Here is a 56,996-nt window from a genome sequence, read left to right as displayed (position 1 = left end):
GGATTTAGAGGTATTTAACGTCTTGTTCCAGTGCGTTCCTCAGCCACTGCTCGATACCCAAATTGGCGCTGGATTGGCGGGAATGGGCGCGGGCTTAAGTTATCAGCGGCTAGTGATGGATTGCTTGGGAGTCCATGTCGAAAAAGGTGAGACCCGATCCGATTGGTTGCGTCGTCCACTCAGCGAGAGTCAATGCGTTTACGCGGCGCTGGATGTACTGTATTTGCAGCGGATATACCCCATTCTGTGTAAGCGCTTAGACGAGAAGGGGGCGTTGGGATGGTGGCAAGAGGATTGCGCTGTCATTACCGCGCAGGCGGAAAAGCCAACTGATGCCAGTGAGTATTATCTGCGTATCAAGTCTCTTTGGAAGTTGAGTACTAGGCAGCAATATATCTTGAAAATACTGTGCGCGTGGCGTGAGACTGAAGCTAGAGAACGAAATATTCCAAGAGGTCGCGTGTTAAAAGACGCCGCGTGCTTTGAGATCGCAAGACTGCAGCCCGCAGATAGTAGCCAGTTCAGCCGAATAAAAGAGTTATCTCCGGGCAGTATTCGGCGGTATGGTGAGGCAATACTTGATTTGCTTGCTGAGGGGCGCTCAGCCGATGACGGTGAATTGCCTTCGCCAGCACCAAAACCTCTGACACCAGCGCAAACGCAGCGCTACAAGCAATTCAAGGCGGTCGCGGAAGAGGTTGCTGATCAGCTGGGGGTGGCGCCTGAAGTATTTGTTAAAAAGCGTGATATTGAAGAGATAATTCGCAGCGCTCGTTTACCGGATGCGCTTACAACATGGCGCAAGCCTTTGATTGGCGATAAATTACTCGCGTTAAGTGAGAAAAAAGCATGAAACGAATTTGCGCGGTTTATCGTAGCTCACGTACTGAAGGCATGTATTTGTACGTGGATCACCAGGAAGATCTAGCGCGGGTGCCCGAGGAATTACTTTCTCGTTTCGGTAAACCTCAGCGTTCTATGACCATTGTTTTGCATGCCGAGCGAAAATTGGCCCGGGCCGATGTCGCAAAGGTGATGGGCGAGATTGAAAATAACGGCTTTTACCTGCAACTTCCGCCCCAGCCAGAGCGATTAAACCCGCGGGTAGGGCCGGAAACTGACGACTAAATTAGGCTATGGCAGACATTGTTCGACGCCCATTTTGGGAGCAAAAGACCTTAGCGGAAATGTCAGCCGAGGAGTGGGAGTCAGTTTGCGACGGCTGTGGTAAGTGTTGTCTGCATAAATTGGAAGATCACGATAATGGTGACGTGTTTTACACGGATGTGGCTTGTCGTTTGCTGGATACGAATTTATGTCGCTGCAGCGACTACAGCGCGCGCAGGAAATTAGTGCCGGATTGTGTGTCTTTAAGGCATAGCGATCCCGATGACATGTATTGGTTACCTGAAAGTTGTGCTTACCGCGTATTGGCAGAGGGGCGTATGTTGGAAGATTGGCATCCCCTGATTTCTGGTGATGTAAATAGCGTTCATGAGGCCGGTGTGTCTATCCGTGGTCGTTGCATTAGTGAAAACGAGCTTAAAGATACGGATTACGAAGATCGTATTATTAACTGGGTGGAGTAGGGACCTACATGGTTGACATGAGTGATTACAAACTCGCTTGGCAGGTATATCTTGGCGTTGGATTATTGGCGGGCTTGATCTGGTGTATGTTACTGCGCCGCGTGCAAATAGGCGTGGTGAGGTACTGGCTGATGATTGCTGGCGTGGTTTTCCTATTTTTACCCGCTCGTCACCCCGATGTGTCTGAATTATGGGTGCCGTCTGCGGGGGGCGCGGTGTTGACGATTTTTACAGATGGTGTGGCAAAGGCAGTACCTATGCTGATCATCATCGTCGCGGGTCAAATACTCGCCTTAGTGCTTGGTGTTGTGCTCGCGTTTGTTTTCCCTCGTCAGAACAATGAGGGCAAAAGGGTCGCGCCGAGTAAAGTCGCGGCCAGTGGGCGCACAGAGCCCAGCATCGGTTCGGATTGAGCTCTTTCGGCTTTGATGCGGATCTCGTCTGGTTGCTTTTAAATCGTCGTAGATTCGCTATACTTTGCGTAAGAATCGCACCAATATCAAAAATAAGGATAGCCTGATCGTAGCGCCTTAAATGGCATAAGAAGCGGGTTTGCGTTTTAAAAACGTTTTTAGGGAAGTCGATGGATCTGGAATTAGTAGGCGTAGACGGTGGTGAATCACATGTGATTACTGCCACATCAGTGGTGATTGGCCGCGATAGTGGCAATGACATCACTATCGCTAAAGATTTACTGTCGCGGCGCCACGCTAAGCTAAGTTTTATTGACGAAGAGTGGTTGTTGGAGGATTTAAATTCCACCAATGGCACCTCGGTGAATAATCGTCAAATCACACGTCCAACAAAGGTTAAGGTGGGGGACGTAATCAAGTTTGGCGAGGCAGCATACTATTTAAAAAGTAGTGCCGACGACGGCAGAACAATCGTTGCTTCCCGCTTACCACAGAAAGATATCTCTTCAGGTGGCTCTGTGGTTATTGATGAAGAGCCCGATGGAGATCAGACTTCTTTTCAACAATCCTACCAATTGCCATCGGGTTGGACAAATGTGTCCACCCAGAATCCTGCCTATACCAAAGAAGCGGTTGATAAGCTGATCACGCGAACCATTACGGCAAAGCAGCTTGACCCTGATGTGGTGCTGGTTTTTTATATTAATCAATCTCGGCCGCTGGTTTACGGTATTTCCGCCAAGAAAAGCGACGCTTTTTGGACGATAGGCCGAGGTCAAGACGTTAAAATTCGCGTCGATGATCCTAGTATCTCCTTACAACACGCTAAGCTATTATATAAAGCAGGGGATTGGGCGTTAGAGGACGCGGGTTCGACGAACGGCCTGCGTGTCGACGACGAAGCCAGTGCAAGTGTTATCCTGCGGGATCAGTGCGTGGTTAGTCTTGGCCGCGTTGATATGGTTTTCCGTAAGTTGAAATAGATAAAAATAATATTGTAGTGAGCGGAGCGCAGTTGGATATGCGGCTCGGTCGGGATGGAACCATAATCTAGGGTATTGCGGAGGCAGTCATGGCTAGTCTTAAGGGTAGTTACCGTCGCTGGTGGCTTGGTTGCTTGATTGTCATGCTTTTTAGTGGCGTATCGGCGTGTTCAAACACACAAGAAAATGACACGGGTGCAGTACCTGCTAGCACAGAAGATGTTATAGCGGGCTTGCAAATTGTTGATTGCCTGCTGCCGGGCCAGCTGCGCAAGTTAGGCAATATGTCGTACATGTCGCCAAGACGTCCTGTAAAAACCACTGCAGCAGATTGTCGAATTCGCGGCGGTGAGTATGTCGCATATGACCGAGCCGATTATAAAACAGCATTAAAGGTTTGGTTGCCGTCTGCAGAGCAGGGTGATGCAGAGGCACAGCTTGCGGTAGGTGAAATTTTTGAGAAGGGGCTTGGCACCGAACCAAATTACGAAGTAGCAATATTTTGGTACCAAAAGGCCGCTGATCAAGGTAATAAGAGCGCCTTATTTAATCTAGGTACATTGTATGAGCAGGGCTTGGGTGTTGAGAAAGACCGTCTGCAAGCGATAAATTATTATCGGCAGGCTTGGGGAATCCCAGAAGACAGCTTAATTTACCAAGAAACAGCGCAGCGCGAACAGCAGGAGTTACGCGCTGAATTGGCAAATCAATTAAAGGCTAAAGATCAGCAGCTGGCATTGCTAGATCGTCAAGTGACAGCCTTAAAAAAGCAAGTGAGTAGCGCGAATACCTCGACCGCAGTTGCACAAAACTCCGGTGCAGAGTTAGCTACTCTGCAGCAATTGCTTAAATCAGTACACAACGACCGCGCCAGCGTAGAACGCAAACTATCTACCATACCAAGATTGCGGACACCTGCTTTATCGATGCCTAAGGCGTCTCCTACTGCCGCTGGCGGCGGAACTAAATTCGATGATATGGATTTCGGTCGCTATTATGCGTTGGTAATTGGTAATCGGGACTACGCGATATTAGATGATTTAGAAACGCCGCTAAACGACGCCAGAGAGATTGGTGACATTCTTGAAAAGCAATATGGTTTTCAGGTCCAGCTCTTGCTTGATTCAGATCGACTAACAGTAATGCAGGCGATTAACGAGCTGCACAGCGTGTTGACGGAAAAAGATAATTTACTTATCTACTATGCTGGTCACGGCAGCATGGTTAATGTTGGCGAGCGGGATACCGGCTATTGGTTGCCAATAAATGCAGATCCGCCACCGAATGATGCTTTTTGGATATCCAATGAATTTGTTAGCAATCATTTAGGCCGGCTGCAAGCCAAGCGCGTGTTAGTGATTGCAGATTCCTGCTACGGCGGCTTGTTGTCTTCGGCGCCAGGTCAGTTGTTTTTAGGTCAAGGTCGGGAGTCAGATAACCCCGAGTACGTTAAATACAAGCTGCCTCGGCGCTCACGTTTACTCATGTCATCTGGTGGCGATAAGCCTGTGATTGACGAGGGCGGTGACGGACATTCGGTGTTCGCGAGGGAGTTGATAAATGTATTGCGCGCCAATAAAGGATTATTGTCGGCGCCTGATTTATATGCCCAAATTCGAGAGCCGGTGACCCAGCAGGCAGCGCTGAACAATTTCATTCAAGAGCCAGTTTATAAAATTATTAAAGGCGCTGGACATGAGGTTGGCGACTTTTTCTTTATTCCCAAAGCCGACGTAAATTAATTACTCACTGATAGGTTTAATTTTTCCGAGTTTTTTTACCAAAATTTAGAGAGAGATAACAACGTGAAAACTTATTTTGTAAACAAAGCAGTTTCTAGCGTCTTAGCTATTAGCTGTGGGCTATTGTTACTTCCCAGCGCTGTTTTGGCGGAAGCAAGTGATGTGGAGTGTAATAGTAAAGTCGTATCTGGTGGTGACAATTCCGGTGAATACATCCCCCCTACAGGTGGGCAGGGAAGTGGCGAATTTAGCACTCTAGCTTCCTCAGCGGGCGTTCCCCGAGTTGCTGAAACTACCGAAGGCGAGATAGTTACCTTTCCTGAAACAGCTGTTCCCGTAGAAACCAGGGACTTCGATATTTGTGGCGCGACGGTGAGTGAGTCGGCGGGTAGTCAAGCGCAGGAAGTGGCGATGACGATCGGTTCCAAGATAATTAGCCAGCGTAATATGAGTGGCAAAAAATCTAATAAAACCGCGTTTGATTATCGCGCACTTGGTGGTGCGGCAGGAGCCGACGACGCAGATAATGCCATGCTAAATGGTAGTCGATTCTCCCTGTTTAGCTTCGCAGATTACTCTAACCGCGATAGGCACGCCACATCGAAAAGTGGCGGCTATGAGCAAGAAATCAATTCGATTACCTTGGGTTTTGATTACCGATTAGATGACGCGACGTTTTTAGGTCTGTCGCTTAGTGGCTCTGACGGTGATAGTGATCTGGACACCCAGAACGGAGGCAGCGAAGTGTCGTCTACCACCTTTGGGGTTCACGGTGCCAAATACTGTGGTGATAATTTTGTTGCTGGTCTAATTGCCTACGGTGCTTTAGATGTGGATGTGGCAAGAACCACGGTTGGAGATAGCTTTACTGCGTCGACCGATGGCAGCTATTGGTATGGTGATTTTTCATTGGGTATGGAAAAAAATTACGGCGGTCTTCGCGTTACACCTCAGGCTCGTCTGTTGCTTCTGTCTGGAGAACTCGATGCGTATCGCGAAACGTCGGCCTCAGGTTTTGGCATAATTCGGAGTATAGATAGTCAAGATATTGATTCAACGACGCTGACTTTGTCGGTTCAAAGTGATTACCCCATTTTACAAGATTGGGGGGTGTTGTTGCCTTCCTTAAGGGTGGAGTTAATCGCAACTGATGGTGACGCTTATACTGCAAATGGCCAAAATTTAAATGATTCGGATAAAAGCGCTATCAGCAGTTTCGCTAATGAAGCCGACGATCCAGACTCCAGTACTGTGTTGGTTTCGTGGGGCGCTTCTGCACAGTTTAGCGGTGGTTTCGCTGCTTACGCAGTATATGAGCGTTTGTTTTATCACGACTACCTAAACAAATACACGGCAACGGTTGGTCTAAGGTATGAGTTTCCCTAGGCGTGACTTTGTGCGGGTAGTATAGAAGGAAGTAATGAAACAACGTGGCAACTTAGCAAGCGTAGAGTTAATGTCACGACGCGTTCACAAATGGCTCAAATGCAGGATTTTGTTTTTCTGTCATTTGGGCCTTTTTATTTCTGTGTTGTGCCTTTCTGCATGCAGCAGCCCGACACAGAAGATAGACGCAAGTGCAATTGAATACGGCATGCAGCACCGCGTAATAAAGGGGGACGGCTTTAATCACATTGCGTACTTGCGAATTAAGCAACCTCACAGCCGGCGCATACATATCTATATAGAAGGTGATGGTCGGCCATGGCTTGATGGTAGAGAAGTGTCCGCAGACCCGACGACCAAGCAGCCACTGGCATTAAGCTTGGCGAATCTGGATTCTGAAAATATTCTCTACCTTGGGCGGCCCTGTTATATGGGCTTATTTCAAGATGGCGATTGTAAGGATATATATTGGACCTCAGCGCGATATTCCCCTGTTGTGGTACAGAGTATGGTGGCGGCAGTAAATGACATTGCTGCGGAGTTTGATATCGATCAATCTACGTTGATCGGCTATAGCGGTGGTGGCAGTTTAGCGATGTTGATGGCCTCGGATTTGTTTTTTCAGCAAATACCATCCTTAGTCAGCGTTGTCACCATTGCGGGCAATCTTGATGTGGCGTCGTGGACGGCTCATCATGGCTATTTGCCGCTCTCGGATTCGCTAGATCCCGCGAAGCTTAATTACCCAGGCACACTAAAGTTTTTACACTTTGGCGGTGCAGAAGACAAAAATGTGTCGTCTTCTCACTTACTTAATTTTGTCTCCCTGCATGGCGGGCAATATAAAATACTTGCAGATATAGATCATAGTTGCTGCTGGCTGCAGCGTTGGCCAGAGTTGTTGCAAAAGGATGTAAACCCTATAGGGAGAGTAGCGGAATGAGCGAAGAAGATAAAACAAAGATCGCGGGTGTGGAGCGTGCTGAACATGAAGAAGACACCGAACTAGACGAGTCTTTGTTTGATCTAGATGATAGCGCGGCCTGCGGCGATAGCTCGATAATCATTGATGAAATTACCGAGTTACAGTCTGCCCGAAGCGACGACATTGAAATAGATGATATATCTGAGGTCCATTCGCTTGATGACGATGCTACGGTTGCTATTGCCCCTGACCAAAACGAAGACACAATAGTGGGCTTCGACGACGCCACAGTCGTCACTGCAAGGCAACAAGATGATGCAACAGCCGTTTTTGACTCTGCTAAGACCGTGGCGAACTCGGCTAAAAATAGTCGAGTGAGCTTTCAAGTAGGTGATTTGTTAAAAGATCGTTTTCGTCTGGAAAAAATGTTGGGCGAAGGGGGGATGGGCGCGGTATTTCTAGCTGTCGATCAGCGTAAAATCGAAGCCCGTCATCACGATCCCTACGTAGCAATTAAACTCATTAGCGGTGACTTTTCGCAAGATCCTCTCGCATATATTTCACTGCAAAGAGAAACCGATAAATCGCAAAAACTTGCCCACCCGAACGTAATCACTGTTTACGATTTTGACCGAGATGGTGATGTCTTCTTCATGACGATGGAGGCATTAAAAGGTCAAACATTAGACGAAATTATTAAAGATGAGACTCGTAGCCACGCTCAGTCGGTTGCTTATATAAATGCAATGAGCCAAGGTCTCGCATACGCGCATCAGCGCAATATCGTGCACTCCGATGTTAAGCCGCAAAACATTTTTGTGACCGAGGCCGGTGTTTTAAAAGTACTCGATTTCGGTATCGCCCGCGCATTGTCTTCTGTCGAAGGCGCGGTGCAAGATGAAATTGATGAGGTGGTTGGTTTAACTCCTGCTTATGCGAGTTGCGATATGTTTGAGGGGGCTGACCCCGATCCAGCCGACGACGTGTATGCGATCGGCGTAATTGCATATCAATTGTTTACCGGAAAACATCCCTTTGACCGCAAGAAGGCGACAGTAGCGCGCGACGCAGGTATGCAGCCAAAGCGTATCAAAGGTATTCCGCACTATCAGTGGAAGGCTATCGCAAAGGCGTTAAATTTTGAGCGCACCATGCGCTGGCAAAATGCAGATCAGTTCTATCGCCAATTTAGCGGCGCTGGTCGTATGGCCAAGCATCTTAGTTTGGCTTTATTGGCGGTGGTTTTGGCCTTTGCAGGCTATCTCAGTTTTTATACGCCAGAAGCTGGCCCCGATATTCCCTTTGAGGAGCTCGCTCCAGATATTCAAAAGAAGGTGTTGGATAATTTAAGTGAAGCGGATCAGGCCTTAAAGTTCGCCGACATAAACGGTGCATTATTCTATTTAGATCGAGCGTATTCATTGCACCCAAGGAACAAAGAGGTCATGACCAAAATCGATGCCTTGGTTGATAAGGTCGTTGCTGCGTTGGCGGTCGGTGATACCGAAAGCGGCCGTACACTCCGACTGCAGCAGCTTGAAGAGCTTATGAAGTACGATTCTCTTGCACAAAATTCCGAGTTACTTGATCTTAAAAAATCGCTGCAGAGCCACTGAAATAGGGTGAAAACATAGTAGGGTAAAGGTGTCGAGTGATAGGTTTTTACCCATCACTCGGCGCTGACTAGCCTTCGATTTCGGTGAAGGCTCCGTCAAACAGGGCAGAGCTTAAATACCGTTCAGCTGAGTCTGGCAAAATCGCGACGATTGTTTTACCAGCATTTTCAGGTTGTGATGCTAGGCGCTGTGCTACCGCCATGGCCGCCCCGCTGGAAATTCCGGCCAGAATACCTTCTTCTTTCATCAAGCGGTGCGCCCACTGCATGGCTTCCTCATCAGTCACCGCCTCGACGATATCGACCATACTTAAATCAAGATTGTCCGGGATAAACCCAGCGCCAATACCTTGAATTTTGTGGGGCGCATGGCTGGGCTCGCTGCCATTGAGCGCACTGCGTATGAGTGTCGATGACGCCGGCTCAACAGCGACGGTGGTGATTGCCTTGCCGCAGGTATTTTTGATGTATCGTGATATACCGGATAGGGTGCCGCCGGTGCCAACACCACTCACCAGAATATCGATGCTACCATTGGTGTCCTGCCAAATTTCTGGGCCGGTAGTGCGTTCGTGAATCGCGGGGTTCGCGGGGTTGCTAAACTGCTGTGGCATGAAATACTTCGCGGGATCGCTGGCAACCACCTCCTCGGCGGCGGCAATAGCGCCTTTCATACCTTTGCTACCTTCACTCAGAATAAGCTTGGCACCCAGGGCGAGTAGTACTTTTCGGCGCTCCATACTCATGCTGTTTGGCATAGTTAGGGTAATCGGATAACCCCGTGCAGCCGCTACAAACGCGAGGGCAATACCCGTATTGCCGCTGGTAGGTTCGACGATTTCCATTCCCGCCTTAAGTAGCCCGTCCTTTTCAGCCTGCCAAATCATATTGGCACCGATTCTGCACTTGACGCTGTTGGCTGGGTTGCGACTCTCCATTTTCACAAAAATAGTGTGCTGGCTGATCCTGTTTATTTTGATCAGTGGGGTGTTGCCAATACTGAGGCTTAGATCATTGAATGGGGCGGACATATCGGTCTCCATTGCTGTTGATTTCTGGAAAATAAGCCCAATAAAGGGTGAATAGGGCGATATTTATCGAATTTATGTGTAAAGCTCTTACTATAGCTGGCCTGATTTGTAATTGCCTTATAAAGCCAGCTTGGGTAGTCTGCTGCGCAATCATTTTAAACTTCGCCTCGTTATAAGCAAACCGTGCGATATTTTCACCAGGAAAAAGCAATGAAATTTACGGGTACCGATTCTTATGTTTCAACCGATGACCTGAGTATGGCAGTGAACGCTGCTGTGACATTACAGCGTCCATTACTGATTAAAGGCGAGCCGGGCACGGGTAAAACGTTGCTTGCTGAGCAGGTTGCAGCCTCGCTGGGTAAGCCCTTGATTCAGTGGCATATCAAGTCAACCACAAAGGCGCAACAAGGTCTGTATGAATACGATGCGGTATCGCGTTTGCGCGACTCGCAGCTCGGCAATGAAAAGGTTAACGATATTGCCAACTACATTAAACGCGGCAAGTTATGGGAAGCCTTTGCAGCGGATGAGCAGGTGGTTTTGCTGATTGATGAAATTGATAAGGCTGACATCGAATTTCCCAACGATTTACTCGTTGAATTGGACCGCATGGAATTCTTTGTCTATGAAACGGGTGAAACCGTTAAAGCGAAAAAGCGCCCGATTATCATCATTACCAGTAACAATGAAAAGGAGCTTCCGGACGCATTCCTGCGGCGCTGCTTCTTCCATTTCATCACCTTCCCAGATCGCGATACCATGCAGAAAATCATCGCGGTTCACTATCCTGATATTTCCAAACAGCTGGTTGCAGAGGCCATGGAGATGTTCTTTGAAATTCGTCAAATTCCGGGCTTGAAGAAAAAGCCCTCTACCTCTGAGTTAATCGATTGGCTGAAGTTACTGATGGCCGATGAGATTCCCGATGAAATATTAAAGAATCGTGATACCAGTAAAGCGATCCCACCTTTATATGGCGCCTTGTTGAAAAACGAACAAGATGTGCACTTACTAGAGCGATTGGCCTTTATGCACCGTCGCGAGAGTCGCGGCTAATATGTTAGTTCAATTTTTCCTCGGTCTCAGAAACGCCGGCATTCCGGTCACTATCCGTGAGCTGCTAGATTTGATTTCAGGGCTTGAGGCGCGTTTGGCTTTTGTCGACGTCGACGAGTTCTATCAGCTCGCGCGTATATGTATGGTCAAGGATGAAAAATACTACGATCGCTTTGATAAGGCCTTTGCCAGTTACTTCTCGGAACTGAGCACGCTTGATGACATTATCGAGGCGATGATTCCAGATGACTGGCTTCGTAAAGAGTTTCTCAAGCAGCTCAGCGATGAAGAGAAAGCGAAGATTGAGTCCTTGGGTGGCTTAGACAAGCTCATTGAAGAATTTAAGAAGCGTCTTGACGAACAGAAGGGCCGCCACGAGGGTGGTAATAAGTGGATTGGCACCGGTGGTACGTCGCCCTACGGTCACAGTGGATATAACCCTGAAGGTATTCGAATTGGTGGCGAAAGTAGCAATAAGAAAGCGGTAAAGGTATGGGAGCGCCGAGACTTTAAAAACCTAGACGATAATGTCGAGCTGGGTACCAGAAATATTAAAGTTGCACTGCGCCGTTTGCGAAAGTTTGCCCGTACCGGCGCGGCAGACGAGCTAGATATTAACGACACCATTTCTTCAACGGCAAAAAATGGCGGCATGCTAGATTTAAAAATGGTGCCCGAACGTCACAATGCCGTAAAAGTACTGCTGTTTTTTGACATCGGCGGATCAATGGATCCTCATATCAAAGTATGCGAAGAGTTATTCTCTGCTGCGCGGACTGAATTCAAGCATATGCAATATTACTACTTCCACAACTATATCTATGAGTCCGTGTGGGACAATAATATTCGCCGGCATTCAGAGCGTATCCAACTGCTCGATATTCTGCACAAATACAGCGCTGACTATAAAGTCATTTTTGTTGGCGACGCGTCTATGTCGCCCTACGAAATTGTTCAGCCCGGTGGCAGTGTTGAGCACTGGAATGAAGAGTCTGGCGAAGTGTGGATGCGACGTTTACGTGAAACCTATGAAAAGGTTGCTTGGTTAAATCCCGTCCCCCCGCAGGACTGGAATTGGACGCAGTCTATAAAACTGGTTGAACAGCAGATGGAGGGGCATATGTTCCCCATGACCTTGGGCGGTCTTGAAAAGGCCATGGCCTACCTAGCCAAATAACAGCGTTCTTTACCGCAGTGCATTAACGCCCTAAAAACGCGATTAATGCAGCGGTTACTGCCACATTCAGTGATTCGACACCGTTGTGCATTGGTATTTTGAGCATGGTGTCGCACAAGCTTTCAATGTCTTTGCTCACACCGTCCGTTTCATTGCCTAAAATATAAATCTGGCTAGTGCGTACAGGGTTTTCAAAAACCGAATGTTTTGCGTGGGATGACAGACCGCAAATCTGCGCGCCGTCAGCTTGCATGCGTGCTAACTCTTTCGCTAGATCCTCACAGTAAAACAAAGGCGCCCTAAACAGCGTGCCGGCGCTGGCTTTGATCACCAAGGCGGTCAATGGTGCGCCACCGCGCCGCGGTAGAATAATACCGTCAATGCCACTTGCCGCCACCGAGCGAATGATCATGCCCATGTTTTGCGGGTTGGTGATGCGATCTAAGGCAATGTAGCGTTGCTTGCCGCTACTCAGCATGTCTTTGCTAATAACGGTGCTCGGCTGGTAGCCGCTGAGTTGCAAATCTGCAGCGACGCCTTGATCCTGTTTGCCGTTTTTAGAAATTCTGGATAGCGCTTTTCGATCATGAAATTCAATATCAATATTGCGTTGCTGCGCGATTTTTTTGATATCGCGAATAATCCCGTCTTCTTTATTGCTGTCGGCAAGGTGTAATTTATAAATTTGCATCGCCGAGTCTTGCAGCGCTTCTAAAACAGGTTTGCGGCCGTAAATGGTGAGAAGCTGATCAAAAAAAGCTTTGCGCTGTTGGTACTCGGGATTGCTCATAATGTATAGCGAACCTAAAAAGAAGAGGGCGGCTGGGTATCGAGGCCCGATGCTGAGTGGGCCGCGAGCGTGACATTCTTTGCGGCATTTTGCAGTTGGGTGGCAATCTCAGTGATTTGCTTGCCACTCAGTGAGCCGTCAATGCTACCGGTAGAGAAGACCAGTTCGGGCTCGCTGCCTCGGCCAAATACAGGCACGGCGATATTGCACACCGGATACATACGATCGGGCTCAATGCGGTTTAAGTGATAGTCCTCACTGCACAGCGCTTCGCGATAAAGCTCTGTCGACTGCGCTTGTTGTTCCAGGCTCCAATTTAAGCGACCGTTGCTTAGGGCAACCTCGAGATCTTGCTCGGCTTGGGTTTTCAATGTGACTTCGTAGCCGCGGGCGCGTATTCCAATGACCGCAATTCTCAGACGCTGATCGAGCTTGTCGTCAAATTCGCTTGGCTGCGCCTTTTGTAGCCATGCTTCGAGTGTTTTTGCCGGCGACCAAGCAATAAACGTCGCACCGAGCGGCCCAGTATTTGGTAAGCGAAGCCCCAGCTGAAAAGGGAAGTCCAGGGGCTTTGGAATGCCGTAATTTGCCAATAGCACCAGATGTTTCGCGCTGCGGCCAATTACGCCGCAACCTATACCAAGCTCGCTGGTTAGTTTCTCTAGCTCGGGGCGGGCGTATTCAAGAGCGGGAAATTGCGCAAACGCGGCATTGCCGGCCGCGACAATGGATGGACCTAATCGATACTGCTTATGCCGTTCGTCCTGGATCAGAAACCCGTACGTCGTCATGGTGCTTAAAATCGCATGACACGTCGCTTTATTGAGATTGAGGGTTCTAGTCAACTCAGTTAGACCAAAGGCCTTGTGCGGATGAGCCATTAAGAGGTCAAGAATTGCGAGTGCCCGCGCAGTGGGTTTGGAAAACAATTGCCGCTCCAGCGTATACGCATGAAAAAGAGTCGCCATTTCAGGCCAAAGCATAGTAATCGAAAACGAGCCGCTATTCTTTTATTTGGGCAAGATTATTTACCCCGCCGTACCTTATTTGCTATTAGCGCTGCAATTTGGTGCGAATGCACTTCATATGGGCATGATAATTGCTTTGTGTTTGTGCGTTTTTTTATTGCACTCAGCGGTAACGCCGTTAATGCACAAAACTGATGCGGTTAGAAAGGCGTGAATACGCTATTACATCCATAAAAAAACATCGCACCTCATTATTTTGAGACGCTTTAGGCGGTTAATCTAAAGTTTTCTCATTAGAAGTCGTGCATTTTTATGGCGCATACAATCGTATATTGACCAAATTTGGTGCGCTTTGAAATTATTGGGAGAGGATTTTTGATGTTAACCATTAAAACAAGGCCGCTGTTGCGTTGTGTGGCAGCCTTAATATTGCTGGCCGCCCCACAATGGGGATTTTCTGAGGAAATTAACGGTGCAAATACCGCTTGGATATTAACGTCGACCGCCCTGGTGTTATTCATGACACTGCCCGGTCTCGCCTTGTTTTATGGCGGTTTAGTACGAAGTAAAAACGTACTCAGCGTGTTAATGCAGTGTTTCAGCATAACCTGTTTAGTGTCATTACTCTGGGTGGCGGTAGGTTACAGCATGGCCTTCTCGGAAGGTTCGGCATTTGTCGGTGGCCTTAGTAAGGCATTTTTGGCCGGCGTTGGCGAATCTAGCCTAAGCGGAGACATTCCAGAAACTGTCTTTATTATGTTTCAAATGACTTTTGCCATTATTACGCCAGCACTTATTGTGGGTGGCTTTGCCGAGCGAATTCGTTTTTCTGCCGTAATGCTCTTCTCAGCACTATGGCTGCTTGCGGTATATGCACCGGTGACACACTGGGTTTGGGGCGGCGGTTGGTTGTCACAAATGGGCTTGCTAGATTTTGCCGGTGGTACAGTGGTTCATATCACCGCTGGTGTAGCGGCACTAGTGGCGGCAATCGTCCTGGGTAAGCGCCAGGGTTTCGGACAAATGGCGTTGCCTCCCCATAATCTGACAATGACCTTTATTGGCGCCGGTATGCTTTGGGTTGGCTGGTTTGGCTTCAACGCGGGCAGCGCTTTAGGTGCCAATGGTGATGCCGGTATGGCAATGCTAGTAACCCATCTATCAGCGGCCGCTGGCTGTCTTACTTGGTCGTTTATCGAGTGGATTCGCTATGGCAAGCCAAGCGCCTTGGGCGCGGTAACGGGTATGGTTGCAGGTTTGGGTACCATAACGCCGGCATCAGGCTATGTTGGGCCAGCGGGCGCCATGGTGATCGGTTTAAGCGCAGGTATCGTGTGTTTCTACAGTACATTGTGGCTTAAGCAAGTGATCAAAATAGATGACTCCTTAGATGTATTCCCAGTGCATGGCGTTGGCGGCATTTTAGGTACATTTTTGGCTGGCATTTTCGCGAGTAGCGAACTCGGTATATTCAGCGGGCAAGGCCTGGCTGAAGGTGTCACCATTGCTTCGCAGCTCAAAGTTCAATTAATCGGTATTGGTGCGACTTTGGCCTATACAGCGGTAGTGAGCTGGATACTCTTCTTTGCAATCGACAAATTAATCGGCTTGCGCGTAACCGCCGACGAAGAGGCGCAAGGCCTAGATATTACCTGTCACAACGAAGTTGGTTACGATTTGTAAATCGAATGACCACGTACCATTTTTTGGAATGTTACGTGGTTAATTTTTTAAAAAGTAAAAAATGTCGCGCCTTACGCTTTACGTGTTAGTTACTTGAAGAGTGGGGCGCGATGATGAACAAAGACATTAGAAAACTCTTCATTCAAGTTTGCCCTGACTCTATAAGAGTTAACTCGACTTACTACGTAAAACTCGGTGTCCGTTGGTAAGTGAAAGCCTTCATAACGAATATTTCTGCTTATCGTTTCTGGGTCGGTACAGGTAATACAATACTTCGTGTACCTGCTTCCAATCTCATCTATTTGCTCAGAAATTAACTATAGGACAGCGAGCGTTCATGTGAAGCATACCGCCTGGAACTGTCGAAGTTATAAGGGCTTGTATAGTGTTCGGTGGTATATGAATTCTATTGCTATCAATTTAATTGAAGAATTTTCTTGATTTATAAGCCTTCTCCATTTAGCGTAAGAAATGAATCTGCAAGGAAGCGGAATCAGTACGTGCTAAGGAGAGCTTATGAACCCCACTCGTGTTAATCCAACGTTTAAATCCCGCTGTCAGCAACTCGGTCAAGGAATGACTGAATACATCATTGTGGTTGCCCTCATTGCGGTGGCCGCCATCGGCGTCTTCCGATTGTTTGGTGATACTCTGCGTGAGCAAATGGGCGGCCTTGCCCAGGAGATGTCGGGGCAGAGCGGGACAGATCAAATCAGCAATGCCCAAGATGCAGCGGACGCTGCCGTTGATCAGGCAAATACGAAGAAAGATCTCTCCAACTACTCATCTGGAAACCAGAAGTAAGCCATTAATCTTTCCAGTCCAATAGATTCTCTATCGATGTTCTATTGGGCTTGGAAATCGTTTACCTAGATTCGTAAATTGACGAATCTAGGGCCGAGCGATTGCGATTGGACGAAAGAGGCTCTTTATGGTGCGGAAAATCCGTGGAAACGTGCTCCCCTACGTGGTTGCAGTATTGGTTGTTGTCGCATTCTCGGCTCAGTATGTGTTCAATGCGTTTAAGGTGACCAATGAAGCGACGAGAATGCAGAACGCGGCAGATGCCGCTGCCTACAGTGTCGCTACGGTTTTTGCTCAGAATAATAATTTTGTTGCCCTTTCCAATCGGTCTCTTGTGGCTAACCAAGTTACTATGGCGCAGGTTGTGACCATGGTGTCGTGGACAAGAATGACCTCTACCATGGCAAGTACGGTAAATGATATTGGCCAGTATATTCCCTATGTCTCGGCAGTAACTAACTACATAAACCAAATTGCGCAAAACGCCAGGGGCGTAGTGGAATCCATTGCGCCAGCCATAGCAAGGGCAATCGCCGCATATATAAGAAGCATCTCCTATATTCAAAAAATGGCGGTGCCGCTAGTTTCGGTTATTGCGCAGGACATCATGTCGGACGTGGTTGAAAGCAATGATGCTGATATAGATTATTCCTTTGCGACTGTGTCGCTGTTAAATGACACCGCCATACATCTATCTGCTTTGTATGGTCAGAACGACTGCAGAGGCGAAGCCAATAAAGTTCGGGATGGTGGCAACGTCAGTAAGGAAACGGTTTCAAGGTGTCGACAATTCAGAAACGTCACTATGGCGTCACGGGATGAATTCTCTTCAAACAGGACTTACCGATTTACCTTTCCCGGTATGCCGGAAAAAATTATTTTGCCAGGCACTCCCGCGGTCGCAGTCAGCGGCGTACCTTTGTATTCGACGCTGACAATAGAGCGATCCGGGTCTGCAGTCATGGGGGGAGATACTCCCGACGTACAAAATAGCACCCCGTTTACAACCTGGTCAGCAATAGATGCCATCTCCATTCATGCCGAAACTCGCTACCTTGATTGGAAGGGCAGTGTTAAATCTACGGGTCATAAGGAGAGAGTTAAGTTGGGTGTTGGTCACGCCTATGTTGGCAACGAATGCAGTAAATGCCACCACGTGATACATGAAGGGACGTCATATTGGAATAAAAACCCCAGAGGGTCAGCCTGCACTGATCCTGATATCGCGAGAGGCTATGGCGGTGGGAGTAAATCGCAGAATAGCGGTGCATTCAAGCTAATGGACGTAACGGCTCTGAATTGCTACGAACTAAGTAATGAATTTGACTCGGACGTCTCTCAAGGTACCGAGCAGGGTGTTGGGTTGACACCCTTTTTCAACTTAAAAAAAGAAGGGTACGTGAACGAGACGGACCACGTTTTTATCTACCTCAGGAAGGAGCGCGGAAAACTTAAAACCTACCGAAAAATTCTTGCCACATCAGACAATTTAAGTTTAGAGCGCGAAAAAGGCGCGCAAAACGATTCCCTGCACGGCGCTTCTGCGGCAGCGATATATTTCAAGCGCAGCAACGACAAATGGATTCGTGCCGAATCGCAGCGTAGTGATGGCAGAGTGGAATATGGTAACGCCTACAATCCATTCTGGGAGGCCCGACTGGATAAAATTGACATCGGCGAATCTGGCTCTCTAAATGCCTTGAAGGAACTGTGAGCATGGCGAACGCAGAACGAGGTCAGGCATTACTGGAAATATTGGTGGCTGCTACTTTTGTATTGGTGCCAGTGCTATTTCTGATTGTGTACCTGGGGAAGGTGGGCGATTTGCAGCACCGGGCACATGAAGCGGCCAGGTATGCGGCGTGGGAGAGCATTAGTACCACTAAAAGTCCCTCAGAAATTAGTAACGAAATAAACAAGCGATTTCTGTACGGTCTTCACAAGGACGTTGACAGTGAGAAAGACCTCAAATCAACAAATCTTGATAAGGATCGGGTGGATCCGCTCTATCTCTATTCGGAAGCCGGAAAATATGAAATTGCGCTGGTGGAATCGGATAGCTCCTTCTCATCTACATCACACCGTAATAGTGATCCTGATTCTGAGATTCATCAGTGGCGGCAGGCGACATTGGATAACGGCATTGTCGGGTTCAATCTGGAGTCGGATGGAATGCATTCGGTAGAGGTGAACATACCATTCATAAACACAAGCCGTCTTAGCCTTGAAGATCGGATCGAAACGTATTCTAAAAATGCTATTTATGCACAAGCTTGGAGAAAAGTTACTGACAGCCGTTTAAAAAATGCCATTGAAAATAGTATTTTTGGAGAAAAGGCTTTCGACAATGCCGTTTTTGACAGCATGGCAAATTTCGCTGAATTGATTGGCTTTGAGGAATGGGGTGGATTCAAACCCGGATATGTCGAGGGTGATGTGGTGCCCTGTAGTCGGGTGCTGGGGGGCGTTAATGATCGCGAATTGGCGTGCTTTTAATGTGATGAGAAGCGTATCTCAATCTCGGGGTATAGCGATAATTTTCTGTATCTTGGCGCCATGTCATAGCTGGGCCTGGCCAGATACATTGCCGGTGCCCAAAGGGGTGTCTGTCAGTGTTGTGGGAGAAAACATGCAGGTGAATGGTATACCGGTAAGGGCATACGAATATTTCTGGCGCAGTGGTGAAAAGCCACTCTTGGATTTTTATTCTGAACTTTGGCGGGGCGGGGCGGATGATGAACAACCGCCTTTTATACGGATGGAGCTCGGAGATTGGGATGTACTTTCCCATATTGAAGATGGATACAACTTTACCGTTCAGTACCAAGAAGAGGGCATCAAGGGAATTCGAGTTCTTCTGGGCATCTCGTCATTACCGAAAATGCTCGATAAGAATCGGCAGGGCTATGCCTTCAATAAAGTTAAATTACTCTCAGGTATGAGTATTTTTTCAGTTGTGGAATCCATCGATGGGGGAAGACGGTCCGAAACATACTGGATTGATTCCAGTAATTCGATAGAAAAAACAGCTCAAATAATAGAGAAGCATTATTCGGAAGAGGGCTTTCTTGTGAGTAGAAAAAACATCAAGCGGGCTGAGAGCGGTATGATTTTTTTATCTTACCTGAGTGCTGAAGATAAAAGTCAGCAATTGGAATTTGCGATTAGTGATTCGGATGGGTCAACGAGAATTGTTGGTGTATGGCAGGAAAAATAAAATGTATTCAAGAATGAAAGAGCAGCGAGGACAGGCTTTGCCGGAGTACATAGTGGGTACATTGGTCGTAGTGGCGGCCTTGTTTACGCCGATAGAGGTTTTTGGGGGCCGGGCAATCATTGGTGTGCTGGTCGAGTCTTTTCAAAAAAACTACAAGGGTTATGAGTATGTTGTTTCTCAGCCCGTCGACGAGTGAAGTCAGTCTATGTCCATTGCGAAATATCGATACCCTATTGCGCTGATACTGGCACTCTGTTGCGCGGTTGCCGCGTTCTTCCTGACCAAGTATTACTTTGAGGTAAGGGAAAGAGGATTGCGGGAGAAAATCCGTTCTGAGGCAAGGCTAGTGGATGTGGTGGTGGCGAAAATAGATTTGCCGGTCGGGGCAAGGGTCGACCTGGACACTATGATGATTAAAAGCATACCGAGTGAATATGTACCCGATGGCGTCATCTATCCGACGTCCTATCCGGACGTGGAGGAAAAATATTTATCGGCGCCGATGTCAAAGGGAAAGCCCCTGCTGCGATATATGGTTGAGGGGGTTTCTAGAATTGATAAATTTTCAGACTTGCTCGCCTTTGGCGAGAGAGCCGTTACGTTGGAAGTGGATGGTGTCAGCAGTATTGCACATATGCTTGAGGCGGGAGACTACATCGATCTTGGCGTCATAAAAAATAAAGGCGCGGCATTCGAGCTGATATTGGATCGTGTTCGGGTTCTCTCTACGGGTAATTTTTCTGTGGCCGATCCAAAAGTTCGGGGTATGTATAAAAATGCGCAATATTCCACCGTCACATTGGGTGTCGCAGGTGAGTACGTACAGTCGATTTACGAAGCTCAAATAAAGTATCAATTGGTTTTCCTTTTGAGAAACGACAAAGATGTTAAATCCGCCTCTTACGATATATCGCCAGCTGGCTCGGGGGTAGTCACTGTGTACGCGGGTACTTCAGCGGAAGGGGTTATAAATACTTACCAGGATTTTGTTCAGGTCACCAGCTCAGAAAGAGAACCCGGCGCTGCGGTAAGAAACGCCAAGGGCAGATTGGTCAAGGTGTTGAGCCAGGATCAGTTGGTAGATCAAGCTCGTCAGGAGTCAGGGAATGACTTGGCAGAAATGAATGAGTAAGGAGAGGGTGTTGCAATTTTTTATAAAGATTCCCGCGATTTTCGGATTATGCCTTTTGCTGTTTCCGGCTCGGGGCTATGCAGATTATCCCAGTAATATGCCTATAGAAGTAGGTGAAGTGAGAACACTCCAGATCAACGGCTTAACTCATGTGGCTATTGGAGACCCCAGTAAAGTAGGGTACAAAACACTGGAAAATGGCGAGTTGATGATAGTTGGGTTGGAGCCTGGTGAGTCCAGCATGCAAATCTGGCGTAATGGCGGACGGAAGCTTCTCTATAAAATTAAAGTTCAAGATCGCTACGTGTCAGAGAGCGTGCGCATGGCGAGAGCCCTGACAGCTAAAATCTCCGGACTGAAGGTTTATTCTATGGATAGCCGACTGGTTGTAGAGGGCAAGATTAATAAAAATAACATGGCCAGCATTGAAGCAGTAAGAGCACTGACGCCGGATGCTATTTTTATACTAGAAGAACGTCCCTTTAAAAGAAATCCGATTATTCGTGTTGATGCGGTATTGGTTGAGATCAATGATAATGACGTCCAAAAGCTGGGTATCGAATGGGATACAGCAACATCGGGTCCGATATACGGTTTTCACAAAGATATAACGCCAGGTAGATTCAGGATATTTCAGGAAGATCCCGATGGAACAAATGAAGGTATTATTAACGCCATCCCGTTTGGTGATAGTAGTTTCTTCCAGTATTTCGGTATTACTTCCCATCTTGCCTCTACTCTTAATTTTCTTCAAAGTTCCGGGCAGGCGAGAATACTCAGCGCTCCGAAGCTCACTGCGGTCAGCGGTGAATCGGCATCGTTCCACATAGGTGGGCAATTCCCCATTCCCGTCATCAATGCGCTGGGAGCGACAACAGTCGAACGTCAGGACTATGGGGTGATATTGCAAGTATCACCTACTATTGATGACGGTATTATCAATATGGAGGTTACCGTTGACCTCAGTGACATAGATCCATCTGTGACCGTTAACGGTGTTCCCGGTACCAGGAACAGAAAGACCCAAACAGTTGTTCAGCTTGAAGCCAATCAAACCGTAGCAATTTCGGGACTGTTTGCAACAGCAGACTCTGAAGCGACATCGGGTATCCCCGGTCTGAGTAAAATTCCTATTTTAAAATATCTTTTTGGCGTAGAGGACAAGGACTCGGATAACAAGCAGGTGGTGGTGTTGTTAACGCCAAAACTTATCAGCCCAGGCGATGAAACCGACCGGGCGTTAAGCTCGTTTGCTACCGAAATGCTTAGGGAAAACCAGGCCCATATCACCGTTGACGCTGCATTAATGGAATAGCTATGAAGGTTCTTGTGCAAACCAAAAAGGGAACAATGGTCGGAAAACTTTTTTGCGAGGCGGACTCATTCCTGATAGGCAAAGGCTCCGCCTGTTTGGTTGATCTGAGTGGTTGGAAGGTTTCGAAGTGTCACGCTGAGGTCAACAAACTTTCCGGGGGCGTGTTTGTCAGGGAGGCAGACCAAAAGTATCCAATTTATGTTAATGCCACCCGCATCATGGGTGAGTATGGCCCGCTTCGACAAGGCGACAAAATTGGCATTGGCGATTATATAATCACGCTTGAAGATTTCGCCATTAAAGCGGAGCCTGAGAAGCTTCTGGGTGGTGTCGTCCCCGTGGAGCCTGTACTGGCGACGAGCGCTGTTCCCGTCGAGAAAGAAAAGATAAATATCGAAACTTCAAGCCTGATGCCAAATGACGACGCCGAGCGTCGGGAGCTGATACGGGCTTGGAAACTAAAGATTCACGCCTCTTTGCTAAAAACAATGGATCTTAGAAGAACGAATATCTCGACGTTGAACGATGTAGAGTTAAGGGCTTTATCGGCGGAAATTATCTCGGAAGCTATCGCAAAGTCAGCTGATTTTCCCCGTGCCTTGTCCAGGAGTGACATTGCTAGGCAGGTGCTGGATGAGGCCGTTGGGCTGGGTCCGCTGGAGGAGCTTTTGGCCCGCAATGATATTAGTGAAGTCATGGTGAATTCCTGTGATGAAGTGTACTACGAAGAGGGCGGGCGCTTAATAAAATCCAATATCTGTTTTAGCGATGACAAGGCGGTTCTCAGTGCCATTGAAAGAATCGTTACGCCTTTAGGCCGACGGATAGACGAAAGCTCACCCATGGTGGACGCCAGATTGAAGGACGGTTCGAGGGTTAACGCGATAATTCCTCCTCTGGCACTAAAAGGGCCGACTATCACCATCCGAAAATTTATGCAGGAGAAGTTGACGATTGGGCACTTGATCGGCTTTTCTTCGCTGAATAAAGAAATGGCTGACTTTTTGGATATCGCGGTTAATCAGCGCCTGAATATTATTATTTCTGGCGGCACGGGGTCGGGGAAGACAACCCTGCTGAATGCCTTGTCTAACTTTATTCCTGATAACGAGAGAATCGTCACGGTCGAGGATGCGGCCGAGTTGAAGCTCAACAAGCCTCATGTGGTGTCACTGGAGGCTCGCCCTCCAAATCAGGAGGGATCCGGTGCGGTGACGATTCGGGACTTGGTGAAAAACTGTCTGCGTATGCGGCCTGACCGGATAGTTGTTGGGGAGTGTCGCAGCGGCGAGGCGCTGGACATGCTGCAGGCGATGAATACCGGTCATGATGGATCATTGACAACGGTTCACTCCAACTCGCCCAGGGACTGTATTTCCAGGCTGGAAGTACTTGTATTGATGTCGGGCATGGACCTTCCGGTGGCGGCCATTCGCGAACAAATTGCCTCTGCGGTGGATATTATCGTACAGCAGACACGCTTTGCCTGTGGCTCCAGAAAAATCACATCGATATCGGAGGTCACCGGTGTTGAGGGGAATATTGTCCAGCTATCTGAAATATTTCGTTTTACACAATCGGGCTATAACGAAGACGGTCGTGTCATCGGTCAATTTGAAGCCATGGGGCAGGTGCCAGAATTCTACGAACAACTGTCAGCGAGGGGTATAGCGGTGGACTTGGATATTTTCACTAGGCAGCAGGCGGGCTAATGATGTTTCCCGTTCTGGTGTCAACGCTGTCTTTTCTGGCGCTGCTGGCTGTTATCTATTCCGTGGGAGGGAGCACCCGTTCCGCTATCAGCCAGTATGACGAACAAGTAAAAGATGTCACTACGGTTTCCCTGCATGAAATTTTTATTTTTATTGATGACAAAACCATTAAATATATCAGTGCGGCGGCGTTCGTCTTTATTGCGCTTTTGGTTTACATCGTTAGTAGTTCTGTATGGATGTCAATCGTATTTGGTTTGCTGGTTCTCCTGACACCCGCCAAGGTGGTGACGATACTAAAAAATCGCCGTTATAAAAAATTTAATAGGGATCTTCCGGATGCCTTGATGGCGACTGCGGGCATGTTGAAGTCGGGAGTTAACCTTAGCGGCGCACTCACTATTGTTGTAAATGAGAACAACGGCCCCCTTGGTCAGGAGTTTGGCCTGTTCCTGAATGAATTGAAGCTAGGCGTCGATTTTAATTCTGCGCTTGACAATATGTATCGTCGAGTTCCGATTTCTGATCTCGAATTGGTTGTGGCGGGAATGAAAATTTCCAGAGAAGTGGGCGGTAGTCTGTCAGAAGTTTTATTTAGGCTCTCGGATACCATTCGCAGGCGTGCCGAAATGGAAGGAAAAATTAAAAGCCTTACCGCGATGGGTACCCTGCAGGGCTGGGTGATGACCCTGCTCCCCATTGGGGTGGGTTTTGCTATCTATCTGATAGAACCTGAAACAATGGCAAAATTGTATACCGATTGGCGTGGTTGGATCGCGTGTTTTGTGATTGTTGTTCTTGAATTTCTCGGTTACAAAATTATCAGAAAAATAGTGAATATCGATGTTTGATGAGTTTATTTTTAAATATATGGCGATAGCTATGGTGCCAGTTTCTATCGTTGTGATGTATGTGTCTATATACGGTATTCGGGAGGAAGTACCCGGTGATGAGCGCGATTATCTGGATCCATTGCCAAAATCATTAAGACGGATATGGCCCATTGTGAATATGTTTTCCTACTATATTGGCGACAAACTGCCGGTAGAGTGGCTGGTGTTCTATAAAAAGCACCTAGAGCGGGCTGGGCTAAATTACATGATGGGGCCAACTCAGTATTTTGGGCTGCAATTAACCGCCGCCACGGTGATGGCAGGGGTAGCGGCTTTGTGTGGCTATATGCTTGGAGCAATGGATTACCTGTATGTGGCAACAGGTTTTCTGCTTGGCTTTCTTATGCCGCTTATCAGCGTAAATGATTTTAAGAAACGAAGGGAGCGTGAGCTGGTGAAGTCGCTACCGGTGTACCTGGATTTTCTCACCATGGCCACCCAGGCAGGTCTGAATATGAGCAGTGCGATCGCGCAGTCTGTAGATAAAGGGCCGGAGTCTCCCCTTAAAACTGAATTTAAAAAGTGTATGCGAGACTTGCGTGCCGGTGTGCCGCGGAGCGAGGCCTTTCGCCTGATGGCGGATAGGTTGTCTCTTTCCGAAATTAACGCATTTGTTACCACCGTGATTCAGGCAGAAAAAACCGGCGCGTCTATTGGCGAGGCTTTAAAGGTCCAGGCTGATCAGCGCCGTATCGAGCGATTTCAAAAGGCAGAAAAACTGGCGATGGAAGCACCGGTAAAACTGATCTTCCCCTTGGTGGCATTCATATTCCCAAGCACTTTCATCATTATATTTTTTCCCATAGGCATGAAATTAATGGAGGCATTTTAATGACGACATCAACGCCCGTGATCCAGCTTGCTCCGCGACCTGTTCATGCCAATCGATTTTTGTCTCGCTTGCTGGGAATGTTTTCTCCGGTGGCAAAAAGGCGGGGAGCGGTAGTGATATACCCGTGTTCATCCATTCATACTTTTTTTATGAATAAGCCTTTGCATATTGTCTTTCTGGATTCGTCTCGCAATGTGTTGGCTTGCCATGATTCGGTCGCCCCCTTTAAAACCTTGGCATGTCCCGGTTCCTACTATGTTTTTGAGACCGGAGCGGGTGTGTTGAATCAAAAATTGGAGGTAGGTGATGTTGTGGATTTTTAGAGCGCTAACGGTATTGCTCATGATGCTTAACATTTCCGCCTGTAGCGCCACGGCGGCGAATGTGAAGCCACAGAATCCAATGGTAGAGGCACAATCTTATTACGATCGTGCTTTGTATAGTGATGCCGAGCGTGTGTTGCTCAAGCTAAGTGAGCGGGTCGAAGACAACTACGACGTACATTTCATGCTTGGAAATATTTATGTTCGTACTGGCCAGTATCCGGCGGCCGACAGAATGTATCGGCGTTGCATCAATATAGATTCCTCGGTCGCCAAGGCTTGGTACAACCTCGCCCTGCTTAAAGTAAAGGAGGCGATGAGTCTTGCCGATGAAGGGTATCAGCGCACGGCGGTGGACAATCCCGAATACGAGCGCAATTTCCTCTTGCTCAAGGATGGCCTGATTACGGCCATTACTGGCCAATAGATGCCGAGTTTGATGTTGAACAATCACCCCCCTCAGCGGGGCCAAGCCCTGCCGGAAATGCTGATAGCTTTTCCTCTGGTGGTGATCATGGTGATGGGCATAGTTCAAGTTGCACTCTTGTATCGGGGGAAGGCCACGGTCAACAACGCCACTTTTCAGGCTGCCCGATCCGGAGCGTTAAATCATGGTTACACCGCTAAAATGGAGCAGGTGTTCTGGTCTCGAATGGTGGCGTTGGGGCAGATCAGGCCCGAACTTCGCAGTGGTACCACCACTGATGGGCTTTTTGATAACCCGGATCAGCCTAAATTGCTGGCTTCCAAAATGGCGTTGGCAACGTCCCATACTTACAAACCCATAGAGGTTATCTGGCCAAGCAGGGAAGTCTTCGATTATTTTGCCGTGCCCGTTAAAGACCTGGAGCCGTGTTCCGGGGCGGGATGTCCGTTCAGCGACTACGGTGGTGCCTTCAAACCCGCTGTGAAGAGTGTGTTCGAGATTCCGGTGGATAATCTTGACACGAGGGATTCCTCTCTTCACGCCGTTGATGGCAGCAGGGTGAACTTGATGGATGCCAATTTGCTGAGTGTGCGCTCGCGTTATTGTTATGACCTGGAAGTGCCTGTGGCCAACTTTATTATCTGGCGTACATTGCGAGCGGTAAATACTGCAGACGCTGATTGGCAAGCTTGTGAGCTCATGACGGCGGCGTTTGGCGAAAATCGCTATTTTATCCCGGTTGTGGGGCACACGGTGATACGCATGCAGTCGGGGTTCCGGTGTGAAGGTGATGAAGAGGCGGGGGGGAATTGTGAGAATATTTAGGGTGGGTTTTTTCTGCTTATTAAGCCTGCCGGCATGGTCGGCAGATTCGCAGCAAGTACTTTCCCAGCTGGCCGAGTTGGATAGTGCGCTGGCGGTGGCGGCCCAAAAGGAAGACGAACTGGTTACTGAAGAGCTGGATCGGAAGAGGCAGCAGCCTGCGTATCAACTGCAGTACATAAACCCTGGTGTGGTGCGTGGTTACCATCGTGAAGCGGACCGTGCACTGGCAAATATCATTGCGTTAAAGAAACAAACGCTAGCGACCACATTGATGGCTGGTCCCGCTTGCGCCCAGGCGATTGCAAAATACCGGGCTGAAACCTTCGATAAGCTGCAGGTGCTTTACCGGCAGTTTGTGTCCCGGGAACCGCCTTTTCCGCTGGTTGCACCTGTATATAACGCAAACGCACGCGACAGCCTTGGGTTTCTTACCCGGGTGGTCATGACTTGTAGCATGTAACAATGGGGAATATATCCGGTGCCAGTATGAAAAAACTTGTCTCCATTTTACTGTTATGTTGCCTGAAAGTTGCCTTTGCCGATCCCTATCAAAGCGTGCTTTATAGCAGCCTTTCGTCTGGCAAGGTTTTCTATCAATCCACCCGGCAACACAAAATGCTGGAGTTGGTGTCGGGCGAAATCCAGTATCTGCGCACAGAGAACGGCGCGGAAGGCTATCAGGCTCAACAGGTTCTCCAGTTCGAGGCGCAGAGTTCCGTACGTATTGTCGACCACAAGCCTGGTACTACGATCCTACCCTTATACAGGGATGTCGAGCGGCAGTTGGAGCGCCTGAAATTTGAAACGCTCTACCGCTGTGATTACCTTCAATGCGGTGATATAAGCGGCTGGCAGTTGTATCTTAGCGACAAGCTGCTTGGTAAGGAGGATACCCAACACTATCTGTTGGCCAAGGCCACGGGGCCGGGCAATGCAGAGTACTACGCCCAGTTCTATATAGTGGAGCTGGATGACCAGCCGCGTTCATTCCTGAGGCTGGTCGGGCCTGTCAGTTCGCCGTTTCAGCCTGCAGATCAAGCTGTTGACGATGACAGAGTATCGTTGTTTTTTCTCTACGACAGTACTCACTTGCTTGAGCAGTCCAGGCGCGAACTCACCGCCTTGGCGGCAAAGATTCAGCGTGACAAGGTTAGCAAGGTGGTGATTACCGGCCATGCCGATAGTCATGGCGCGCCGGCTTACAATTGTGCGCTGGCGATGCGCAGGGCGGATCATGTCGCCGCCGCGCTAAAATCACAGGCTGGTCTGGACAGTTTACACATTGAGCGGCTGGCACAGGGTGAGGCAAGTCCCTACGCGGATAATCGTTTCGCGGCGGGGCGGGAGCAGAATCGGCGTGTTACCGTGCAACTGCTCGGCCCTAATCCCCAGGAGTAGAGCGAAGAAGCCTCGTGTTGATGAACGGAAGGATTTAGCGGCAAATATGAGAAGGAACGGAAACCTTCGAAAGAACGGTGAGGTCACTGGCCTCCGGCAAACAAAGGGACTTGGCCATGCTAACTCGGCTATTAAACATACTGGGTATATCCATACGCAAGCCACGGCGTGCGATCTGCGGCGCAGTAATGGCGGAATACCTGCCCATTCTGTCCATTGGGGTATTGGTTGGCTTGGCCGGGGTGCAAAGCTATGGTCCCGCACTGCAACAGCATGTGGGAGAAATGGCCAGCCAGTTGGCCTCCAACTACTATCAGGGCTGGTTTTATCCCAAGGAGACAGCGGGCCTAGCACCGATAGGTGGTGGTAGCGGTTCCGGCGGCAGCGGTGGGCCTTCGGCGGGTGAGGGCAGTGATGGCCAGGACGGCTCCGGTGGCGAGTCTGAGGATGGCGGTGTCGGTGGTATTGGCGGCGATGATGACAACCCCGACAGTGAAGACCCTTTTAATCCCAATCCTGGTGGGGGGCAGTCCTGTGCCGCAGACACGGGCGGTGGCAGTGGCGACCCTTTAAGTTCACCCTCGGCCTCGTCAGTTGCCTCCACTAACACCGCCTTCGGCAACCCAATTGATATTGGCACCGGCAACAAATTTCAGCGGGAATTTGACTACCGTCATGCCGGTGTCACCCCTCTGGTCTTTGAGCGTTACTACAACAGCCTGCAAAGCCCCATTCGCAGTGCGCTGGGTTACGGTTGGCGCCACAGTTACAGTCGTCAACTCTTACTGCCGCGTTTACCGGCGAAGCCAGAAGACGTTACTGCCACAGTCACACCACCACGGCCATCGCCACACAGCAATACCCTCAAGATGTTGCGTGACGATGGCTCTGTTTATGTGTTTAACCAAGACGGTAAGCACTGGCAGGGCGATGGCGTGGTGGACCAACTCATTGAAGCGGGCGACGGCTGGCTTTACACCACCGTTAATGGCGTGGTGGAACACTACAATTCCCTGGGGCAGCTACAAGACGTCCGCTACCCCAATGGCATTTCCCACACCCTGACCTACGATGATGCTGCGCGCCTGGCCAGCATTACCGACAGCCGCGGCCCAGCGCTGCAACTGCACTACAAACAGGTCTGGCTGAGCCGGGTGACATTGCCCGACGGTGACCAACTGCGCTTTCAGTACAGTGATACGGGTAACCTCCATGGCTATCAGCGTAGCGGCCTAGGTCTCTGGGCCAGTGTGAGTGCGGTGTTTACCGACAATACCGCCACCTACCACTATGAAGACAGCCGCTTTGCCCATGCCCTGACCGGACTTACCGATGCTGAAGGCCAGCGCTACGCTACCTGGGCTTATGATCATTTAGGCCGGGCAGTACTCAGTCAACACGGCGAGGGTGCTGAAAAGCTTACCTTTGATTATCGCGACGATGGCACTGTTGCCATGACCAATGCCGCTGGGCGAACGACGGTTTTCCATCTCGAAGCTGCCCGGCCTGGCTACCGCCGTTTGGTCCGCGCCGATGGCCAGGCCACTCCCACCTGCCCGGAAACTCGCCAGAATCATCGCTACAATCCTCAGGGCTTTCTTAAGCTGGCGGTGGACGCCAATGGCCAAGCCACCAGCTATACCCGCAACGAGCGGGGGTTGGTAGAGCAGCGGGAGGACGGTCTCGCTAAACACGCGGGTCAATGGCTGCCAGAAGAAGGTGCCCGCCGTATTGAACATCAATGGCACCCCGATCTGCCGTTGGTTACCCAGGCTACCTACAGCACTTATATCATTGGCGAATGGCAGACCTACCTCAAACGTGAGTTTCACTACAGCGACGCAGGCCGACTACTTACCCGTACCGATACCGACCTCAGCCAACAAGAGCAGCCTTATCGCACGTATGGCCAGCAACGCACTTGGCGCTACTCTTACTATTTCACTCAAGACAATCTAGCTCAGCCCAAAGAAGTGGAAATCAATGGTCCTCTGCCAGCCCGGGATGACGGCAGCGACGACATCACCCACATTGCCTACAACCGCGACGGTCTGATCGAGTCCATCACCAACCCCCTGGGCCAGACTACCCGCCTCACCGCCTACAATCGCCACGCCCAACTAACTCAGGCCCAACTGCCCAACGGCATCGAGGTCAGCCTGACCTACGACGCATACCAGCACCTCGACACACTCACCCGCCGGGGCGGTGACCTTGCAGAAACCATCGACCTGGATATCGACCGCAACGGCTTGCTACAAAAGCTCACCCTGCCCGACGGCAGTTGGCAGCAATTTGATTACAATGCCGCAAGGCAATTGACTGGGGTGGTCAATTATAGGGGGGAGATGTTGAGCATTACTCCTTCGCCGGTCAGCGGACAATGGCAGGAGAAAACTGCTTATGATAGTCATGGCTTGCCGGTACGACAGTTCGATCGGCAACTGGATTCGCTGGGGAGGGTGATTTCCGTTTTGGGTCAATACGGCCAGCGAACCGATATCCGCTACACCAAAGGCGGGCAATTACTGAGTATGCGGAAGGAGGGTAATGACCAGCCGTCCCTTCAGCAATACGATGGCTTGGGTCGGCTCACCCAAACCCTGAATGCCTTGCAGGGTAAAACCATTATTGACTACAGTTTGCAGGGCCGGGTGGCCAGTATTACCGATGCCGAAGGCCATCAGACTCGCTACTTTTACAATGGCTTTGGCGACATAGTCATGATGCAGAGCCCCGATACGGGCGTGCTTCTGCATCATTATGATAGTGCGGGCAATAAAATTCGTACGCAAGGTGGCGCTACACTCGCTGAGGCGAGTACGGTACGTGCAAGCACAGAGTATCGTCATGATCTAGCCAGCCGTCTTGTTGCTATTGACTATCCAGATACTGGAAATGATGTTGCCTATAGCTATGACAGTACGGATGCAGAACACGGCCGAGGCATCGGGCAGCTTACCCACATCAAAGATGCCAGTGGCACCATTGATTACAGTTACGACTTCCTTGGTCGTCTGACCAACGAAGTGCGCGCTTTTACGCTCAACGGTCAAACAGCAAATTTTAGTGTGGGTTACTACTACAACCGCAAAGGTCTGTTGGACTACATACAGCTTCCCAACGGTGACCGGCAACGATTTAGCTATGACCGGGAACGCGTAAGCAAAATTTATTACCAACGCTCAGGTTTTCGGCAAACGATAATCGACAAAGTTGTTTACGCCTTGGGAGATACACCGGCGGCTTGGCGTTACGGGAATGGCGCTGAAGCAAGTGTCAACTATGATCTAGACGGCAGGTTAACTAGACAATATCTGAAAAATACTCAGTTCGACGCTCTATTGCGGCAACAGAACTATCATTACGACACGCGCAACCAGATCGAGCTCATTGATACCCACGGCATGGTGGGGGAGCCTAGCACGCATTACCGTTACGATGCGTTAGCACGTCTAGTGGCAGAGACGCCTGCCGAAGACCGATTGCCCACTAAAGAATACAAGTACGATGCCGTTGGCAATCGGCTGGCACAGCACTTATCTTTGGGTGATCAACAGGTGAGTATTAGTTCAGACTATTCAATAAAAAGTAGTCACATTAAGACATACGGCGGCACGCAATTATTACTAAGCGGAAACGGGAACACACTGATTGAGTCACATCCCCGTCTAGATCGCCGATACGTCTATAACCAAATCAACCAATTGGTCGCGGTGTACGTCAATCGGCGACTAAAATCGACCTACGCATACAATAGTTTGGGGCAGCGCACGCATAAACTTGCGATGACTGAACAGGGGCCAAAACATACCGTCTTTCACTATAATTATGATGGGCAGTTACTGGGGGAAACGATTTGGAGTCCTAGGGATGGGGTGCAGAGCAACCGTTTTTACCTTTGGTGGCAGCGTATGCCCGTAGCGATGATCGACCAGCAAGCTGAGCAAGTTCCGATCATTACCTACCTGCATAGCGACCACCTTAACACACCTCGGCTGGCCACAAATCAAGATCAAACAGCAGTTTGGCAGTGGCAGAGCGATGCGTTCGGCGTGGGGCTGCCTGATGAAGATCCTGACGGCGACGGCACTTTCACCAACCTCAATCTGCGTTTTGCCGGCCAGTATTTCGATGCGGAAAGCGGCCTGCATTACAATTACCATCGCTATTATGATCCGGAAACAGGCCGCTATACCCAAAGTGACCCTATCGGAATAATGGGGGGTGCCAACACCTTTGCCTATGCCATGGCCAACCCGGTGGCTAATACCGATCCCTGGGGCCTGTTTTTATTTGCCTTTGACGGGACGGGGAATGATCAGGGTAATCGTGCAACCTTTACCAATGTTACGCATCTACAAAACTATTATGCTCAGGGTTACTCAGTAGACGACTTCTTCTATCAACCTGGCGTTGGTACTGATGGCGATATCTGGGATGATGTGCTGGGCGGTGGCGCGGGATTGGGTTCCAGAGAGCGCGTTGATAAGGCTTTGACTAGAATTGGCACGCTATTAGAAAATGATTCGTGGGATCGTGTTATCGATATTGTCGGCTTTAGTCGTGGTGCAGCAGCGGCACGGGAGTTTTCCAATGAGGTGTTCGAGCGTATTGACAGCGATGGCTGGGGCGGTCTAGTCACTGATTGCAACCCTATTAATATTCGCTTTATGGGCCTTTTCGATACGGTGGGTTCAATGGGCCTAGCGGGCAATGGTACCGACATAGGCTATGATTTTAGTATTGATTCCCGCATTGGCCATGTCGCTCAAGCGGTTGCGTTGAATGAGCACCGCTTCTTGTTCCCCCTGTCGTCGGTGTCCCCAGTTGCAGGTGCATCCATTACCTCTGGCAATGTGGTTGAGCGGGGCTTTATTGGTGCACATTCTGATGTAGGCGGCGGCTATGCCGACAGCGACTTGTCTGATGTGGCTTTGCAATGGATGTATCAACAGGCGGTGAATGCAGGTGTGAGTCTCGGCCCGTTATCAGCAGAGCACCAAGCAGTAACAGGTCCAGTAATCCATGATGAGCGCCGCGCTGATGGATTTATGGGAGCGATTCATCCGGATGACGGAGATCGGTCGATTTATTATCCCAATGATCCCTTCAGCACTCCTAACAGGCAATGTGAACGCCGTGAACGAGGACAATGTGTGCAATGGGAGCCCATAGACCCCGCAGAGCGGCAAAAAACCGCGCCACAATTTCCGGATTTATCCGACATGATTAATGAAAACTACCAAGGCAATCGGCGGGGTACTGTCGATATGGATCAATATCGGCAGTGGTTGCAAAGCAATGTGGGCATCACCGTAAACTAAGGAATGTGTGGATGAAGTATTTTATTTTTTTCTGTGCACTTTTTTTTATTGAGGGTTGTAGTGCCTTAAATGACAAGGCTTATATTATCTACGCCGTGCATAACGACACAGGTCGGGATTTATATGAGCCTGAGATGATTAACGAAAAAGGTGAGCTCGTATTTCGGATTTATGGGGGAAATATGCCCTATGAAGATGGTTCTCATAATGGCTTAACTCAGGATGTTTTAGGTGTGCCGGAGTATTTGCGTGTACGCTGGAAAGAATACCTTGATGGCGAGTGGATAGAAAGAAAAGTCGATGTGAAGTCGGCCGTACCTAAAGGCTTTTGGGGAGATATTTACGTAAGTGTTTTGTCAGTTAATGAGGTGGAGTTGTCTTGGATAATGCAGTATAAGCATGCATATGGAATAGGGACTAAAGATTGTGGTGGCTATATTTTCGAACATTACTATGATGAGGAAACAAAGGCCACGATAGAAAAGAAAATGCTAAAGTTAAATGCTTATACGGTGCAGAAAGAAAAAGACATAAAGGCTGGGCTCGGTGATAAATACAAAACGCCGAAGTATTACGACACCGTTGAAGAGGCGGATTACCGTTGTAATATCTATTTCTACTTGTAACTTAGATTGACCAAATCATTGAATACCCTTGGTCTAGTTATCAGGGGAATGCTTTGGCTAAGCCAATTCAGTTATTGACGCCACATCCGATATATACCCAGTTGGGTATAATAGATGAGGAGAGACAGAGTGCTTACGGCGTGTTGTTTCGAGGCAGGATGCCTGAGCGTGACTTGACGGCGATACGTCAAGCAACAAACAAGGCGTGGGTTTTGGGTAGTGACCGTTTAGGGCGCAGATTGAAGCTAAAACCGGGCGACGGTCTGCGCCTTTGAGGCGAGGAGGAGATGGGAAGTCGGTAGTATTCCGAGAAAATCAAAATCAATGACTCAGACCCCATTGATAAGCGCTTGTATTTAATCGCGCTCTGCCGAGCGCCTGCCAGAATTCAAGATTCTATGCCCTTCATTAATAGCGACCGCTATTTTCTTTGATATGTCACTGCGCTCAGTCGACGTAAAGTTAATTCTTACGTCTATAGCGTTGCGCACGTAGTGGGGCTTTAGTTGATTCAATGTTATGCAAAATAGGTCTTGGAGATATTCGTGGTCGTAAGCCTTGTTGAGGCTTTGTGCTGAAAACTCTTCTTCGACCAGCGTTTCCATGAAGTTTTTTATGTCTTCATCTAAGTACATAGCAGCGCCTTGTTTTTTTTGCGGAGTAAGCTTGTTGCTATTTTGGAAGCTATTCTTGAGGGGCGCTATACGATAAAACCGAGGGGTGCTTAATGTTGCGGGCTAGTCGTCTATGCGGCCCCGCAGTGCTTTGACTTTTCCGCGTTGGGATTTGCTGTCCATGCGCCGTTTTTGCGAGCCCTTTGTTGGTTTGGTCGCGCGTCGCGGTGGCAGGGTTTTAATGGCATCTTTAATAAGGTCCCGTAATCTAGATAGGGCGTCGTCACGGTTTTTTTCTTGAGTCCGAAATTGCTGTGCTTTGATGATGATAATGCCGTCTTTGCTTATTCGTTGATCGCTTTTTGCCAGTAGTTTCTGCTTGTGAAACTCCGGTAGCGACGAGGCGTTGATGTCAAAGCGTAAATGGATTGCCGATGACACTTTGTTTACGTTTTGACCACCCGAACCCTGCGCGCGAATGGCGCTCAGTTCGATTTCGTCGTCGGGGATCGACACTGACGGCGATATACTCAACATGGCTATTTTGGTCTCCTGCGTGAAATAGGGTTGCAGTTATTCTGGTCGCTATGAAAAAGAGTGGCACTTTACAGCGCGCCACCGGGCCTATTGTAGCAGATAGTGATGATTATCTCGGCGGTGTTGTGACATTGGCGGTGTCGCGCTCCAATTTGGCAAATTTGATCTAGTGTGAAATAGGGGGTGTTTTAATCATCAAAGCGCAAAAAATTTGTGATGTCCGTCACGACTTACTATAGGTGTTATTACGTACGATGATTGCGTGGTTACAACAGAAGAGCTTAGTGGTTGTGTTAACTTCAAGCTTAATTCGTAGTATGACAATGTAGGGAAATAATAATGACCAATACTAAAAAACTTGCAGCAGCAGTAGCCTTAGCGTCAATTTCGTCTTTTAGCTTGGCCGGCCCTTTGGCGCCAGTCATTGGGATTTTAACTCAAGTCGATAATCAGCTTGGTGGCTTGACCGGTGGTGCTGGTGGGTTGCCGGGGCTGGGTTCGCTACCGGTAGATCCTTTATCGTTGCTTGGCGACTTGCCAGTTTTGGGTGGCGGCTTACCCGGCTTAGACGCTCTGCCGATTAATCCGACAACATTGCTTGGTGGTGGATTACCTGGATTAGACGCATTGCCTGTTAATCCACTTGCACTTCTTGGTGGAGCAGGTGGCTTACCTAGTTTACCGTCTTTGGGCGCCTTACCCATTGATCCACTGAGTTTGTTGGGTGGAGCCGGCGGCTTGCCCGGTTTAGATATCATTCCAATTGATATTCTCGGTGTGGTCGGCAATGGAAGCATACCCGGTTTAGATGCTTTACCTGTCGATATTTTAGCGATTATTCCACTGTAAATTCTTTACTCGGCAAAAAAATGCCAGAGCTATGCTCTGGCTTTTTTTGCACATGATTTTGCGAATGTTTATCGAGGCAATTTGATTTCTGCGCAGACGCCACCAAGCCGCGAATCTTTGAAGCTGATCTCGCCATCGTAACTCTGAATAATATCGCTAACAATCGCTAGCCCGAGACCTTGGCCTTGCCCGTATTGGTCGCCGCGGCTGCCTCGTTGCAATAATTCCTCCCGATATTCCTTAGAGATACCCGGACCGTCGTCGTCAATACAGATTACTGTGTGCCCGTCGACGGTATGGGAATGTATGGCGATAGCAGCAGTGCAGGCTTTGCTCGCATTGTCGAGAAGGTTGCCGAACATTTCCATTGCGTCTTGTTCGTCAACTGCGATTACCAATGACGGGTCTAATGTTATTTCAAATTGTGGAGATTTATCTCGATGAACTTTAGCTAGTGTATTACACAGGCGTTCAATTAATGGACGCAGTTGTATGCGTCTGCTTAGGTTTTGTTTGCCACTGCTTACCGCGCGTTTGAGTTGGTAATTGATAATGTTGTCCATGCGGTCGATTTGTTCCCCTGTGGCGGGGTCTTTTGCGCCACTGCCTTTTAGTATGGCAAGCGGTGTTTTAAGGCTGTGGGCAAGATCTGCAAGGGTATTTCTATAGCGCTCTCGCTGCTTTTTTTCTTTGTCGAGCAATTGGTTTAAGTTATGGGTAATGCCCTGTAGTTCGCGAGGATAGTTTGGTCGGAGTTTTGTGGAGTCGCCACGCTCTAATAATTTTAGATCAATTGCTAATTCGCGCAGTGGCCGCAGTCCCCAGTATAAAATGAGCGCAGTGACTATCAGGGATATTGTCAGTACTAAGCCGAGCCATAGACTTAATTGATGTTGGAATTTTCTACGCTCGTTAATGAGTGGGCTTTGACTTGAGTAGAGTGAAAAAAGTAAGGGGACTTCGCGATCATCTTCGGTCTCCCAAATAGCGTGGTACTGAAATACAAAGAAGGGTTCCTTGTCTACGCGGGCCTCACTAAATAATTCCTGACCGCTACGTGGTGTGCTTTCGGGCGCTGGTAGGGGAATTGTTTCGCTGGATACCGATTGCCATAGTGGCGTGCCATTGCGAAGTCGAATTTGCGCATAGAGGCCGGAGCGAAACTGCCAAAATCTTGGGTCTTTCAATCGGTCACCCATATCAATGGTGCCGTCTTGCCACTCGATTGCGCCGAGTAGACCGAAGAATTGGAGTCTGAGTTGATCTTGTTCGGCGCTGACTAAGCTCACGGTATGCGCGCGATCTATTGCGATACCAGTTGCTCCCAACAGCAGTGCCATGAGGCTAAGGCTGGCAACAATTAGTCGCCTGGTAATTGACTTGCCGCGCCGCTCCCACATTTAGTGCTGGGTTTCACTTAGCTCAAAGCGATAGCCGCGACCGCGCAGGGTCGAAATGGGCTTAAGCGCGTTATCCGGGTCAATTTTTTTCCGCAAGCGCGCAATAAATACTTCGATCACATTGCTGTCGCGATCAAAATCCTGATCGTATAAGTGTTCTGTTAAATCGGTTTTTGAAACGACTTGCCCGCTGCGCATTGCAAGATATTCAAGGGCATTGTACTCGTACGCCGTTAGTTCGACGGCGGTATTGTTTAGCAGCGCACGCTTTGCACCGGTATCGATGGTGATGCAACCAAATTGCAATTGTGGGCTGGCAAAACCTGCGGAGCGACGGATCAGGGCATTGGCTCTGGCCATCACTTCCTCTATTTGGAACGGTTTCGCCACGTAGTCATCGGCTCCAGCTTCTAGACCCTCGACCTTGTCTTGCCAGCGATCTCTGGCGGTGAGGATTAAAACAGGGAATTTGCGACCCTCTTTGCGCCACTGCTTAATAATACTTATGCCATCAATGCCGGGAAGGCCTAGGTCTACCACCGCTAGGTCGTAGGGGTTTTCTTGGCCGAGAAATAAACCCTCGTTGCCATCTGCCGCCGTATCACAGGCATAGCCTGCACGCTCAAAATTACGGTGTAGTTGCTCGAGCAGTAAACTTTCATCTTCGACTAGCAGAATACGCATGGTTCAATTCGCTCAATCATTAATAATGACATTTTTAATCTTGCCGTTATCCTGCAGTATGCGAACACTGTAGGCCGTACCGTTACCGCTGTTAATTTTTTTGGCTCCGACGGCGCGGCCACCATAGCGTTGCTCGGCAATTGAAATTGCCTCATTCACGCTTAGTCTGCTGCGGCCGCGATCATCCAAGCGCTCAACTTTGCCCCGGTCGGGCAGACCTAAGCGACCACCTAAGTTACCGAGCGGATTGGCATTGCTGTGCACCGCGATTACGGCTGCAATGAGAAAAATGGATATTCGCATTGGTAGTTTACGTTGCGAAGTAAGGTTCATAGAACTCCCAAACATCTACATTAACCACGGGGTGTGATGTTCACCTCGATTTCGATCTCCCTACCCGGATTATAGGGCAAGCGGGTGTGATAAATCTCGCCTTGGTAGCGATAGCTTACATCATAGCCAACAACTTCTTCTCGCCACTCTTGGTGATGCTGTGTTTCACAGCGATCGATGGTTTCGTAGTGACTGCCGCCACGGCCTCTAGAGACGTCTGCTGCGACTGTTGCGCCAAGAACCGCGCCGACGACGGCGCCAACCCGCTTGTTACTTTTATGATGCCCGAGCTCGTTGCCGAGTGCACCGCCGATAATGGCGCCAAAGATCGGTGCAGAGCTGCTGCGCTCGTGGACGACGGCTTCTTCGCGCCAGCATTGTTCCGTCGGTCTGGTGTATGAGATCCGTTCGTAGATCGCTTGCACATGGGTAACTTGTGCATACTGTGTATGTCGTACACTGTCTCTGCGGTGATCAGCTAAAACCGAGGTGGAGCAGACGAGAATCAGCGGGATAACGGTATGCTTGAACATGGCATATACTCGAGAACTATTGGTAGTATCCAGCATAGAGCCCTTTGGCTTAACTAAAGCTGAACCATATACACCCCATGTGCATTTTAATAATATTTAGGAGAAGTCGGTGAAACTATATACCTATGCTTTAGCACCAAATCCGCGCCGAGTGGGTTTAATGATGAAATACAAGGGTATCGAATTAGAGACCCAAGAGATTGATTTGGCGGCGAAGGAGCAGTTTTCCCCGGAATTTAGTGCGGTAAATCCGCGTTTAACTTTGCCTAGCTTGGTTTTTGACGATGGCGCGATCATATCCGACACTATCGCGATTTGCCTGTATTTGGATGAGGTCTATCCTGGAGCCTCTGTGTTTGGTCAATCGAGTTTAGAGCGAGCACACGTTATTGGGTGGTGCCACCGCATCTTTTTTGAAGGTTTTTCCGCTGTAGCAGAGGTACTGAGAAATAAAGGTGATGCCTTTAAAGATAGTGCTCTACCTGGGCCTTTAAAAATACCTCAAATTGTTGAGCTGGTTGAGCGTGGAAATCTGCGTATTTCAGCCTTCTTTGAGGCAATGAATGATGAAGTAAGTAATCGAAATTATTTGGTGGGTGATTCATTGACCCAGGCCGATATTGATCTCTATGTTGTGCTGGGCTTTTGTGGCTGGGTACGGCGTAAAATTCCGGAAAATTGCCCCGAGCTCCAAGACTGGTATGACGCTAAAAAAGCGTTTTTTGGCGAATAAATAGAGATAAGGCGAAACCAACGTTCCGCCTTATCTATGTTGCCCTTATAAGCCAAAAAATACTTTCACTCGCGTATTGAACGCGGGCTCATAGTGGTGGCCACAATGCCTACTATGCACGTGTCGTGAATAGTAATGCTTGTTGTAGTGTCTGCCGTGGTAGTAGTGATGACGGTCATTGTAGTATCTATCGCCGTGATGATAGCCGTATTTTTTGTAGTGTTTGATGTGGCCCTGATGGGGTGCTTTGCCGTGATACTGATAGCGTGCGTCAACGTGGGCGCCACTGCGATGATCAGCGAAAGCACTATTTGCTGCGAGGCCTAAGCTAGCAATAAGAATTAAGGCTTTTGTCAGTTTCATAATGACGCTCCTGTGAATGAATACAGGGTCATAGTCACATAGCTTGCCTGAACGATTCCTTAATAATGGCCGTATTGTAAACACGGTGTTTCTACATAATAATAGTGTTGCTATAAAAATGATATTATACAACAAGGAAGGGTAGCTGATGCCAATTTTTGCCTCGCTTGAAATAGCGGTTTTTATGAGAGTTTGTCTTCTCCTTGTTGGCGTTTTCGGTGTAGTGCTTGCACAGGCTGAGGACTCTTCATCTGTGAAAATATCTGGTAGTGATCTTAACCGTGGCGAAGTTCGCCAACCCTGCTTGAATCGCGATCCTCAGCGCCAGGTTTTTTTCGGCGACACCCATGTCCATACCAAATATTCATTAGATGCCGGCACGCAAGGTACCCGCACATCACCAGCTGATGCCTATCGCTTTGCTCGCGGCGCGGAGATTGGAGTGCAACCGTGGACTGCGGACGGCAAAGCGCTGCGTCATTTGCGTTTGGACCGACCTTTGGATTTTGCCGTCGTCACCGATCACGCAGAGTTATTTGGTGAAGTTGAAATTTGTCAGGTTCCCAGCTTTGAGGCTTACAGCAGTTGGCAATGCAAAATTTATCGAGAGGCTCCTCGGCTAGCCTTTTTCCTTTTTAATACCCAGTCTTCTCGCGGTAAACGCCTTGGTATGTGTGGGGCGAATGGTGACTTATGTCGAGATGCGGGGCTGAGGCCTTGGCAGGAGATTCAACAAGCCGCTGAAGATGCATATGATAGAAGCGAGAATTGTGAATTTACCAGCTTCGTCGCCTATGAATGGACCGGTGCTTCGGCAAATCTTGCAAATTTACATCGCAATATTCTCTTTAAAAATAAGCAGGTCCCAGCGTTACCCTTAAGCTTTGTTGATACGCCTTCGGCACCGTTGTTGTGGGATGCGCTTGACCGTGAATGTGTCAATGCCGGAACAGGCTGCGAGGTGCTCGTTATTCCGCACAATTCAAACCTGAGCGATGGCTATATGTTTAGTTTGGCTCGCGATGACGGTAAGCCAATTACCGTTGCCGATGCAAAGCAACGGGCGCGTTTGGAGCGCTTGGTTGAAGTAATGCAGCACAAGGGTAGCTCGGAATGTTATTACGACCCCTTGAACAGTGCTGATGAACTGTGCGCTTTTGAGCAACTACCCTACAGCAGCTTTTCCGATAAATTTATAGGTAAAATTCTGCCGTTCGTGAGCAAGGCACCGCAGCCAAATGGGGGCTTCATTCGCGAAGTACTGCGCGATGGGCTTGAGCAAGAGCAGCGTTTAGGGGTAAACCCATTTAAGCTGGGGTTTATTGCCAGCTCGGATACGCATATTGGCGCGCCCGGCGCGGTTGCTGAAAAGGGCTTTTTGGGCCATGGCGGTGCCGGTGTGCCCGTTGGCGATACGGTGCCGGAAGGCTTGCCCGACGATTTAGAGTTTAATCCAGGTGGTCTCGCGGCGGTGTGGGCAGAAGAAAATAGTCGCTCGTCGTTGTTTGAGGCCATGCAGCGCAGGGAGACGTATGGGACCAGCGGCCCACGCATCAGCTTACGGTTTTTTGGCGGTGATGCCTCACTGCCAGAGGATATTTGCGAGCGCAGTGATTATGTCGCTCAGGGCTATGATCACGGTGTTGCAATGGGCGGTGATTTACTTTTGGACGAAGACGCTGAAGCGCCGGTGTTTACGGTCTTTGCAAAAATGGATGCAGGTCGCACTGGCACGCCGTTGCAGCGAATTCAAATTATAAAGGGCAGCGTCGGCAAAGAAGGTCAGCGCGACGAAGTTGTGATCGATATTGCTGGTGATACCGACAGTAGCGCCGGTGTGGATTTACAAAGTTGCGAAACGCAAGGTAGCGGGCATCCCCAGCTTTGTGGTCGCTGGCAAGACCCTCAGTTTGATCCAACAGAAAATGCTTACTACTACGCGAGAGTGCTAGAGAACCCTACATGTCGCTGGAGCCAGCAAATATGTATTGCGGCAAAAATTGATTGTGAAAATCCCGACACGATAAAGCCGGGATATGAGCAGTGCTGTTCGGCGGCGCATCGGCCTGTTATTCAGGAGAGGGCGTGGTCATCGCCAATTTGGTATTCGCCGAGTGAAGACATGAGCGAGGAGGTTACTAAGGCCGGTGTAAAAAATGAGAATGTCACGGCCGAGGTCCAACCTTGAGGCAGCTAGTACGGTCACGGCTGCTGCATTTTATTATTATTGGTTTCGTTTTGTATGTCGTTAATGGCCATGTTGAGCGTCAAAACCAACGCGTATTGACGTGTCTGACGCCGTCGCAGAGGACGGTATTAGCAGCTGATTGGGCTCAGGTTGCTGGTCGCGCGCCAACCGCGAATGAATTGTCGCAATTAGTAAATGTCGCCTTAGATGAGCAAATGCTGGTACGCGAGGCAATGTTGCAGGGCTTGCATAAATCTGACCAAGTTATTATTCAAAGGCTGCTGCGGGATGCGGATTTCCTGGGTATTAAAGGTGATAGCCAAGACAAAATTGATGCAGTGTTGGCTATGGATGTCGCGGCTGGCGATGAAGTCGTGCGCCGCCGATTGATACAACTTATGCAGCATGAGAGTGCGCTTAATTTACAGGGCCTTTCACCGTCAAAAGAAGAGCTGGATACGATTTATACCCAGAGGCCAGATCTTGGGATGGTTCCTCTGCGGCTAAGTTTTGAGCATGTCTACTTTGATTCTAGTCGCAGCAACGCGCGCGTACGCGCTGAGCAGATGTTGCGTGAGAACACGCAAGATAGTCGGCGCGGCGATGTATTTTTAGATGGGAATCATTTTTCTAATCTAAACCGCGTAGCTATTACCTCAAAATTTGGTGAGGATTTTAGTCTCGCGCTGGCCAGTTCGGCGACGCCGATTGGTTCGTGGTTTGGCCCGCTGCAATCGGCCTACGGATTTCACTTGGTTCGTATTAACAATAGGAATAAAGCTTACCGCTTGCCTTTAAATGAGTTACTACCTGAGCTCGAGGAAATATGGCGGCGAGAACGTCAAGCGCAGGCTTGGAATGTCTACGTCGAGGAATTGCGTGACAACTACAAGGTGGATTGTCATGCGAAGATTTAGTGTGCTTTTCGTACTGCTATGCCTGATGAACAATGTGAATGCCCACAAGCTGGCGCCATCGCTTCTTGAGTTGAGGGAGCTGCCTGGCGGATTGATAGGCCTTTGGTGGAAAACGCCGGTGTTGGCCGCGAAGGTGCCGACGGTAGTTTTACCTGAGTCTTGTCAAGTTATCGACCGTCAGGATCAGGCTGTGAGTGAAGGTGCAATTGAGCAGCGGTATTCAATGTTGTGCCATAAGTCGACTGCATCACTCGAGTTTGCAATAGAAGGGCTTACTGCATCCCGCTCGGCGGCTTTATTGCGTTGGTATGGTATAAGTGGAGACGAGCAGCAAGCCTTGCTTAGCTCTGATGAAGATCGCTTTTCACCCGCTATGCAGGACAGTGGCGGGTCGGCAATATTCCAGTTCACCAGCTTAGGCTTTAAACATATTCTTATTGGGCTTGATCATCTGCTATTCGTATTGGGTTTGCTGTTAATAGCTAGCAACCGTTATCAACTTTTGGCCTGGATCAGCGCTTTTACGGTGGGCCATAGCATCACCTTGTTTTTGGTTAGTATTGGTTTAATCCCCCATTGGCCAAACTTAACCGAGTGGCTTATTGCGGCCAGTGTTTTAGTGATGGCGCTGTACGCCGGTAAATCGGTGGCGGCTAGCGATACTAAGCTAGGTGGTAAGTGGTTTATCGTTTTGGTAGGCGCTTTTGGCTTGTTGCATGGATTGGGGTTTGCGTCGGTCCTAGACGAACTCACTGTGTCTAGCACCGATATATTGCCGGCATTGCTGGGCTTTAATATTGGTATTGAGCTGGGTCAGATCTTTTTTATCGCCATGGTTGCGGCGCTCTTACTCGCCGTTCGGCGGACTCTAGCTACTATGCCTTTGCGGCGTGTGGCGCTATTGTCTGGCGCTCAGACGGCAACAATATACGTGATGGGGTCGGTGGCGGTGTTCTGGATGATTGATCGTGGCCTCAGTTTGTTTGAGGCCACGTTTCGCAGCATTTATTAGAGTGGTTGAAACGTATTACGGCTTCTGTGTCGCGTCGACATCATTCGCTTTCTTCGCCACAGGTGGCTTGCCGGGGTAATTTTTCATTTGAATGAGCGGGTGGAAGGCCAGTTCTATGCCTTCATCGATATTGTTGCTGCGACTGAGAATTTTTTTGCGTCGCACAAATCCCTTGTCAGATTTGCGGGAGTCGATGCCGTGCAGGGTATCTATGCCGCCGCGGCTGGAAAATAAAGGTTTGCCTTCGGTGGTGTAAATCGTCACAACCAAGGATGCGCCCTTAATTACCTGAGTCCAATTGAAGTCTGTCGGAACACTGGATGTGGCTCCTTCGGTAGCCGGCTCACGTGTTACGCCGTACCAACGTGCATAATGCTTCATGCCTGGACTGTGTTGCACGTCGTGCTCAATAAGGTCGGTAAATATCACGGCATCAATGTCTTTTTGGGATTGCAGGCTCTCTAGCGTTGCAGCCATTACCCGTTGCCAACCGGCGGTGTCTACTTTACCGGTGGTTGGGTCGTAAAAATTTCCGTAGCTTAGCAAGGCCTGCTGCCATGCGTTGTCGAACAGGTGACTAGGGGCAAGTGTCATGCCATTCGCTTTTAGGTAGTCTTCGACTAGTCCATCTACCTTGTCGACACTGTCACGCAACACTGAACGGGTCGGTTCCCCGCTGATGTTTACTGTTGCAAGAATGACTTTCTTAAGTGGTTTTTGTTGAATGTCTTCACGACTGATAAAATAGTCGTAGGCGGTAGGATTAAAATCAGTTGAACTACAGCCTGTGGCCATAACCGCGCCGATAAGCGTCAAGATAAGTAGATATAGTCGCACAATAAGCCCTTTTTTATTAAAAATGCCTGCGCATTCTAGCAATGGCGAAAGACGATGAGAAGCGAACATATGCCCAGAGCAGTGCAGTTACATACCGAAGTGAGTGGAAGTGGGCCTGTTAGCGTTGTTTTGCTACACGGTTTGTTTGGCTCAGCGAGTAATTTAATGTCTGTTGCTCGCAGCCTTGAAAGTCATTTTACGGTTGTTCGCATGGATCTGCGCAACCATGGTAAATCTGCCCACAGCGATCAAATGGATATTCCGGTGATGGCGGAAGACGTTATTGCTGCAATGGATGTGCTGGAGATGCCATGTGCGCATTTTCTGGGACATTCCCTCGGTGGCAAAGTTGCAATGCAAGTGGCAATAACTCATCCAGAACGGGTGAAGCGTCTCATTGTTGCTGATATCGCACCGGTGCGCTACGGACGTGGGCACGATGCAATTATTACTAGCTTGCTAGCTCTGGAATTGCGGTCACTTAAAAATCGTGAGCAGGCTGATCAGCTGTTGACGAAGTCGGTGCCAGAAGTCGCGATACGTCAATTCTTACTCAAAAACTTAATGCGCGACGGCAAAGACGGTTGGGCGTGGCGGATGAATTTACCTGTTATCGCAGAGCTGTACGATAATTTGCGCGACGCACCCTCAGCCGAACCTTTTGACGGGCCAACCTTGTTTATTCGCGGTGAGCTGTCTGGTTACATACGTGACGAAAATCGTGCGCCAATGATGCGTCAATTTCCGAATATGTACTTTGAAACCATCGCCAATGCCGGTCATTGGCTGCACGCTGAGTATCCGCTTATATTCAATGGCTTAGTTAATGAGTTTTTACGGGCAGACGGGGCGGCGTAATCGACTTTTATTATCGGTGCTTAAGAGTGGGTGTCATCTTGCTGTGGTAAAAAGGGCGAATGTCGAGGCGAGGAGCTAATATGATAAGTACGATCACCGAAACTTTGTTTTCCGAGCCGCCACAAGAAACGCTATACCATTACACCTCATTGAGTGGCGTGCTGGGTATCATCGGCAGTCAAAGTTTGTGGGCTAGCGATATTCGCTATATGAATGATTCTGCCGAGCTGCGTCATACTGCAGACCTGGTTGCTAACGAAGTGGCAAGTCGAATCGATGCAAGTCATCGGCGACCCCATTTATTAACGAGCTTTCTCGATTGGGTTAAGCACCGGATAACCAATGGCCACATCTTATTCGGCGCATCCTTCCGCGCAAACGGCAATTTGTTAAGTCAGTGGCGCGGATACAGCGCTGTCGGTAAAGGGGCCAGTTTGGGATTTAATCCTGCGACGGTAGCAAGTTGCGCGGCAAAACAACATTTTCGTATGGGGCGCTGCATATACGATCGATTGGAGCAGCAGGCGTTGATCGCTCAGGTCGTTGACGCAGTGGAAGTGTTGGCAGATGGTATTGAAGATGGCGTTGAGCGAGAGGTTTATCACCAGTTGTTTGAACATCTGGAAAGCGATTTGCTGCGCTTGGCGGCGATTCTGAAGCATCCTTCTTTTGAAGAAGAGCAAGAGTGGCGCCTGGTGTCGCCTGTGGTGTCAGATTACCGGCAGGCGGCGGTAAATTTCCGCGAAGGCCGCAGCATGTTGGTGCCTTATATTAGCTTTTCTTTGGTGGCTGACGACAATGACGCAGTGGATTTAGATCATGTGTATTTAGGGCCCACTCCCAATATCAGCTTGTCGATGAACTCAATGAAAATGTGTCTTGCCAAGCATGGTATTCGACCTGCGAACGGTATCGAATACTGCCAAATTCCCTACCGTCAAAATTAACAGCGTCTCATTAAGCGGCGCCGTTTTCACCCAAAATAAAGTCTGCGCAGCGCTCTCCAATAAGAACGGCTGTCGCATTGGTATTGCCGGACGGTATCGTTGGCATTATTGAGGCGTCCGCTACCCGAAGGCCATCGATTCCATGTACTTTAAGTTTGTCGTCGACGACAGCCATCGGGTCGTTCCCCATTTTGCAGGTACCGACTGGGTGATAGACCGATTCTCCAGTATTGCGTATAAATTCGAGAATTTCCTCGTCGCTCTGTACTCCTGGTCCAGGAACGAGTTCTTCACGGCGGTGTTCGTTAAAGACGGGGGCTTCGAAAATAGCGCGGGTCTTGCGGACCGCTGCAATCATTTTTTTACGGTCGTGTTCGTCAGCCAAGTAATTGTGAAGCAGTGCTGGGGCATCATTGGGGTTATTGCTGCGAATATGTACGCTGCCGCGACTTTTAGGGCGAAGATAGCACACCGTCGCAGTGGTGCCAGGCACTGTTATCATTCGACCATTTTCATCCTGGGTGCCTGCAGCTGGGGTGAAGTGAATTTGTGCATCAGGCCGTGATTCAGCGCTATCTGTTTTAAAGAAAACCCCAACCTGCGAGGCGGGGTGCACCAGCATCCCTTTGCGTTGAAAGGCGAGTTTGGCAAACGTGATCAGCATTGCTAGGGGGCGAGAGTCTTCATAAAAGGTCTTTAATCCCATGAAGGAGCGCTGCGTGTTCACGGTGAGGTGGTCTTGTAAATTTTCACCGACGCCATTAAGCGCAGTATGAACCTTGATGCCGTGTTGCTGCAGAATTGCCGGGTTGCCGACACCTGAGAGTTCTAACAACTGCGGTGAATTGACGGTGCCTCCGCACAGAATGATCTCGCGGTGGCAACGAACGTATTGCGACTTGCCGTTATGGGTATACTGCAGTCCGTTTGCCTGCCTGTTTTTAAATGTAATACGGCTCGCTAAGGCTCCCGTGATGACGGTCAGATTCTCGCGTTCCATTGCGGGTTTTAAGTATGTTTTCGCGGTACTTTGGCGCAAACCATTGCGGATATTCACTTGGTAAAAGCCGGCGCCTTCTTGATTTTCACCGTTAAAATCGTCGTTTGCAGGTATGCCTGATTCAGTAGCGGCCTGTATATACATGTCGGCAAGGGCGTATTTGTCGCCAACGTTATCTACCCACAGCTTGCCGTCGCTGCCGTGGAATTTGCTGGCGCCGTCGGTGTTGTGCTCGCAGCGTTTAAATATTGGTAGCAGATCGTCGTAGCTCCAATTTTTGTTGCCTAGTTCCGCCCAGTGATCGTAGTCCTCTCGCTGGCCACGGATGTAAACCATACCGTTGATTGAACTGGAGCCGCCCAAGAGCTTTCCTCTGGGCTGATCTATTCGTCGATTATTCATATGGGGTTCGGGTTCGCTTTGGTAGCACCAGCTAAACTCGGGATTCTTCATGGTGAATGCGAACCCGAGAGGGATATGCACCATGGGATGACTGTCTTTTCCTCCAGCCTCCAACAACAACACGGTGTGCTCACCGCTGGCAGACAGGCGATTTGTCAGGGCGCAGCCGGCGGATCCCGCACCGACAATGATGTAATCGTAATGAGTGAGCATGTTTTTATTCCGCTGTAACTGGTCGCACCTCAGAGAGGTTTATTACGAATATATTGTTATTGCCACTACCATACGATTAGCTAATTGCAGATGTAAGTTATAATTTTGTAACCTTTTGTTGGAGCCACTCTTTTGGCAGTGAGTCCCGCCATCCAAAGCGGGCGATTAAGCCAGAAAAGTGGTGGTCAATGGTTGCGTTTATTTTGATTGGATGCCCCGTAACCGGGTGCAGAAAGCATTGCTGCGCGGCGTGAAGGAGTAGGCGAGGGCAGTCGAGCTGCTCGGCGAAATACCGATTGTGACGTCCGCGGCCATATTTAGCATCGCCAATAATAGGGTGTGAAATGTGCTTGAGGTGCCGTCGCAATTGATGGCGACGCCCAGTATGGGGCCGCAACTCCAACAGTGAATATCGTGATTGGGGATAGGTTTCTATTTCAACGTCGATTTGGTGTTTGCCCAGTAAGCGAAAGTCGGTGATAGCCGCTTGCGCTTCGGCTGTTTTGCTCTTGGCGATGCGCTGATCAGTCACTTCAGTCAAGGCGTGATCGATATGACCAGCGTCGGGGCAGTGACCTCGGACTACAGCTATATACGACTTCTTAATCTGTTGCTCCGTGAAAATTTGACCTAAATCTCTCGCCACCTCCGCGCTAAGGCCGAATAGCAGGACACCAGATGTTGGTTTGTCTAAGCGGTGAGCTGGATAAACGTACTGACCAATCTGGTCGCGGAGTATTTGAATGGCAAATCGAGTCTCGTGACGATCAATAGGGCTGCGGTGTACTAAGAGTCCACTGGGCTTATTAATCGCGACGATATATTCATCTTGATACAGAATGTCGAGGACGTCCGACGCCGGCCGAATTGGGTTGTTTTCGTGCATTTACAGTGGAACCTTAGATGAAGACTTTGTCATTTTCACGTTCTTACCTTGTTTGAGAATTACCGGCAGTGTTAGATTCCCGCCTATAGGCATTTCACCCAATTTGGTGAAAGAACGCTTTTGGAGAACTCGCGTGGTAGCTAAGTACCCTTGTAAAACCGTCGACATGACATTTTTCGATACGGCCCCCTTTCGCTATGTAGCTGAGGTCGAGGTGAAAGTCAGTGCCGCTGACGTATTCGCATCATTCGAAAATGCCGATGATTGGCCGCGGTGGGCTATGCCTATCCAAAAAGTGGAATGGACAGCGCCAAAGCCCTTTGGTATTGGCACAACACGCACAGTTAGCATGATTGGCGGTCTTGTCGGCTACGAGGAGTTTATCGCGTGGGAGCGTGGGCGGGAAATGGCTTTTTGTTTTACCCATGGCAGCAAGGACAATATTGAGTCATTTGCTGAGCGCTACGAGGTCGATGCGATAAGTGAGCAGTGCTGTCGCGTGCGCTGGACAATGGCAATGAAGCCAAAGGGCTTTAGTAAGTATTTTTTACCTGTATTCAGCCCCGCTATGCACCTTGGGGTTAAGGTAATGCTCCGCAAGTTTGCGCGTTTAGTTGAGGGCCGCCGCTGCTTTTAGCTTGACGCGGCCCCGCTGAGGATCAGCTTTTACTCTTTGCAATTTCCTCGTCCAGCATTGTAATAATGGTATCAATGTCACTCTGCGTAAGTTTGCCTTGTTTTAGATAACGAATTACCCCTTTGCTATCTACAAGTATAAAAGCAACGGTTCCCTTTTGTAGTTCCCAAGCTGCAATGCCACTGCCTTTGTCGTCGGCGACAAGTATGGCTTTAGGGTGTTCGCGTTTGTTCTTCTCTAATTCACTTCCGACAAATCCAGCAGTTCCCCATAGCGCATCATTTAGATTGATGACGCTAATGGATTGAAAGCTGCCGGGCTCATAGTCTTTTGCATTTAGACGTTCTTTCAGTGGAGCAATAATTGCGTCGGAAGACATTCTTGCGGCAACATGGAAAACAAGCGCTGGTGTACCTTCGGTGATTTGCTGAGTTGACCAAGGCTTGTGTTGTATTTTGCTACCATCAATGATCAATTCACCTTTTGTCGGTACGCTGAAGTCCGGCAAGGTGCCACCGACCTCGATTGCATTGCAAAGGGCGGAACTGGTAACGAGTGATAGACTCAATACAATGTTTTTAAAACTTATCATGTCGCGTTTCCCTACTATGTTAATTGCGAATAAATTTGGGTGAGAATACCACAGCGTTTGAAACACAAAGATGACGCTTAGTTCATAATTGATATCTCACGGACAGAGTTTAAGGCCAGCAGCTTAACCTTAACTGAATAGATCTTTAGCTAACTGCTAATATGCAGAATGACATTGCGATTTGATGATGCATGGCGATGTTCCCATAGGTAAATTCCCTGCCAGGTGCCCAATGCTAGTTTGCCGTTAATAATTGGAATTGATAGTGAAGACGCGGTTAGCGACGCCTTGATATGCGCAGGCATATCATCACTGCCCTCTAGCGTGTGAGTGTAAATTGGATCGTGTTCTGGAACGAGGCGGTTTAACCAGTGCTCTAAATCTCTGCGTGCACTGTCGTCATAGTTTTCTTGAATAAGTAAGCTTGCCGACGTGTGCTGTATAAATAGGGTGCACAAGCCATTTTGCTTATTGAATAAACGTGAAATGGTTTCGTTCACCGTGGTGGTAATGCTATGTAAGCCTTGGCGGGAGACAGAAAAGGTGAGTTGTTCGATCATGGTAATGTCCACTTGTTATTACTTGCCGGCCCTTTTAGCTGCGCGTTGAATATCGGGATCAAGCTGATGTTTTTTTATCAGTTTATGAAAGTCCGAGCGGTTGCGACCGGCGTGTCTAGCTGCATCGCTAACATTACCCTTCGTTTGAAATAGTAGCTTCTGTAAATATTCACGTTCAAAATTTTTGCGCGCCTCAGTTAGTGAAAGATTGTCAACTGGGGACGTTTTCACTTGTGGCAGGGTAGCAAGTATTTGCGCTTCGCCAATAATAGGCGAGGGCGCCAATGCAGCGGTTTGTTCTACTACATTGTTAAGCTGGCGAATATTTCCCGGCCAGTGATATGCCATTAGCGCTTCTAGCGCAGCTGGCGAGAATTTTTTACACACACCGCCGTTTCGCTGAGCAATGCAATTTAAAAAGTGCTTTGCCAATAATTGAATGTCAGCGACCCGATCGCGCAGCGCAGGTAGGTTTAGAGATGCTACATTGAGGCGGTAGTACAAATCCTCTCTGAACCTGCCATCAGTTATCGCGGTTTCAAGATTCTGATGCGTCGCCGATAAAACACGAACATTGATGGCGATATCGTCATGACTTCCCACAGGTCTTATTTTCTGTTCCTGCAGAACGCGAAGCAATTTGACCTGAAGTTGTGCTGGCATATCGCCAATTTCGTCAAGAAACACCGTGCCACCGTCGGCAGTGGCAAATAGTCCCTTATTGTCGCGACTGGCGCCGGTAAACGCGCCTTTTACATGGCCAAATAGTTCAGACTCCAGTAAATCTGCCGGAATCGCGCTGCAATTGATTGCGATAAATGGCTTGTCCGCACGCGGACTAAATGCCTGTAGTGTACTTGCTAGAAGCTCCTTGCCGGTGCCGCTTTCTCCGCGAATTAGAATGTTGATATCACTTTGCGCAAGCAGCTTTGCCTGTTCGAGGAGTTGCAACATATTTGCGCTGCAGGTAATAATTTTGCTTGTCCTTGTGTCTGGCGTTGTATCATTGTCACTAAGCCGCAAGGCTTGTTGAATACTGCTTAGCAACTCATCCTTATCAACTGGCTTGGTCAGAAAGCTAAATACACCTTTTTGGGTCGCGCTGACGGCTTCTTTAATTGAACCGTGGGCTGTCAATACAATCACGGGGATACTGGGGTAGTGTTGTTGAATATTTTCAAAAAGCTCAATGCCATTCATACCGTCCATTCGCAAATCAGAAATAACGATATTCGCACGTTCAGTCCTCAGTTTTTTTAAAGCACTCTCACCGCCGTCAGCGCAGCTGACATTAAAACCGAGTGCGTTCAAGCGTATAGAGAGTAATTGCAAAACGCCCGGATCGTCATCGACGAGTAATACCTTTATACCGTCTGTCTTCATTGCTGGCTCCCAGATGGTGATGTGGCATCGTTATTGATCTGTGTTTCTATGTCGCTGATTCCGTCTATCGTCTGACGGAGTTTTTCTTTGAATACATCTCGATCTTTTTGTAATTGGAGCGTGCTCTTATTCTCGGCATCTATCAGCATTAGCAGCGAGTGCTCAGCTTCGCTTAACAATTGACTATTAACGGATTGGATTAACTCCTGACTCTTGTCGGCATTCTGCTGCGGTTCGCAGCTGCTTAATATAATTCGCTGAAGAATACTGTCATTACTACCTTGATTGGCAAGGATCTTGTCAATTTGTGTCCGCTCGTTCTCGGGCAATAGGCACCAGGCGAGACGCTTTTCCAAGAGTGCCACGACTGGCGCGATATTAGCGCTACGTTGTAGTTTTTCGCTAGTCGTACTGATCACCCGAGTTTTTGAGGGTGTTGATTCTTTTTGATTGATATTATTGCTTGGTGTTGAGCAGGCACTTATCAATGCAAAAAATGCGATTGTTAATGTCGGCTTCATTGTATATTTCATCATATGTTTGGGAAGTAGAGCGTGAACTCTGTACCTTCATCCTTTTTTGATTTTAGTGTTAAGGTGGCGTGCGCTTGTGTTACGCAGGCCTTTACTATGGCAAGGCCAATGCCGCTGCCTTTTAGCGAGCCTTGCCGTTTGGTTTTGCCTTGGTAGAAAGGCCGGAAGATTGCCTCTTGTTCATCGATATCTATTCCCGGTCCGTCGTCGCATACCTTTAGCCACCAATGGCTGAGCTGCCCGTCATTTTGAATGCTGAGATCAGGCATGCCGAATTTGTCGATGTCGCAGAACCCCCATGTGACCGAAATAGTGCCACCGGCCGGACTAAAATGGATGGCATTCGATAGTAAGTTGCTTAAAATCATTTCGACTAATTGGGTGTTGCCGGTTACCGGCGTAAGCTCCTTGCTACATATAAATTTGAAATCAGATTCAGGTAAGAAGCTTCGGTAGCGAGCGATTAATTTTGTGCACATTGCACTGAGATCGATTTGCTCGCTGTGGGCGTCGACCCCTTGAGAGATCGCGTTGAAATTTAATAACTGTTGAATTAGCTCTTGTAGATTTCTGGCCTGTATTCGAAGTATGTCCAGTACTGCCATTTGTTGCTCGTTTATAGCACCGGGTATTTGCTCAGCTAGCAGCGATTGTGCGTCCATAATTGCAGCGAGAGGGCTTTTTAGCTCATGGGTTATATGTTGTGTAAATTGTGCTTTCTGCTGCTCTGTGGTGAGTAATTGGATGCGCATCCATTCAAGCCTATGGCCAAGTTCGATCAAGTCAGATGGGCCCTTAATACGAATTTTTGTATCCCACTTGCGCTGTCCAAGATGATGAATTGCGAGTGATAATTTACTAATTGATCTATTTACGATCATAGAGCTTGCCCCTAGTAGAAAGAGGCTAGCGGGCAGGGCCAGTAAACCGGTTACAAGAACTCGCCAAAGCACGTTGTTTAGTTCTTTCTCTGAGTTGCTCAATGCGCTTTGGATTGCAGTCGTTAGTTGCTCGCTTAACATCGCGCTATTGTCTTTCAGTTCCTTGTATAGTGATTCAAGTCGCGTCGCATGATCGCCTTCAGCATTCTTTGCTGCGTTCCCTATCTCTGAGCTGGTTTCGGATATGGTTTTAATCGTTTTGTTATTTTTAAACTCTGGTAATTGCAATTTTATGTTTTTGATACTTTCTTCTAGCTGAGACTGTTTAATATTTAGAATTTCTAAAAAGCTCGATTCTTGGAGAAGCTGGAATTGCCTTGCGGCGCGTTCAATTTCCTTACTTAGCTCCTGAACGGAAACACTCAAGTGTGAAATTTGAGCTTGCTGCATGACTAAACGCTGCTGCGCTCGAGCTTGTGAGCTCATCTCCCACACAGCGTAAGTCACCGCGACAATGAGCGGTAACATGGAAAAGAGAGCTGTACCTATCCATTGCTGAGTAAGGCTTCTATTTTTACTAAGGAATATAAAGTTCACCTTTTCTTGGTTTGTAAATCGTGTGTTTCTAAAAGCAGACTATCTAAGTTGTTGAAATTTATGAGTAAAAAAAATAATAATCATCTTGTGTTGCAGAATGCCAACGGTTTGACCGTCACTTTTCATGTTTAGTTCTTGTCAATATCTTAAGTTGTTGAATTTAAAGTATAAATAATTTTGGCATGGGGGTTGCTCTGTAACTGATTGACAGACCATGAAGTCAGTTTTTAATAGTTAAGTATTGGGATGTCGATTTGCTAGGTTGTTAAATTTAAATTTAGTTAAATCACAACTTGTTCTGATTTTTATATCAGATTGGTATTTGTTAAGGAGAATTATGATGAAAAAATTAGCAGCAGTTTTTGCCGGGGTAGCATTTAGTTCATTTTGTATTGCGGCACCACTGTCGGGCGCAGTAGAGGATTCTGGTGTGGGCTCTTCACAAGGTGGTGTGAATACCAATGTACAACAAGATACCCAGCTAAATGGAGGTATGGGTAGTTCGGGTTTAGGCACGCAAACCCAAATGCAAGGCGGTGTTCAAGGTACTAATGATGCTAGTAGCGCTATTTTTACCGCACTTGATCAAAATGGTGATGGTGCGTTGGATGAGAAGGAAGCGAAATCCGAGCAGGCACTTAGCCAACATTTCGCTGTCGTAGACAGTAACGCTGACGGCGCTGTTAGTCGTGACGAGTATATGTCACGTCGTCAAGCAATTCAGGATCACGAAGAAGAAGCAGAGTAATCTGTGATCTTAGCGGGCCTTTGGCCCGCGCTATTTTTTGAAGACCTACAGAGGAAGAATTATGCGAATATTAAATACAAAGGATTTGATGGTAGCAGCTGTACTTTTTTATGGTGTCACAGGTGCGTCTACCGTTTTTGCAAACCCGACAGCCGGTCCACACGCTTATATCGGTGCAAACTACGGCGGTTATAAAGATCGTGGTGGCGACTTTGATGAGGATGATGATTTTAAAGAGGCGATAGTGGGCGCTCAGTTAAATCAGTTTCTGGGTTTGGAAGCGAGCTATATTGATTTCGGGTCCTTCGGTGGCGATGTCGGCAAGGCGGATATTGACGGTTATGGCTTGGCGATCGTCGGTCGTTTGCCGATCACAGAACAGCTTGGCATTTACATTAAAGGCGGTCAGTTATTCTGGGACGCGGATGTTCGGGTAGCTGGATTAAAACAAAGTTACGATGGCGACGAGCCGTTTTATGGTGTCGGTGCAGATATTAAGGTGAGCGAGCATTTCGTGGTGGCCTTGGAATACGATCGCTATGAAATCGATTTAGAAGACTCTACTTTGCCGGCACCCGCGTCAAATTGGGAAGGCGACATGGATACCGTTAAGCTCGGTGCGCGGTTTCTGTTCTAAAACTTCAGCTTGTCTAGGACTTTAGCCGGTCTAAGACAGAAGCCTGACTTATTAAGCACGCTGTTTAATAAGTCAGATTTTGTCTGAAGCATAATCTTGAATTTCTCCCCCTTCTTTGTTGGGGTGAGGCAGTTCCCTCAGCCAGTCGCGATTTTCCCCTCATCTTTGCGGCTGGCCTTTTTTATTATCCATACGGTGGTGTGAGTTTTTCACCGCAATGCTTGCAATAGTTAGATTCCTTTTCGTGACCAAATTTTTGACAGCTATCACATTTCCGGCTGCTCATAGCACGCTGGCTTTCTTGAATTAATTCGGCGCTGAGAATACCGGTTGGGATCGCAATGATTGCGTAACTGGTAATCATTGCAATAGAGGCAATAAATTGACCGAGTGGGGTGCGGGGCGAAATATCGCCGTATCCGACAGTGGTAACGGTGACAATGGCCCAATACATACTTCGAGGTAGACTGGTGAAACCATTTTTAGGACCTTCGACAAGGTACATTAAGGAGCCAAACACCACGATGACCGTCAGCACGGAGATTAGAAATACCGATATTTTTCGGCGAGATGAATTCAATGAACGAATTAAGACATTTGCTTCGCTCATATAGTGTAATAATTTAAATACCCGAAATACGCGTAGTACCCGAAATATTCGAATAACCAATAGATGTTGAGCGCCAGGTATGAAAAACGAGAGGTAAGTCGGTATTGTGGCCAACAGATCCACCAAACCGTAAAAGCTAAAGATATAGGCTTTGCGGTTTGGCGAGCAATAAATCCGTGCTGCGTACTCCAGTGTAAATAACAGAGTGAACAGAACTTCAGCGGCAAATAAAAATTCACCGTATTTTTGATTTATTTCGGAAATAGAGTCGACGAACAGTGCGGCAACACTGATTAAAATAACGACCATTAAGAATATAT

General features: G+C 48.5%; 59 protein-coding genes (2 of these 59 only partly in view). 40 read left to right on the top strand and 19 right to left on the bottom strand.

All coding sequences use genetic code 11. The features are described 5' to 3' along the window. The 9 genes from rnd to AAC007_RS03885 all read left to right on the top strand — a co-directional run. Nucleotides 1-853, top strand: partial view of a ribonuclease D gene (gene rnd / locus AAC007_RS03925; RefSeq protein ID WP_339674682.1) — the 3' portion only. Its footprint begins 266 nt before the window's first position; only the last 853 of its 1,119 coding nucleotides appear in the window; its start codon lies off the left edge, out of view; it ends in the stop codon at nt 851-853. Next, entirely contained in the window at nt 850-1,128 is a 279-nt protein-coding gene (locus AAC007_RS03920) for a YcgL domain-containing protein (protein WP_295871651.1), read from the top strand. Before rnd ends, AAC007_RS03920 begins: the two co-directional genes overlap by 4 nt. A gap of 8 nt (nt 1,129-1,136) precedes the next feature. Further along, on the top strand, nt 1,137-1,589 hold the full coding sequence (locus AAC007_RS03915; RefSeq protein WP_295871653.1) for a YcgN family cysteine cluster protein: 453 nt from the start codon (nt 1,137-1,139) through the stop codon (nt 1,587-1,589). An 8-nt stretch (nt 1,590-1,597) separates the two neighbouring features. Continuing rightward, on the top strand, nt 1,598-2,002 hold the full coding sequence (locus AAC007_RS03910; RefSeq protein ID WP_296433990.1) for a hypothetical protein: 405 nt from the start codon (nt 1,598-1,600) through the stop codon (nt 2,000-2,002). Between the two features lie 170 nt (nt 2,003-2,172). Further along, nucleotides 2,173-2,985 carry an FHA domain-containing protein gene (locus AAC007_RS03905; RefSeq protein WP_296433989.1) on the top strand — a complete coding sequence of 271 codons (813 nt, stop codon included), beginning with the start codon at nt 2,173-2,175 and terminating at the stop codon, nt 2,983-2,985. Nucleotides 2,986-3,074: 89 nt separating this feature from the next. Beyond that, nucleotides 3,075-4,727, top strand: a complete 1,653-nt coding sequence (locus AAC007_RS03900; protein ID WP_339674680.1) for a caspase family protein — start codon at nt 3,075-3,077, stop codon at nt 4,725-4,727. A gap of 63 nt (nt 4,728-4,790) precedes the next feature. Continuing rightward, nucleotides 4,791-6,113 (top strand): autotransporter outer membrane beta-barrel domain-containing protein, encoded by a 1,323-nt coding sequence (locus AAC007_RS03895; protein WP_339674679.1) that lies wholly within the window; start codon nt 4,791-4,793, stop codon nt 6,111-6,113. Between the two features lie 208 nt (nt 6,114-6,321). Continuing rightward, nucleotides 6,322-7,056 carry a hypothetical protein gene (locus tag AAC007_RS03890; RefSeq protein ID WP_339674677.1) on the top strand — a complete coding sequence of 245 codons (735 nt, stop codon included), beginning with the start codon at nt 6,322-6,324 and terminating at the stop codon, nt 7,054-7,056. Then, nucleotides 7,053-8,654: a serine/threonine-protein kinase gene (locus AAC007_RS03885; RefSeq protein ID WP_339674675.1), complete on the top strand. Its 1,602-nt coding sequence runs from the start codon at nt 7,053-7,055 to the stop codon at nt 8,652-8,654. Before AAC007_RS03890 ends, AAC007_RS03885 begins: the two co-directional genes overlap by 4 nt. A 67-nt stretch (nt 8,655-8,721) precedes the next feature. Here AAC007_RS03885 and cysK read toward each other — a convergent pair whose 3' ends face one another. Further along, the gene (gene cysK / locus AAC007_RS03880; RefSeq protein ID WP_296433983.1) at nt 8,722-9,684 is read right to left on the bottom strand and encodes a cysteine synthase A; all 963 of its coding nucleotides are present in this window, start codon (nt 9,682-9,684) and stop codon (nt 8,722-8,724) included. Between the two features lie 210 nt (nt 9,685-9,894). On the opposite strand from cysK, the gene AAC007_RS03875 reads away from it, so the two are divergent. Next, entirely contained in the window at nt 9,895-10,743 is an 849-nt protein-coding gene (locus AAC007_RS03875) for a MoxR family ATPase (protein WP_219041698.1), read from the top strand. A 1-nt stretch (nt 10,744) separates the two neighbouring features. After that, complete coding sequence (locus AAC007_RS03870) at nt 10,745-11,920, top strand: VWA domain-containing protein (protein ID WP_295871669.1); 1,176 nt, start codon at nt 10,745-10,747, stop codon at nt 11,918-11,920. A 22-nt stretch (nt 11,921-11,942) separates the two neighbouring features. Here AAC007_RS03870 and AAC007_RS03865 read toward each other — a convergent pair whose 3' ends face one another. Continuing rightward, entirely contained in the window at nt 11,943-12,710 is a 768-nt protein-coding gene (locus tag AAC007_RS03865; protein ID WP_339674673.1) for an RNA methyltransferase, read from the bottom strand. Between the two features lie 14 nt (nt 12,711-12,724). Continuing rightward, nucleotides 12,725-13,639 (bottom strand): helix-turn-helix domain-containing protein, encoded by a 915-nt coding sequence (locus tag AAC007_RS03860; RefSeq protein WP_339674671.1) that lies wholly within the window; start codon nt 13,637-13,639, stop codon nt 12,725-12,727. A gap of 417 nt (nt 13,640-14,056) precedes the next feature. Between AAC007_RS03860 and AAC007_RS03855 the strand changes: the two genes are divergently transcribed. The 19 genes from AAC007_RS03855 (at nt 14,057) to AAC007_RS03765 (ending at nt 34,467) form a co-directional block, all read left to right on the top strand. Continuing rightward, nucleotides 14,057-15,361: an ammonium transporter gene (locus tag AAC007_RS03855; RefSeq protein ID WP_295871678.1), complete on the top strand. Its 1,305-nt coding sequence runs from the start codon at nt 14,057-14,059 to the stop codon at nt 15,359-15,361. A gap of 516 nt (nt 15,362-15,877) precedes the next feature. Further along, complete coding sequence (locus AAC007_RS03850; protein WP_296433979.1) at nt 15,878-16,165, top strand: pilus assembly protein; 288 nt, start codon at nt 15,878-15,880, stop codon at nt 16,163-16,165. Nucleotides 16,166-16,292: 127 nt separating this feature from the next. Next, the gene (locus AAC007_RS03845; protein ID WP_339674670.1) at nt 16,293-17,879 is read left to right on the top strand and encodes a pilus assembly protein TadG-related protein; all 1,587 of its coding nucleotides are present in this window, start codon (nt 16,293-16,295) and stop codon (nt 17,877-17,879) included. A gap of 2 nt (nt 17,880-17,881) precedes the next feature. Continuing rightward, nucleotides 17,882-18,661, top strand: a complete 780-nt coding sequence (locus tag AAC007_RS03840; protein WP_339674669.1) for a hypothetical protein — start codon at nt 17,882-17,884, stop codon at nt 18,659-18,661. 133 nt (nt 18,662-18,794) lie between these two features. Next, nucleotides 18,795-19,382, top strand: coding sequence for a hypothetical protein (locus AAC007_RS03835; RefSeq protein ID WP_296433976.1), 588 nt, complete (start codon nt 18,795-18,797; stop codon nt 19,380-19,382). Nucleotide 19,383: 1 nt separating this feature from the next. Next, the gene (locus tag AAC007_RS03830; protein ID WP_296433975.1) at nt 19,384-19,578 is read left to right on the top strand and encodes a hypothetical protein; all 195 of its coding nucleotides are present in this window, start codon (nt 19,384-19,386) and stop codon (nt 19,576-19,578) included. Nucleotides 19,579-19,587: 9 nt separating this feature from the next. Further along, nucleotides 19,588-20,514 carry a Flp pilus assembly protein CpaB gene (gene cpaB, locus AAC007_RS03825; RefSeq protein ID WP_339674668.1) on the top strand — a complete coding sequence of 309 codons (927 nt, stop codon included), beginning with the start codon at nt 19,588-19,590 and terminating at the stop codon, nt 20,512-20,514. Further along, complete coding sequence (locus AAC007_RS03820) at nt 20,507-21,829, top strand: pilus assembly protein N-terminal domain-containing protein (protein WP_339674667.1); 1,323 nt, start codon at nt 20,507-20,509, stop codon at nt 21,827-21,829. The genes cpaB and AAC007_RS03820 overlap by 8 nt, the downstream gene beginning before the upstream one ends. 2 nt (nt 21,830-21,831) lie before the next feature. Continuing rightward, entirely contained in the window at nt 21,832-23,541 is a 1,710-nt protein-coding gene (locus tag AAC007_RS03815) for an ATPase, T2SS/T4P/T4SS family (protein WP_339674666.1), read from the top strand. Continuing rightward, nucleotides 23,541-24,392, top strand: coding sequence for a type II secretion system F family protein (locus tag AAC007_RS03810; protein WP_296433967.1), 852 nt, complete (start codon nt 23,541-23,543; stop codon nt 24,390-24,392). Before AAC007_RS03815 ends, AAC007_RS03810 begins: the two co-directional genes overlap by 1 nt. Beyond that, on the top strand, nt 24,385-25,266 hold the full coding sequence (locus AAC007_RS03805) for a type II secretion system F family protein (protein WP_339674664.1): 882 nt from the start codon (nt 24,385-24,387) through the stop codon (nt 25,264-25,266). Before AAC007_RS03810 ends, AAC007_RS03805 begins: the two co-directional genes overlap by 8 nt. Then, on the top strand, nt 25,266-25,589 hold the full coding sequence (locus AAC007_RS03800; RefSeq protein WP_295871699.1) for a DUF192 domain-containing protein: 324 nt from the start codon (nt 25,266-25,268) through the stop codon (nt 25,587-25,589). The genes AAC007_RS03805 and AAC007_RS03800 overlap by 1 nt, the downstream gene beginning before the upstream one ends. Continuing rightward, a complete protein-coding gene (locus AAC007_RS03795; RefSeq protein WP_295871701.1) occupies nt 25,573-26,016 on the top strand; it encodes a tetratricopeptide repeat protein in 444 nt (147 codons plus the stop codon). Before AAC007_RS03800 ends, AAC007_RS03795 begins: the two co-directional genes overlap by 17 nt. Beyond that, nucleotides 26,017-26,841: a TadE family protein gene (locus tag AAC007_RS03790; RefSeq protein ID WP_339674663.1), complete on the top strand. Its 825-nt coding sequence runs from the start codon at nt 26,017-26,019 to the stop codon at nt 26,839-26,841. Then, the gene (locus tag AAC007_RS03785; RefSeq protein WP_339674662.1) at nt 26,828-27,301 is read left to right on the top strand and encodes a hypothetical protein; all 474 of its coding nucleotides are present in this window, start codon (nt 26,828-26,830) and stop codon (nt 27,299-27,301) included. The genes AAC007_RS03790 and AAC007_RS03785 overlap by 14 nt, the downstream gene beginning before the upstream one ends. Before the next feature lie 26 nt (nt 27,302-27,327). After that, entirely contained in the window at nt 27,328-28,239 is a 912-nt protein-coding gene (locus AAC007_RS03780) for an OmpA family protein (protein ID WP_339674661.1), read from the top strand. Between the two features lie 116 nt (nt 28,240-28,355). Further along, nucleotides 28,356-33,566 (top strand): DUF2235 domain-containing protein, encoded by a 5,211-nt coding sequence (locus tag AAC007_RS03775; protein WP_339674660.1) that lies wholly within the window; start codon nt 28,356-28,358, stop codon nt 33,564-33,566. An 11-nt stretch (nt 33,567-33,577) separates the two neighbouring features. Further along, nucleotides 33,578-34,192, top strand: coding sequence for a hypothetical protein (locus tag AAC007_RS03770; protein WP_339674659.1), 615 nt, complete (start codon nt 33,578-33,580; stop codon nt 34,190-34,192). Nucleotides 34,193-34,245: 53 nt separating this feature from the next. Next, a complete protein-coding gene (locus AAC007_RS03765; protein WP_339674658.1) occupies nt 34,246-34,467 on the top strand; it encodes a hypothetical protein in 222 nt (73 codons plus the stop codon). Between the two features lie 81 nt (nt 34,468-34,548). Here AAC007_RS03765 and AAC007_RS03760 read toward each other — a convergent pair whose 3' ends face one another. Continuing rightward, nucleotides 34,549-34,827 (bottom strand): late competence development ComFB family protein, encoded by a 279-nt coding sequence (locus tag AAC007_RS03760; protein ID WP_339674657.1) that lies wholly within the window; start codon nt 34,825-34,827, stop codon nt 34,549-34,551. A 102-nt stretch (nt 34,828-34,929) separates the two neighbouring features. Beyond that, entirely contained in the window at nt 34,930-35,343 is a 414-nt protein-coding gene (gene arfB / locus AAC007_RS03755; protein ID WP_339674655.1) for an alternative ribosome rescue aminoacyl-tRNA hydrolase ArfB, read from the bottom strand. A 339-nt stretch (nt 35,344-35,682) separates the two neighbouring features. Here arfB and AAC007_RS03750 point away from each other — a divergent pair, with 339 nt between their 5' ends. Then, nucleotides 35,683-36,192 (top strand): hypothetical protein, encoded by a 510-nt coding sequence (locus AAC007_RS03750; protein WP_296435367.1) that lies wholly within the window; start codon nt 35,683-35,685, stop codon nt 36,190-36,192. A 68-nt stretch (nt 36,193-36,260) separates the two neighbouring features. On the opposite strand, the gene AAC007_RS03745 is transcribed toward AAC007_RS03750, so the two are convergent. Genes AAC007_RS03745 through AAC007_RS03730 form a run of 4 tightly spaced genes read right to left on the bottom strand, consistent with a single transcriptional unit; the run spans nt 36,261 to nt 39,142 of the window. Then, nucleotides 36,261-37,532 carry an ATP-binding protein gene (locus AAC007_RS03745; RefSeq protein ID WP_339674653.1) on the bottom strand — a complete coding sequence of 424 codons (1,272 nt, stop codon included), beginning with the start codon at nt 37,530-37,532 and terminating at the stop codon, nt 36,261-36,263. Between the two features lie 60 nt (nt 37,533-37,592). Next, complete coding sequence (locus AAC007_RS03740; protein WP_219041672.1) at nt 37,593-38,276, bottom strand: response regulator transcription factor; 684 nt, start codon at nt 38,274-38,276, stop codon at nt 37,593-37,595. Nucleotides 38,277-38,288: 12 nt separating this feature from the next. Further along, nucleotides 38,289-38,609: a PepSY domain-containing protein gene (locus AAC007_RS03735; RefSeq protein ID WP_219041671.1), complete on the bottom strand. Its 321-nt coding sequence runs from the start codon at nt 38,607-38,609 to the stop codon at nt 38,289-38,291. A 20-nt stretch (nt 38,610-38,629) separates the two neighbouring features. Then, nucleotides 38,630-39,142, bottom strand: a complete 513-nt coding sequence (locus tag AAC007_RS03730; protein ID WP_339674652.1) for a glycine zipper 2TM domain-containing protein — start codon at nt 39,140-39,142, stop codon at nt 38,630-38,632. Nucleotides 39,143-39,251: 109 nt separating this feature from the next. Here AAC007_RS03730 and AAC007_RS03725 point away from each other — a divergent pair, with 109 nt between their 5' ends. Continuing rightward, nucleotides 39,252-39,875, top strand: a complete 624-nt coding sequence (locus AAC007_RS03725) for a glutathione S-transferase family protein (protein ID WP_339674651.1) — start codon at nt 39,252-39,254, stop codon at nt 39,873-39,875. A 45-nt stretch (nt 39,876-39,920) separates the two neighbouring features. Here AAC007_RS03725 and AAC007_RS03720 read toward each other — a convergent pair whose 3' ends face one another. After that, entirely contained in the window at nt 39,921-40,238 is a 318-nt protein-coding gene (locus AAC007_RS03720) for a hypothetical protein (protein WP_339674650.1), read from the bottom strand. 148 nt (nt 40,239-40,386) lie between these two features. Here AAC007_RS03720 and AAC007_RS03715 point away from each other — a divergent pair, with 148 nt between their 5' ends. The 3 genes from AAC007_RS03715 to AAC007_RS03705 are packed head-to-tail and all read left to right on the top strand — an operon-like array spanning nt 40,387 to nt 44,355. Further along, entirely contained in the window at nt 40,387-42,426 is a 2,040-nt protein-coding gene (locus tag AAC007_RS03715) for a DUF3604 domain-containing protein (protein ID WP_339674649.1), read from the top strand. Continuing rightward, complete coding sequence (locus AAC007_RS03710; RefSeq protein ID WP_339674648.1) at nt 42,423-43,343, top strand: peptidylprolyl isomerase; 921 nt, start codon at nt 42,423-42,425, stop codon at nt 43,341-43,343. Before AAC007_RS03715 ends, AAC007_RS03710 begins: the two co-directional genes overlap by 4 nt. Next, nucleotides 43,330-44,355 (top strand): HupE/UreJ family protein, encoded by a 1,026-nt coding sequence (locus AAC007_RS03705; RefSeq protein WP_296435358.1) that lies wholly within the window; start codon nt 43,330-43,332, stop codon nt 44,353-44,355. The genes AAC007_RS03710 and AAC007_RS03705 overlap by 14 nt, the downstream gene beginning before the upstream one ends. A gap of 15 nt (nt 44,356-44,370) precedes the next feature. Here AAC007_RS03705 and AAC007_RS03700 read toward each other — a convergent pair whose 3' ends face one another. Further along, the gene (locus AAC007_RS03700) at nt 44,371-45,150 is read right to left on the bottom strand and encodes a hypothetical protein (protein ID WP_296435357.1); all 780 of its coding nucleotides are present in this window, start codon (nt 45,148-45,150) and stop codon (nt 44,371-44,373) included. 96 nt (nt 45,151-45,246) lie between these two features. Between AAC007_RS03700 and AAC007_RS03695 the strand changes: the two genes are divergently transcribed. Both AAC007_RS03695 and AAC007_RS03690 read left to right on the top strand, forming a co-directional pair. Next, entirely contained in the window at nt 45,247-46,050 is an 804-nt protein-coding gene (locus AAC007_RS03695) for an alpha/beta fold hydrolase (RefSeq protein ID WP_339674646.1), read from the top strand. A gap of 80 nt (nt 46,051-46,130) precedes the next feature. Beyond that, complete coding sequence (locus AAC007_RS03690; RefSeq protein ID WP_295871767.1) at nt 46,131-46,997, top strand: DUF2971 domain-containing protein; 867 nt, start codon at nt 46,131-46,133, stop codon at nt 46,995-46,997. A 10-nt stretch (nt 46,998-47,007) separates the two neighbouring features. Here AAC007_RS03690 and AAC007_RS03685 read toward each other — a convergent pair whose 3' ends face one another. Together AAC007_RS03685 and truC are read right to left on the bottom strand one after the other, a co-directional pair. Further along, the gene (locus AAC007_RS03685; RefSeq protein ID WP_339674644.1) at nt 47,008-48,612 is read right to left on the bottom strand and encodes a choline dehydrogenase; all 1,605 of its coding nucleotides are present in this window, start codon (nt 48,610-48,612) and stop codon (nt 47,008-47,010) included. A 97-nt stretch (nt 48,613-48,709) separates the two neighbouring features. Next, nucleotides 48,710-49,498, bottom strand: coding sequence for a tRNA pseudouridine(65) synthase TruC (gene truC, locus AAC007_RS03680; protein WP_339674642.1), 789 nt, complete (start codon nt 49,496-49,498; stop codon nt 48,710-48,712). 133 nt (nt 49,499-49,631) lie between these two features. Here truC and AAC007_RS03675 point away from each other — a divergent pair, with 133 nt between their 5' ends. Beyond that, nucleotides 49,632-50,135 carry an SRPBCC family protein gene (locus AAC007_RS03675; RefSeq protein ID WP_339674641.1) on the top strand — a complete coding sequence of 168 codons (504 nt, stop codon included), beginning with the start codon at nt 49,632-49,634 and terminating at the stop codon, nt 50,133-50,135. A gap of 22 nt (nt 50,136-50,157) precedes the next feature. Here AAC007_RS03675 and AAC007_RS03670 read toward each other — a convergent pair whose 3' ends face one another. From AAC007_RS03670 to AAC007_RS03650, 5 genes are all read right to left on the bottom strand, one after another. Then, nucleotides 50,158-50,727 carry a YtfJ family protein gene (locus tag AAC007_RS03670; protein ID WP_295871778.1) on the bottom strand — a complete coding sequence of 190 codons (570 nt, stop codon included), beginning with the start codon at nt 50,725-50,727 and terminating at the stop codon, nt 50,158-50,160. A 149-nt stretch (nt 50,728-50,876) separates the two neighbouring features. Continuing rightward, on the bottom strand, nt 50,877-51,287 hold the full coding sequence (locus AAC007_RS03665) for a secondary thiamine-phosphate synthase enzyme YjbQ (protein ID WP_295871781.1): 411 nt from the start codon (nt 51,285-51,287) through the stop codon (nt 50,877-50,879). Nucleotides 51,288-51,305: 18 nt separating this feature from the next. Beyond that, a complete protein-coding gene (locus AAC007_RS03660) occupies nt 51,306-52,670 on the bottom strand; it encodes a sigma 54-interacting transcriptional regulator (protein ID WP_295871783.1) in 1,365 nt (454 codons plus the stop codon). Further along, nucleotides 52,667-53,191 (bottom strand): hypothetical protein, encoded by a 525-nt coding sequence (locus AAC007_RS03655; protein WP_339674639.1) that lies wholly within the window; start codon nt 53,189-53,191, stop codon nt 52,667-52,669. The genes AAC007_RS03660 and AAC007_RS03655 overlap by 4 nt, the downstream gene beginning before the upstream one ends. A gap of 11 nt (nt 53,192-53,202) precedes the next feature. Continuing rightward, complete coding sequence (locus tag AAC007_RS03650) at nt 53,203-54,570, bottom strand: HAMP domain-containing sensor histidine kinase (protein WP_339674638.1); 1,368 nt, start codon at nt 54,568-54,570, stop codon at nt 53,203-53,205. A 451-nt stretch (nt 54,571-55,021) separates the two neighbouring features. Between AAC007_RS03650 and AAC007_RS03645 the strand changes: the two genes are divergently transcribed. Together AAC007_RS03645 and AAC007_RS03640 are read left to right on the top strand one after the other, a co-directional pair. Next, nucleotides 55,022-55,429: an EF-hand domain-containing protein gene (locus tag AAC007_RS03645; RefSeq protein ID WP_339674636.1), complete on the top strand. Its 408-nt coding sequence runs from the start codon at nt 55,022-55,024 to the stop codon at nt 55,427-55,429. A gap of 61 nt (nt 55,430-55,490) precedes the next feature. After that, nucleotides 55,491-56,066: an outer membrane beta-barrel protein gene (locus tag AAC007_RS03640; protein ID WP_339674635.1), complete on the top strand. Its 576-nt coding sequence runs from the start codon at nt 55,491-55,493 to the stop codon at nt 56,064-56,066. Between the two features lie 184 nt (nt 56,067-56,250). Here AAC007_RS03640 and AAC007_RS03635 read toward each other — a convergent pair whose 3' ends face one another. Next, a protein-coding gene (locus AAC007_RS03635; RefSeq protein WP_339674634.1) for an ion transporter crosses the window boundary here: on the bottom strand, nt 56,251-56,996 show its 3' portion. It continues 76 nt past the right edge of the window; 746 of the gene's 822 nt are visible here — the last part of the coding sequence; the start codon falls outside the window, past its right edge — the gene reads right to left on this strand; its stop codon occupies nt 56,251-56,253.

The sequence above is a fragment of the uncultured Zhongshania sp. genome (assembly GCF_963975605.1).
In the GTDB taxonomy this organism is placed as follows: domain Bacteria; phylum Pseudomonadota; class Gammaproteobacteria; order Pseudomonadales; family Spongiibacteraceae; genus Spongiibacter; species Spongiibacter aquimaris.
Note: the sequence above shows the minus strand (reverse complement) of the source record. Positions and strands in the feature narration are given on the sequence as shown.

Bases quoted from the DNA above. Each gene is read 5' to 3' on its own strand.
- AAC007_RS03920 (WP_295871651.1), top strand. From the start codon at position 850: ATGAAACGAATTTGCGCGGTTTATCGTAGCTCACGTACTGAAGGCATG.
- AAC007_RS03915 (WP_295871653.1), top strand. From the start codon at position 1,137: ATGGCAGACATTGTTCGACGCCCATTTTGGGAGCAAAAGACCTTAGCG.
- AAC007_RS03910 (WP_296433990.1), top strand. From the start codon at position 1,598: ATGGTTGACATGAGTGATTACAAACTCGCTTGGCAGGTATATCTTGGC.
- AAC007_RS03905 (WP_296433989.1), top strand. From the start codon at position 2,173: ATGGATCTGGAATTAGTAGGCGTAGACGGTGGTGAATCACATGTGATT.
- AAC007_RS03900 (WP_339674680.1), top strand. From the start codon at position 3,075: ATGGCTAGTCTTAAGGGTAGTTACCGTCGCTGGTGGCTTGGTTGCTTG.
- AAC007_RS03890 (WP_339674677.1), top strand. From the start codon at position 6,322: ATGCAGCACCGCGTAATAAAGGGGGACGGCTTTAATCACATTGCGTAC.
- AAC007_RS03885 (WP_339674675.1), top strand. From the start codon at position 7,053: ATGAGCGAAGAAGATAAAACAAAGATCGCGGGTGTGGAGCGTGCTGAA.
- cysK (WP_296433983.1), bottom strand. From the start codon at position 9,684: ATGTCCGCCCCATTCAATGATCTAAGCCTCAGTATTGGCAACACCCCA.
- AAC007_RS03875 (WP_219041698.1), top strand. From the start codon at position 9,895: ATGAAATTTACGGGTACCGATTCTTATGTTTCAACCGATGACCTGAGT.
- AAC007_RS03870 (WP_295871669.1), top strand. From the start codon at position 10,745: ATGTTAGTTCAATTTTTCCTCGGTCTCAGAAACGCCGGCATTCCGGTC.
- AAC007_RS03865 (WP_339674673.1), bottom strand. From the start codon at position 12,710: ATGAGCAATCCCGAGTACCAACAGCGCAAAGCTTTTTTTGATCAGCTT.
- AAC007_RS03855 (WP_295871678.1), top strand. From the start codon at position 14,057: ATGTTAACCATTAAAACAAGGCCGCTGTTGCGTTGTGTGGCAGCCTTA.
- AAC007_RS03850 (WP_296433979.1), top strand. From the start codon at position 15,878: ATGAACCCCACTCGTGTTAATCCAACGTTTAAATCCCGCTGTCAGCAA.
- AAC007_RS03845 (WP_339674670.1), top strand. From the start codon at position 16,293: ATGGTGCGGAAAATCCGTGGAAACGTGCTCCCCTACGTGGTTGCAGTA.
- AAC007_RS03840 (WP_339674669.1), top strand. From the start codon at position 17,882: ATGGCGAACGCAGAACGAGGTCAGGCATTACTGGAAATATTGGTGGCT.
- AAC007_RS03835 (WP_296433976.1), top strand. From the start codon at position 18,795: ATGCAGGTGAATGGTATACCGGTAAGGGCATACGAATATTTCTGGCGC.
- AAC007_RS03830 (WP_296433975.1), top strand. From the start codon at position 19,384: ATGTATTCAAGAATGAAAGAGCAGCGAGGACAGGCTTTGCCGGAGTAC.
- cpaB (WP_339674668.1), top strand. From the start codon at position 19,588: ATGTCCATTGCGAAATATCGATACCCTATTGCGCTGATACTGGCACTC.
- AAC007_RS03820 (WP_339674667.1), top strand. From the start codon at position 20,507: ATGAGTAAGGAGAGGGTGTTGCAATTTTTTATAAAGATTCCCGCGATT.
- AAC007_RS03815 (WP_339674666.1), top strand. From the start codon at position 21,832: ATGAAGGTTCTTGTGCAAACCAAAAAGGGAACAATGGTCGGAAAACTT.
- AAC007_RS03810 (WP_296433967.1), top strand. From the start codon at position 23,541: ATGATGTTTCCCGTTCTGGTGTCAACGCTGTCTTTTCTGGCGCTGCTG.
- AAC007_RS03805 (WP_339674664.1), top strand. From the start codon at position 24,385: ATGTTTGATGAGTTTATTTTTAAATATATGGCGATAGCTATGGTGCCA.
- AAC007_RS03800 (WP_295871699.1), top strand. From the start codon at position 25,266: ATGACGACATCAACGCCCGTGATCCAGCTTGCTCCGCGACCTGTTCAT.
- AAC007_RS03795 (WP_295871701.1), top strand. From the start codon at position 25,573: ATGTTGTGGATTTTTAGAGCGCTAACGGTATTGCTCATGATGCTTAAC.
- AAC007_RS03790 (WP_339674663.1), top strand. From the start codon at position 26,017: ATGCCGAGTTTGATGTTGAACAATCACCCCCCTCAGCGGGGCCAAGCC.
- AAC007_RS03780 (WP_339674661.1), top strand. From the start codon at position 27,328: ATGAAAAAACTTGTCTCCATTTTACTGTTATGTTGCCTGAAAGTTGCC.
- AAC007_RS03775 (WP_339674660.1), top strand. From the start codon at position 28,356: ATGCTAACTCGGCTATTAAACATACTGGGTATATCCATACGCAAGCCA.
- AAC007_RS03770 (WP_339674659.1), top strand. From the start codon at position 33,578: ATGAAGTATTTTATTTTTTTCTGTGCACTTTTTTTTATTGAGGGTTGT.
- AAC007_RS03760 (WP_339674657.1), bottom strand. From the start codon at position 34,827: ATGTACTTAGATGAAGACATAAAAAACTTCATGGAAACGCTGGTCGAA.
- arfB (WP_339674655.1), bottom strand. From the start codon at position 35,343: ATGTTGAGTATATCGCCGTCAGTGTCGATCCCCGACGACGAAATCGAA.
- AAC007_RS03750 (WP_296435367.1), top strand. From the start codon at position 35,683: ATGACCAATACTAAAAAACTTGCAGCAGCAGTAGCCTTAGCGTCAATT.
- AAC007_RS03745 (WP_339674653.1), bottom strand. From the start codon at position 37,532: ATGGCACTGCTGTTGGGAGCAACTGGTATCGCAATAGATCGCGCGCAT.
- AAC007_RS03740 (WP_219041672.1), bottom strand. From the start codon at position 38,276: ATGCGTATTCTGCTAGTCGAAGATGAAAGTTTACTGCTCGAGCAACTA.
- AAC007_RS03735 (WP_219041671.1), bottom strand. From the start codon at position 38,609: ATGAACCTTACTTCGCAACGTAAACTACCAATGCGAATATCCATTTTT.
- AAC007_RS03730 (WP_339674652.1), bottom strand. From the start codon at position 39,142: ATGTTCAAGCATACCGTTATCCCGCTGATTCTCGTCTGCTCCACCTCG.
- AAC007_RS03720 (WP_339674650.1), bottom strand. From the start codon at position 40,238: ATGAAACTGACAAAAGCCTTAATTCTTATTGCTAGCTTAGGCCTCGCA.
- AAC007_RS03715 (WP_339674649.1), top strand. From the start codon at position 40,387: ATGCCAATTTTTGCCTCGCTTGAAATAGCGGTTTTTATGAGAGTTTGT.
- AAC007_RS03705 (WP_296435358.1), top strand. From the start codon at position 43,330: ATGCGAAGATTTAGTGTGCTTTTCGTACTGCTATGCCTGATGAACAAT.
- AAC007_RS03700 (WP_296435357.1), bottom strand. From the start codon at position 45,150: ATGGCCACAGGCTGTAGTTCAACTGATTTTAATCCTACCGCCTACGAC.
- AAC007_RS03695 (WP_339674646.1), top strand. From the start codon at position 45,247: ATGAGAAGCGAACATATGCCCAGAGCAGTGCAGTTACATACCGAAGTG.
- AAC007_RS03690 (WP_295871767.1), top strand. From the start codon at position 46,131: ATGATAAGTACGATCACCGAAACTTTGTTTTCCGAGCCGCCACAAGAA.
- AAC007_RS03685 (WP_339674644.1), bottom strand. From the start codon at position 48,612: ATGCTCACTCATTACGATTACATCATTGTCGGTGCGGGATCCGCCGGC.
- truC (WP_339674642.1), bottom strand. From the start codon at position 49,498: ATGCACGAAAACAACCCAATTCGGCCGGCGTCGGACGTCCTCGACATT.
- AAC007_RS03670 (WP_295871778.1), bottom strand. From the start codon at position 50,727: ATGATAAGTTTTAAAAACATTGTATTGAGTCTATCACTCGTTACCAGT.
- AAC007_RS03665 (WP_295871781.1), bottom strand. From the start codon at position 51,287: ATGATCGAACAACTCACCTTTTCTGTCTCCCGCCAAGGCTTACATAGC.
- AAC007_RS03660 (WP_295871783.1), bottom strand. From the start codon at position 52,670: ATGAAGACAGACGGTATAAAGGTATTACTCGTCGATGACGATCCGGGC.
- AAC007_RS03655 (WP_339674639.1), bottom strand. From the start codon at position 53,191: ATGAAGCCGACATTAACAATCGCATTTTTTGCATTGATAAGTGCCTGC.
- AAC007_RS03650 (WP_339674638.1), bottom strand. From the start codon at position 54,570: ATGAGCTCACAAGCTCGAGCGCAGCAGCGTTTAGTCATGCAGCAAGCT.
- AAC007_RS03645 (WP_339674636.1), top strand. From the start codon at position 55,022: ATGAAAAAATTAGCAGCAGTTTTTGCCGGGGTAGCATTTAGTTCATTT.
- AAC007_RS03640 (WP_339674635.1), top strand. From the start codon at position 55,491: ATGCGAATATTAAATACAAAGGATTTGATGGTAGCAGCTGTACTTTTT.